General features: G+C 30.1%; 51 protein-coding genes and 2 pseudogenes (2 of these 53 only partly in view). 17 read left to right on the top strand and 36 right to left on the bottom strand.

From position 1 onward, the window contains the following. The 13 genes and pseudogenes from IPM32_16965 to IPM32_17025 form a co-directional block, all read right to left on the bottom strand. On the bottom strand, positions 1–109 hold the beginning of the coding sequence (locus tag IPM32_16965) for a glycosyltransferase (GenBank protein MBK8946941.1). 1,037 nt of this gene lie to the left of the window's left edge; 109 of the gene's 1,146 nt are visible here — the first part of the coding sequence; it begins with the start codon at positions 107–109; its stop codon lies off the left edge, out of view. 143 nt (positions 110–252) lie between these two features. Continuing rightward, positions 253–468 (bottom strand): annotated as a pseudogene (locus IPM32_16970) (four helix bundle protein). A gap of 1 nt (position 469) precedes the next feature. After that, positions 470–733, bottom strand: coding sequence for a GIY-YIG nuclease family protein (locus IPM32_16975; protein MBK8946942.1), 264 nt, complete (start codon positions 731–733; stop codon positions 470–472). A gap of 11 nt (positions 734–744) precedes the next feature. Next, on the bottom strand, positions 745–1,002 hold the full coding sequence (locus IPM32_16980) for a four helix bundle protein (GenBank protein ID MBK8946943.1): 258 nt from the start codon (positions 1,000–1,002) through the stop codon (positions 745–747). A gap of 115 nt (positions 1,003–1,117) precedes the next feature. After that, entirely contained in the window at positions 1,118–1,492 is a 375-nt protein-coding gene (locus IPM32_16985) for a DUF86 domain-containing protein (GenBank protein ID MBK8946944.1), read from the bottom strand. Continuing rightward, positions 1,485–1,775, bottom strand: a complete 291-nt coding sequence (locus tag IPM32_16990; protein ID MBK8946945.1) for a nucleotidyltransferase family protein — start codon at positions 1,773–1,775, stop codon at positions 1,485–1,487. The genes IPM32_16985 and IPM32_16990 overlap by 8 nt, the downstream gene beginning before the upstream one ends. After that, positions 1,768–2,970 (bottom strand): O-antigen ligase family protein, encoded by a 1,203-nt coding sequence (locus tag IPM32_16995; protein ID MBK8946946.1) that lies wholly within the window; start codon positions 2,968–2,970, stop codon positions 1,768–1,770. Before IPM32_16995 ends, IPM32_16990 begins: the two co-directional genes overlap by 8 nt. Positions 2,971–3,126: 156 nt before the next feature. After that, positions 3,127–4,302 carry a hypothetical protein gene (locus tag IPM32_17000; protein MBK8946947.1) on the bottom strand — a complete coding sequence of 392 codons (1,176 nt, stop codon included), beginning with the start codon at positions 4,300–4,302 and terminating at the stop codon, positions 3,127–3,129. Between the two features lie 278 nt (positions 4,303–4,580). Further along, on the bottom strand, positions 4,581–5,000 hold the full coding sequence (locus IPM32_17005) for a DUF86 domain-containing protein (GenBank protein ID MBK8946948.1): 420 nt from the start codon (positions 4,998–5,000) through the stop codon (positions 4,581–4,583). Then, positions 4,993–5,418, bottom strand: a complete 426-nt coding sequence (locus IPM32_17010; GenBank protein ID MBK8946949.1) for a hypothetical protein — start codon at positions 5,416–5,418, stop codon at positions 4,993–4,995. The genes IPM32_17005 and IPM32_17010 overlap by 8 nt, the downstream gene beginning before the upstream one ends. A 1,154-nt stretch (positions 5,419–6,572) precedes the next feature. After that, complete coding sequence (locus IPM32_17015; protein MBK8946950.1) at positions 6,573–7,343, bottom strand: ImmA/IrrE family metallo-endopeptidase; 771 nt, start codon at positions 7,341–7,343, stop codon at positions 6,573–6,575. Next, positions 7,327–7,716 carry a hypothetical protein gene (locus IPM32_17020; protein ID MBK8946951.1) on the bottom strand — a complete coding sequence of 130 codons (390 nt, stop codon included), beginning with the start codon at positions 7,714–7,716 and terminating at the stop codon, positions 7,327–7,329. The genes IPM32_17015 and IPM32_17020 overlap by 17 nt, the downstream gene beginning before the upstream one ends. A gap of 34 nt (positions 7,717–7,750) precedes the next feature. Continuing rightward, on the bottom strand, positions 7,751–8,290 hold the full coding sequence (locus tag IPM32_17025; GenBank protein MBK8946952.1) for a sigma-70 family RNA polymerase sigma factor: 540 nt from the start codon (positions 8,288–8,290) through the stop codon (positions 7,751–7,753). Between the two features lie 604 nt (positions 8,291–8,894). On the opposite strand from IPM32_17025, the gene IPM32_17030 reads away from it, so the two are divergent. Then, positions 8,895–9,581 carry a hypothetical protein gene (locus IPM32_17030; GenBank protein MBK8946953.1) on the top strand — a complete coding sequence of 229 codons (687 nt, stop codon included), beginning with the start codon at positions 8,895–8,897 and terminating at the stop codon, positions 9,579–9,581. A gap of 392 nt (positions 9,582–9,973) precedes the next feature. Here IPM32_17030 and IPM32_17035 read toward each other — a convergent pair whose 3' ends face one another. From IPM32_17035 to IPM32_17070, 8 genes and pseudogenes are all read right to left on the bottom strand, one after another. Beyond that, positions 9,974–11,146: an ATP-binding protein gene (locus IPM32_17035; GenBank protein ID MBK8946954.1), complete on the bottom strand. Its 1,173-nt coding sequence runs from the start codon at positions 11,144–11,146 to the stop codon at positions 9,974–9,976. 489 nt (positions 11,147–11,635) lie between these two features. Continuing rightward, positions 11,636–12,781, bottom strand: coding sequence for an adenylyltransferase/cytidyltransferase family protein (locus tag IPM32_17040; GenBank protein MBK8946955.1), 1,146 nt, complete (start codon positions 12,779–12,781; stop codon positions 11,636–11,638). Between the two features lie 162 nt (positions 12,782–12,943). Beyond that, positions 12,944–13,534: an N-acetyltransferase gene (locus tag IPM32_17045; protein MBK8946956.1), complete on the bottom strand. Its 591-nt coding sequence runs from the start codon at positions 13,532–13,534 to the stop codon at positions 12,944–12,946. A 163-nt stretch (positions 13,535–13,697) separates the two neighbouring features. After that, a pseudogene (locus tag IPM32_17050) lies at positions 13,698–14,048 on the bottom strand (four helix bundle protein). A gap of 133 nt (positions 14,049–14,181) precedes the next feature. Then, entirely contained in the window at positions 14,182–15,126 is a 945-nt protein-coding gene (locus IPM32_17055; protein MBK8946957.1) for a Gfo/Idh/MocA family oxidoreductase, read from the bottom strand. A 29-nt stretch (positions 15,127–15,155) separates the two neighbouring features. Beyond that, positions 15,156–16,094 carry an SDR family oxidoreductase gene (locus IPM32_17060; GenBank protein ID MBK8946958.1) on the bottom strand — a complete coding sequence of 313 codons (939 nt, stop codon included), beginning with the start codon at positions 16,092–16,094 and terminating at the stop codon, positions 15,156–15,158. 201 nt (positions 16,095–16,295) lie between these two features. Continuing rightward, positions 16,296–17,405, bottom strand: a complete 1,110-nt coding sequence (gene wecB / locus IPM32_17065; protein MBK8946959.1) for a UDP-N-acetylglucosamine 2-epimerase (non-hydrolyzing) — start codon at positions 17,403–17,405, stop codon at positions 16,296–16,298. 174 nt (positions 17,406–17,579) lie between these two features. Next, a complete protein-coding gene (locus tag IPM32_17070; GenBank protein ID MBK8946960.1) occupies positions 17,580–18,785 on the bottom strand; it encodes a DegT/DnrJ/EryC1/StrS family aminotransferase in 1,206 nt (401 codons plus the stop codon). 558 nt (positions 18,786–19,343) lie between these two features. Between IPM32_17070 and IPM32_17075 the strand changes: the two genes are divergently transcribed. From IPM32_17075 to IPM32_17120, 10 genes are all read left to right on the top strand, one after another. Continuing rightward, the gene (locus IPM32_17075; protein ID MBK8946961.1) at positions 19,344–20,168 is read left to right on the top strand and encodes a glycosyltransferase; all 825 of its coding nucleotides are present in this window, start codon (positions 19,344–19,346) and stop codon (positions 20,166–20,168) included. A gap of 3 nt (positions 20,169–20,171) precedes the next feature. Continuing rightward, positions 20,172–21,464, top strand: a complete 1,293-nt coding sequence (locus IPM32_17080; GenBank protein MBK8946962.1) for an FAD-dependent oxidoreductase — start codon at positions 20,172–20,174, stop codon at positions 21,462–21,464. 160 nt (positions 21,465–21,624) lie between these two features. Beyond that, positions 21,625–22,224 carry a polysaccharide biosynthesis/export family protein gene (locus IPM32_17085; protein ID MBK8946963.1) on the top strand — a complete coding sequence of 200 codons (600 nt, stop codon included), beginning with the start codon at positions 21,625–21,627 and terminating at the stop codon, positions 22,222–22,224. A 24-nt stretch (positions 22,225–22,248) separates the two neighbouring features. After that, positions 22,249–24,666, top strand: coding sequence for a polysaccharide biosynthesis tyrosine autokinase (locus IPM32_17090; GenBank protein ID MBK8946964.1), 2,418 nt, complete (start codon positions 22,249–22,251; stop codon positions 24,664–24,666). 15 nt (positions 24,667–24,681) lie between these two features. Further along, positions 24,682–26,097 carry a hypothetical protein gene (locus tag IPM32_17095; protein MBK8946965.1) on the top strand — a complete coding sequence of 472 codons (1,416 nt, stop codon included), beginning with the start codon at positions 24,682–24,684 and terminating at the stop codon, positions 26,095–26,097. Positions 26,098–26,158: 61 nt separating this feature from the next. Further along, a complete protein-coding gene (locus IPM32_17100) occupies positions 26,159–27,307 on the top strand; it encodes a DUF354 domain-containing protein (GenBank protein ID MBK8946966.1) in 1,149 nt (382 codons plus the stop codon). Next, on the top strand, positions 27,264–28,451 hold the full coding sequence (locus tag IPM32_17105) for a hypothetical protein (protein MBK8946967.1): 1,188 nt from the start codon (positions 27,264–27,266) through the stop codon (positions 28,449–28,451). Before IPM32_17100 ends, IPM32_17105 begins: the two co-directional genes overlap by 44 nt. 23 nt (positions 28,452–28,474) lie before the next feature. Continuing rightward, entirely contained in the window at positions 28,475–29,938 is a 1,464-nt protein-coding gene (locus IPM32_17110; protein ID MBK8946968.1) for an oligosaccharide flippase family protein, read from the top strand. A 2-nt stretch (positions 29,939–29,940) separates the two neighbouring features. Next, positions 29,941–31,242, top strand: a complete 1,302-nt coding sequence (locus tag IPM32_17115) for an O-antigen ligase family protein (protein MBK8946969.1) — start codon at positions 29,941–29,943, stop codon at positions 31,240–31,242. A 17-nt stretch (positions 31,243–31,259) separates the two neighbouring features. Beyond that, positions 31,260–32,129 carry a glycosyltransferase family 2 protein gene (locus IPM32_17120; GenBank protein ID MBK8946970.1) on the top strand — a complete coding sequence of 290 codons (870 nt, stop codon included), beginning with the start codon at positions 31,260–31,262 and terminating at the stop codon, positions 32,127–32,129. A gap of 26 nt (positions 32,130–32,155) precedes the next feature. Here the strand turns inward: IPM32_17120 and IPM32_17125 are convergent, their stop codons facing one another. The 5 genes from IPM32_17125 to glgP all read right to left on the bottom strand — a co-directional run bounded on the left by IPM32_17125 (position 32,156) and on the right by glgP (position 41,764). Continuing rightward, on the bottom strand, positions 32,156–34,294 hold the full coding sequence (locus tag IPM32_17125) for a hypothetical protein (GenBank protein MBK8946971.1): 2,139 nt from the start codon (positions 34,292–34,294) through the stop codon (positions 32,156–32,158). Between the two features lie 161 nt (positions 34,295–34,455). After that, a complete protein-coding gene (locus tag IPM32_17130) occupies positions 34,456–36,231 on the bottom strand; it encodes a T9SS type A sorting domain-containing protein (GenBank protein ID MBK8946972.1) in 1,776 nt (591 codons plus the stop codon). A 330-nt stretch (positions 36,232–36,561) separates the two neighbouring features. Continuing rightward, positions 36,562–37,659, bottom strand: coding sequence for a UDP-N-acetylglucosamine 2-epimerase (non-hydrolyzing) (gene wecB, locus IPM32_17135; GenBank protein MBK8946973.1), 1,098 nt, complete (start codon positions 37,657–37,659; stop codon positions 36,562–36,564). 102 nt (positions 37,660–37,761) lie between these two features. Then, a complete protein-coding gene (locus IPM32_17140) occupies positions 37,762–39,099 on the bottom strand; it encodes a nucleotide sugar dehydrogenase (protein MBK8946974.1) in 1,338 nt (445 codons plus the stop codon). 100 nt (positions 39,100–39,199) lie between these two features. After that, on the bottom strand, positions 39,200–41,764 hold the full coding sequence (gene glgP / locus IPM32_17145) for an alpha-glucan family phosphorylase (GenBank protein ID MBK8946975.1): 2,565 nt from the start codon (positions 41,762–41,764) through the stop codon (positions 39,200–39,202). A 162-nt stretch (positions 41,765–41,926) separates the two neighbouring features. Here glgP and IPM32_17150 point away from each other — a divergent pair, with 162 nt between their 5' ends. The 6 genes from IPM32_17150 (at position 41,927) to groL (ending at position 47,668) form a co-directional block, all read left to right on the top strand. Next, positions 41,927–42,535 (top strand): glycerol-3-phosphate acyltransferase, encoded by a 609-nt coding sequence (locus IPM32_17150; protein MBK8946976.1) that lies wholly within the window; start codon positions 41,927–41,929, stop codon positions 42,533–42,535. 15 nt (positions 42,536–42,550) lie between these two features. After that, a complete protein-coding gene (locus tag IPM32_17155) occupies positions 42,551–43,738 on the top strand; it encodes a trypsin-like peptidase domain-containing protein (protein MBK8946977.1) in 1,188 nt (395 codons plus the stop codon). Then, complete coding sequence (locus tag IPM32_17160; GenBank protein ID MBK8946978.1) at positions 43,735–45,036, top strand: adenylosuccinate lyase; 1,302 nt, start codon at positions 43,735–43,737, stop codon at positions 45,034–45,036. Before IPM32_17155 ends, IPM32_17160 begins: the two co-directional genes overlap by 4 nt. Positions 45,037–45,049: 13 nt before the next feature. After that, positions 45,050–45,559, top strand: coding sequence for a thioredoxin-dependent thiol peroxidase (gene bcp / locus IPM32_17165; GenBank protein ID MBK8946979.1), 510 nt, complete (start codon positions 45,050–45,052; stop codon positions 45,557–45,559). A gap of 138 nt (positions 45,560–45,697) precedes the next feature. After that, the gene (gene groES, locus IPM32_17170) at positions 45,698–45,994 is read left to right on the top strand and encodes a co-chaperone GroES (GenBank protein ID MBK8946980.1); all 297 of its coding nucleotides are present in this window, start codon (positions 45,698–45,700) and stop codon (positions 45,992–45,994) included. A 36-nt stretch (positions 45,995–46,030) separates the two neighbouring features. After that, complete coding sequence (gene groL, locus IPM32_17175; GenBank protein MBK8946981.1) at positions 46,031–47,668, top strand: chaperonin GroEL; 1,638 nt, start codon at positions 46,031–46,033, stop codon at positions 47,666–47,668. Between the two features lie 66 nt (positions 47,669–47,734). On the opposite strand, the gene IPM32_17180 is transcribed toward groL, so the two are convergent. The 10 genes from IPM32_17180 to ilvB all read right to left on the bottom strand — a co-directional run. Then, complete coding sequence (locus IPM32_17180; protein MBK8946982.1) at positions 47,735–48,418, bottom strand: Crp/Fnr family transcriptional regulator; 684 nt, start codon at positions 48,416–48,418, stop codon at positions 47,735–47,737. Positions 48,419–48,547: 129 nt separating this feature from the next. After that, the gene (locus IPM32_17185) at positions 48,548–49,084 is read right to left on the bottom strand and encodes a WG repeat-containing protein (protein ID MBK8946983.1); all 537 of its coding nucleotides are present in this window, start codon (positions 49,082–49,084) and stop codon (positions 48,548–48,550) included. 172 nt (positions 49,085–49,256) lie between these two features. Beyond that, positions 49,257–50,831, bottom strand: a complete 1,575-nt coding sequence (locus tag IPM32_17190) for a citramalate synthase (GenBank protein MBK8946984.1) — start codon at positions 50,829–50,831, stop codon at positions 49,257–49,259. Positions 50,832–50,844: 13 nt separating this feature from the next. Next, positions 50,845–51,402 carry a 3-isopropylmalate dehydratase gene (locus tag IPM32_17195; GenBank protein MBK8946985.1) on the bottom strand — a complete coding sequence of 186 codons (558 nt, stop codon included), beginning with the start codon at positions 51,400–51,402 and terminating at the stop codon, positions 50,845–50,847. Between the two features lie 29 nt (positions 51,403–51,431). Then, positions 51,432–52,727, bottom strand: a complete 1,296-nt coding sequence (locus tag IPM32_17200; protein ID MBK8946986.1) for a 3-isopropylmalate dehydratase large subunit — start codon at positions 52,725–52,727, stop codon at positions 51,432–51,434. A gap of 11 nt (positions 52,728–52,738) precedes the next feature. Then, complete coding sequence (locus tag IPM32_17205) at positions 52,739–54,319, bottom strand: 2-isopropylmalate synthase (GenBank protein MBK8946987.1); 1,581 nt, start codon at positions 54,317–54,319, stop codon at positions 52,739–52,741. 21 nt (positions 54,320–54,340) lie between these two features. Then, positions 54,341–55,438 (bottom strand): 3-isopropylmalate dehydrogenase, encoded by a 1,098-nt coding sequence (gene leuB, locus IPM32_17210; protein MBK8946988.1) that lies wholly within the window; start codon positions 55,436–55,438, stop codon positions 54,341–54,343. A 10-nt stretch (positions 55,439–55,448) separates the two neighbouring features. Beyond that, on the bottom strand, positions 55,449–56,447 hold the full coding sequence (ilvC, locus tag IPM32_17215; GenBank protein ID MBK8946989.1) for a ketol-acid reductoisomerase: 999 nt from the start codon (positions 56,445–56,447) through the stop codon (positions 55,449–55,451). A gap of 11 nt (positions 56,448–56,458) precedes the next feature. After that, positions 56,459–56,971, bottom strand: a complete 513-nt coding sequence (gene ilvN, locus IPM32_17220; protein ID MBK8946990.1) for an acetolactate synthase small subunit — start codon at positions 56,969–56,971, stop codon at positions 56,459–56,461. 3 nt (positions 56,972–56,974) lie between these two features. Then, positions 56,975–57,671 carry the end of a biosynthetic-type acetolactate synthase large subunit gene (ilvB, locus tag IPM32_17225; protein MBK8946991.1) on the bottom strand. 1,019 nt of this gene lie beyond the right edge of the window, so the window shows 697 of its 1,716 coding nt (coding positions 1,020–1,716); its start codon lies off the right edge, out of view; its stop codon occupies positions 56,975–56,977.

Genomic DNA, 57,671 nt, shown 5'->3' on the forward strand with positions numbered 1-57,671 from the left:
TTCTTTCAAAATTATCAATTAAGGGGTCTGCATTTGTCAACAGTTCCATTAGATGAATTAACGAACCACCATTACCGCGTATATTGTGTGCATCTATGCCTAGTATCATAAAAACAGTAATTAGTAATAAGTAAAAAACAGTGACCAGTAAAGAGTGACTAGTGATCAGTTGTGAGTAATGAGTAAAAATAATTATTATTCAATTCAGTATATGGAAGATAAGAAGATCGGAAAATAATGAAGATTGGTTAACTAGAAACAAAATTTATCTGCATTTATTTCCATGGAATTCAGCAATTTAATAATACTTTCATATTCCGCATCTAAACGATTAAAATCTTCCAATATAATGTATTTGCAAGCTAGCGCAAATTCAAACCAAGTTTGAGTTTCGGAAGCTTCCTGCATTGAATCCGTCAATTTATTAACAAATACAGCTTTGTATTTTCTTTTACGCCATCCCTCAGCTTTACCCCGTCAAATAAGATTTGAGCCTATTTTTAATAAACATTTTGCCATAATGCGTTTTTAGATATTTCTCACGATGTAGTGCGTCTTCTTGGCTCAGACATGCTTCATAATAAACCAATTTTAATGGTCTTCTATGGACTGTTGATTTAACTAAACCTTTATTGTGCTGCTCAAATCTTAAATCAATATTTTGCGTATAACCAGTATACATTTTACAATCTTTTTCACTTTTCAATACATATGTAAAATAGAATTCACTCATAAAATATTGATTTATTTGACTGGGCTAATATTCGAACATACTGATCTAGTTGATCTTCTAATTTGATCAACTATAGAATATCTTTCTTCAACTGGAAATTCTTTTGTAATTTCAAAAATTTCCATTGCCGCTTTGAAAGCCATTTTATAAACTTCCAAATCTCTAAAATGTTTTATAGTCTTTTTCCTTTCAACCACTTCGTTTCCAATCTTCACAGCTTCTAAACTTCCACTCTGATTTACAACTTTCAAATCTTTATGATTATTCATCTACATTTGCTCTTCACTATTCACTCTTCACTATTTACTGTTCACTTTTTTTTTCAAAACACTTTACTTATCGCTGTTTTTTTAAACAATCGCGTTCAGCAAAACACTATGAATTTTAATCTTCTAAATCAGTAGTAATTTTCATTATTGTTTCTTTCATCAATGGCAACCTATTCTTGATTACATTGAAAACAACTTCAGCATCGATATCAAAATAATGATGAGTTATTATATCTCTCATACCTTTTGCACTTTTCCAATCAACTTCACTATAATTAATCAATAAATTATTCTGTGTTATTTTATCAATTTGTTTAAGAGCTTCTCCCAAATTAATTAACTGCATACAAACACTATCTAATTTTTCTAGTCCACTATTACTTTTAACAAACTCCTCAAAATTAGAAACAGACGAACTTCTAATATTGATCTGTTCAATTGACCATAAAATATTATTCAAAATCTCTTTAATAAGTTCAATATCATACATAAATTGCATCTCTCAGTATTCTTCTTTTTAATCCTTCATTCATTCTCTCTCTATATCTAACTATATCAACCTTTTTTTGTAACAAATCCTGTAAATAATTTTTAATTGAGACTAATAAAAAAAGATCGGGATTCTTAATTTCAATAACTATATCAATATCGCTATTTTCATACTGTTCGTTTCGAGCATAACTGCCGAATAATCCAATCCTATTTACGCCATAATTTGCAGATAATTCTTTTTTATGCTGGTCAATAATTTCTAAAATTTGTTTTTTATCCATTTGATTTATTACCACTAAAATTATATAAAATTGTTCCTGTAAAGATAAAATAAAACGGTAAAACTGCTGATCCTATTCCAATCCACCAAGATTCTATTTGTGCATAAATATTTGAAGAAAGTAAGAAGGCAAAAATAAAAATCAAATAAAAATTGTGTAATGAGTGATCAGTAATGAGTGACGAGTGACGAGTAATAAGTGACGCATTACTCTTTACTGATTTCTGATTACTGGATGCACTATTCTTGATTCTAGCTCCTGACTCCTTTCTCCTTAACCATAAAAGCTTAAATGGATACAATATCACTAGGCTAAATAATCCCAATCCCACTATTCCGGTTTCTTCTATTATTGCAAGTATGCTTACCGTTTTCTCTCTTCTGTAAATTTCGCCTTCTGATGTTTTATCATAATAACCTAAAAGAGGATTGTTGTATCTCTCGTCACTTATGCCATAACCTAAACCAAATAAACCGCCATTTAATGCTGAATACCATGAATCACTTATTGTCTGAAATCTTCGTTCGCCAAAACTATTTTCATGCTTCACCAATGTAATTTGGTCTTTATTAAATAAATTTGATGCTATTACAATAGTAAGAGTTACTATAACTAAAAATATAAAACTTAAATAGAGAGTTTTAACGTAACTAAAGTTAAAGATGAAATATATAACCCAAACAATAAATAGAGAAATGATTGCAGCTCGTGAGACACTAAGCGAGATAAGAATTAAATTAAATATTATGAGAATAGATATTAAAATGTTTTTATTTGGTTTTGAATCTTTTGTATTAAAAAATAAAATTAAAGGTGACGCCGTAAGAAAAATATATTGTCCAAGTTTGTTTTGGTGGTTTGTAAATCCCATAAAACCAAGCCCATGTCCACCAGACCAAGCATTTTCCGGTACATTAAAAATAAGAGAAACAAGGGTTACAAAAACAATCAAAATATTTAGTATCAGAATTGAATTTAGGAAATAATTAATATTTTGTTTTGCAATATATGCTCCAATAAATAGCGAACCAGCAGCATTAATTAAAAAGAATACAGATCTTTGCAGAGTAAAAATTGGATATTGAGACCAAATAGCAGTTATTGCTGACCAAATTGAAAATATTAAAATAAATAAAAATTGTATTCTTAATTTTTTAAGATCGGCAATTATTTTAATTCCGAAAATAAAGTACATTATCAGTAAAACCGGAGCAATGTAGTAAAATTTACTTACTGTAGAAATGCCACGTGAAAAAAATGACAATAATAATAAGAAAAAGAAAACAATTGCATATTTACTTTCGCAAAGGAATTTATTTATCCGGCTATAAATATTAGTCATAATATAAATTTACGCGATACTTCTTTTTACAACATTTATCTTAATACTTAAAAGTATAAACAAATAGAAAGTACACACTCCTATTAACAAAATAAAATCTTGTGAATTTTTTATTCCAAATAAGTAGAAAAGAATTATACAAAATAAAATAAAAATGAGCGGATAGATTTTTGCAATTTTATATTGTGCAACATTATTGATATATTTAAAAAGAATTCCATTTAAGGGATATTGAACAATTGTATAAAAAGTATAAATTATTAAGAATATTATTAAAATCTTTTTCAGCAAAATCAAATCAATTGAATTCGGCAATAAACTTGGTAAAAATTGTACAAAACTATAAGCTGAAATTCCATAAACTAATACTATTATAAACAGAAGAACGATAGAATTTTTAATTGTATTGCGTTTATTTGTATTTCCAGCAGTATATATTGAATGTTCAATCATGTTTCCTAAGTAAAGCATTGGCGCTGTAATTCCCCATGCAAAAGTATAAGCATTGGCAACATCAACATTCATATAGTGATTTACAATGTATTTATCGGCAATAAAAGCAAAACCTAAAGCTGCATTAACAATAAAGCCCGCGATTCCTAATTTATAGAATTCCGAAAGCTTGCCCTCCCCTCCAGAATCATTAAAATTGTAAGCATAGACAAAGAGCATCCATAAAATTCCGGTAAATGGAAAAATTAGAAAGATTTCCAAACGTATAGTAAGAAGAATAAATACTGCTGCTAATAATATTAAACCATAAAATAATTTGAAAAAGAAATATCTTTTATAATTCCCTTCAAAAAGTGTTTTAATTAAAAAAATATTAGCAATTATGTAAAAGAACGAATAAATAAATATGGCGAAATAATTTAAGTAACTATATTTTTCATCTCCAAACAAATTTAATGCCGCTACCATAAGCAGAGTATTAAATAACACGGCTATAAATAATTTTTTATGCTGGATTTTTATTCTATTTATTGCAAATTCAAAACCAAGTTTACCAAAAAGAACAACAATTGCAGCTGAATAGTAAATTTTATTAAAATCGTTATATTGTTCACTTGTCGTTATATAAGGTATGAACAGAAATACAATTTTACTTATGAAAAATGCACCTCCAATAAAAATTAGTTTATTAGTCTTTCGATAAGCATTCTTGGTAATTTCTTGAATTGTCAAATTTTGATAGTAGTAATTAGTAAATAGTGAACAGAAAAAAAGAATTAGGAAACAATAATTAAGAATTAATAATTAAAAAAAATAAAAGAGATAAATAGTCAGTAGTCAGTCCCTCAGCTGACGGATAACTTTTTATAATTCATACTTTTTAATTCATAATTCTCTCGACCAAAAAGGTTTGTCTCTGTTTTATCCATTTGAATTTTGTTTATTGGGTTTAATTTGTTTTTTGCTGCTTAAGTTTTTAGTGGTTCTCTTTTATTTAATTCTTCCTTTCTTTACACATTACAATAGTTTTTGATGATTAACAGAAATTTATTAAAATCATCCAATCTATGGTTAACGATTTCGTTAATAACATCAAGCTCAAGAGATAAATATTCATGGCTTAATCGGTTCCTAAATCCTATCATTTTATTTAATAAAATTCTTTCATCTTCAGATATTATTTTTTTTGTTTCCAGTATATCACCAATATCTGTATAATAATCCCAGGTACTATTGAAATCAGCAGACACTATATGAGCTAACATATCAAGCAGGTTTTGAATTACTAAGTATAAACCTCTTTCTAAAATCCACAATAGATCTTTATCTGCCTTAATTTCTTCCAAGGAAACATGTTTATGCTTTCTGAGATTTTCTAAATCTGAGATATAACTTTGCAAATGTTTTTCAATTATTTCTTGATCAGGCATTAGCTATTCTTCTTTTTAAGTATCTTCTTTTAATTCTTCTAATATTTTCTGAATCGATATAAAGTTTGCGAATATAATTTTCGTAATATATTCGTTTTGTTTCATCTTTAGAAAAAAGACATATTCCATTGTTTACAATTCTCTGTTGAATTGTGATTTCTGCATTATTCATCACAACAAAATCAATACCCTTCTTGGTTAGTATGGTAAGGTTACTTATAAATTCACTTTCGTAACCGTAAGGAAATTTCTTAAAATCATTTTTATCGAAATTATCAACCAGATATACAGCAACATCAATATCATGATAGAGTTCTTTATTAACAAATGATCCAAAAATATAGGCGATTACAACTTCATCTCTATTTTTGAGATACTCAGTAATCTTATTTTCAATTTGTTTTTTATCTAATACCATAAATTATTCTTTTAAATTTGATACTATAACTAATGCAAATTATTGAAAGTTTCAAATAAATAACTTTATTCATATTCAAAAACTTTTGGTTTAATAATGTAAAAAGCTTGTATTTCAGTTATCAGGTTTCAGCGAACAGCGTTCATTTAAAGAGTTAGCAAATGCAAAAAGAATTTTGGAAATCTTCTCTGTGTAGTTTTCAGTTGTTTAGGGCATCTCTAAAATCTCAAAATAACAAGCGTTAATTAACAAATAATTCCAAACTTGTTCACCGTTAGGTTTGTTTTAAAAACAAATTCAAAATAACATCAGTTTGGCTCTGTTTTATCCATTTGAATTTTATTTATTGGGTTTAATTTGTTTTTTGCTGTTTGTGTTTTTTATATGCCGCTTGTACCAAATTTTTAATTATCAATCTATGTTTTATACTTTTATTTTGGCTATTTGTCAATGTTTTTAATTCTGACTTCTGCCTAGTTAATAATTAACCCTATTTTTCTGACAGCTTCGCCAATTGAGTTACATTAAAAAGTATGTCTCATTAAATTTATTAATTACTTATTAATAGTCCAAATATATTATTATTTGTATTTTGATACAATTATTTAAACTAAAAATTTTAATAAAAATGTTAAGTTATTAAAAGGAAAGGAGTTAGATTAGAAAAAAGTGAAAAGTAAAAAGTGAAAAGTGAAAACGTTTAGAAGTTGAGACGTGGAAAGGAAGGAAAGGTGAAACTAAAAAAAGTAAAAAGTGAAAGGTGAAAAGTGAAAGCATAAAGAAATTGAAAATCAGTAGTCAAAAATAAGGGAAAAGGGAAAAGGCAAAAGAGAAAAGCGAAACAAACAAAGTAATTATCTATTCTATATTGATTCAAAATTTCGGCATACTTCGAAAACTCAGCAACTGAATAACAACCGAATCACAACTGAATAACAACCGAATCACAACTGAATAACAACCGAATGACAACTGAATAACAACCGAATCACAACTGAATAACCACCGAATGACAATTGAACAACCACCGAATGACAATTGAACAACCACCGAATAACAATTGAATAACAACTGATTGACTATTGAACCCCCACCGAATTTCTCCTTCCCATCTTCACGATTTAACGTCTTTACGTCTCAACGTTTCATCGTCTTCACGCCTTTTCCCACAAAATTGTAAGTACCGAATTATAGTTGGGCATTGGAATATTCTGCTCCATTAAAAAGAAATCTTTTTTAAAATAATAATCATATTTGAACCATGCATCGGCTAATATCACCTCTTCTTTATCCGGCAAATTGTTTCCCTTATAAAATTCGCTAGCGTATGATAAGTTGTTAACCTGTATTCCGCCCTTGATGAACTTAAACGGAAAATAAGAATTTATTCTGCTCCATTTTATTATCCCGTCTTTGCTGAATACAATTGCAGTTGGAGTTTTTCCTAATTCCGCATATCTCATAGCGGCGGAACTTAATGAAGTTTTAAAATATTCTGCAATATTGCTTAACAAATCCGAACTTAATTTTTTACCTTTTGTAAATTCAATAAACCATGGCTCGTGCATAATCAATTCCGATGCAAATACATTTGCTGAATATTCAAAATCAATTTCCGCCTTTACATTTATTAAATTCAATGTATTGCAGTTTATATTGCCTTTAATATTCCTTTGGTTAAGGAAATGACCTAACTCATGCGCAATTACAAAATTTTCATGCCCTTCATCGGCAAAATTATTACCGATTGTTATTATTGCATCTTCATTATCAAATACAATATTGGCAAGCGAATTTTTTAATTCCTTTCTTTCCAAAAGTATCCGCTCGCCGCTAAGAATGTTAAGTAAATTCAGTTCCTCCGGTTTTTCTATGCAGTATTCACTAATAAGTTTTCTTGCATTTGCTTTAGCTATTACTTCCATTTGACTTATGTTTTTTTAGATATTTTATTATTTCAAGTTTTGACTGCTGATCAAGTAAACTTTCCAAATCTGCATCTTGATTATTATGCTGTTTATTAAATTGAAATTGTATTTTACTTCTTATTCCATCATCAAAATCTTGCAGAAATTCACCTTTCAAAATTTTATTTAATACTTCCTTCAGATTTGATAAATAGATTTTCCCTTCCTTGATTTTATTTTCTGCTTCAAGCTTTTTTACAAATTTTAATGCTTCGGTTTTAAGTTTAACCGGATCCTTACCTATATCAAACAAATAGGTATTTACCTCCTCTTCATTCATCTCTTCATCATCAAGATAAAATTCGAGTAAATCTCCCTTTTTAGAGACCATGGCTCTGCCCTTTATTTTTCTTATTCTTTTTCTGCTATTGTAAATGTTTAAGTTTACGTTTTATTCGTTTTAGAATATTAGTTACTTCAATTACTGTTAGTCCAAGATTCTCCGCAAGCTCGCTTCTTTTTACTGTAATCTGCATTTCAAGAAATACGATTGATGCTTCTTCGTCATCTTTTAGTATTATTATAGCTTTGTTGATGAAATCTTCTATTTCTGTATCTGTAAAAGGTTCTTTATAGCATTCTCCTGTATAATTATCTAATATGTTTTCGTCATAATCCTCCTCTTCATTTATTGTATAATTTGAAATTATATACTCTTTTTTCTTTTTACAATAATTGGAAACTTCACTTTTTGCAGTTTCTTTTATAAAAGCATTTATATTAATATCCGGTTTATATTTTCTGATTCCACAGGCTGTCTTGGTAATAATCTCATTAATTAACTCTACCGGATCAAGTTGATTTTTCATTCCCTTTAAATTGAGTAATTTATCCGCATAAACAACCCACTGATTATAATTACCGTTTTCGATATTTTTCTTAATTTCTTCTAAAAATTCATCCATTCTTATTCTCCGATAAGTCATTAATAGACCGGTTCATAATTATTAATACTCCCATACCAAAATAAATTGACAAAAACTTATACATATAATTTAAAAAATATAAATGGATTAATCATTCAAATTAAGAGTAATTAATCTTATACGCTTACAATTTATGGTATTTATATGATTTTTACACTAATTGTTTTATTTGGGGAAAGAAAAATTCAGCAAAGAAGTTATAGTATTTGTATACTCATTTCATATCGGTTTCATATGCATTTAGTACTTATTTCATATGTGTTTCATACTGTTTTTATACTTCATTCGGCCTTCACACATACTATATGTCCAATACACAGCCGTTTCATCGGTCGGGCGCCTCCTAATAAAATTGGAGACGTAAAATTTTACGTCTCTACAGTAAATAAAACATGAATTAAAATTTAATGTACATTAAATAAAGAATTGGAGTCGCATTGAGCTTGCTTAAAAGTAATGAATTTATAATAACAGTCCGCATAAAACATTGATTTTTTAGGGTTTTCGCAGATTTGAAATTTAAATAATTTCTATTGAGCCGGTTAAGCAGCTCTATAAATAAATAATTTAAGGAAAATTTATCATGGCAAAGATTAAAGAAAAAGTAATCGGAAAAATAAGCGGTACAATGGGTGATTTTGTAGGAAGGATAAGAAACGGAAATAATTACTTATCGATGCGCCCATCTAATGTAAGAGTAAATAATGATCCTTCTTCAATTGAAAGAAGAGAGAAATTCAGAATGGCTTGCAAATTAGCAAAGGAAATAGTTGGAATTGATGATTTGAGAAGTATATGGAATGCAAAAAAGGGTTCTTCACTTTCTGCGTATAATTATGCAGTACAAAAGAATTATCCTTTTGTTCAGTCAAACCAATTATCTCAGATTGTTATGCTTGCTCCGGAATTCGGATTTCCGATTTCGGCGGAAACATTGACAATAAATAACTCCAGTATTAATGTTGTAATTTCTGCTTTGGGTAATGCAGCAGATTTTAATTTTGAAGTTGAATCGAAAATAGTTTTATACGGATTCTTATTTTTATCTGCACCAACTAGTAATTTGGTTGAAGATTATTTTTTAATTAAAATATTATTTGGTGAGCATGGACTTGTAACTGATGAAGCAATTAATTTTACTTATTCTTTGAACGGTACTCAATCTGCTTTAGCTGCCAACTACAATTCAAAGAAACTTTACTTAATTGCAGTTACAAAATCAGATGATAATCAGATTGGTCACTTTTCAAATACTATTTCCGGCGGGTAGCTTTAAATAGACAATCCCGTTAGTTTTAGCGGGATTGTTGTTAAAGGATTTTGCAGTTTTGTTCGGCGATGCCTAACGGCAGTTAAAAATGACAGACCCTTTATTATTTATTTTTTAGGCTTTGTATATTTTTTAAATCGATAATTCTTAGTTCATAATTTTTTCTTGAGCATTCTGGCTTCTATTTTTTTGAGATTCTTACGTTGGTAAAAAACACCTCCTCAGAATGACAGTCCTTTTAGGTTTTGTCTCCTTCTTTAGTTTCTGAACAAAAACTTACTGATTTTCATCAGCACAGGTTTCAGAATGACAAGTACTTTTTGTTTTTCAATTTTGCGTTCTTGTAATTTTGTAATCTTGTAATTTTGTAACCCGCCTAAAAGTACTTTAAATTATACCAAACCACTTAAAAATTTACTTGCTGAAATTATTCTTGTTCCATTTTTAATTATATCAACATTTTCTTTTTTAATAACTTGGTAAATAAATGGAATATTTAAATTTTCCTTGAAGTAATTAATATTAGGAGATAATTCAGTTTCGCTTAATTTTACTTCAACTGCAAACCATGGTTTATTATCAACCGTCACTAAAAAATCAACCTCTTTTTTATCAACATTTTTTAAATAATTTAAGCTACACTTATATCCTTCATATTCATTTAAATAATTAGTGAATTTTAATAAATGTGAAGCCACTAAATTTTCGAATTTTGCTCCCTCATTTTCTACTTCTGACCAATCCACTAAATAAAGTTTTGGTTCTTTTTTAATTGATCTGATTGCTTTTGAATTAAATGGAAAAATCCTAAAATGATAATAAAACGATTCTAAAATATTTAACCAACTCGTTGCAGCTCTATGACTAATTTCAAGATCGCCTCTAATTGCATTTATGGATAGCGGACTGGCAACTTTTGAAGGTAAAATATCTCCAAGAAGTTTCATATTAGTTAAGTCACGAATATTTTCGATATCGCGAATATCTTCTCTAAATAGCCTTTCTAACTTTTCATTATGCCATCTTCGCAGTGTTCTTTCATTTTGTTTCATCAAAGGTTCCGGGAATCCGCCGAATTTGTAGAGAAGATTCAATGCTTCACCATGTGATGGACTATCAAATTCTAATTCATTAAAAGGTATGAATTTATTTTGTATTATTTCAAATTCAGCAACAGAAAAAGGGTGCAATGTATAATAGTGATATCTGCCTTGAAGCGAATCCCCGCCTTTCCTATATATATTTAATCTGGCGCTGCCGGTAACAATTATATCATATTTTTCTTTATTTGTATCATAAATACCTTTAATTAGGTTTTTCCATTTTGAATATTTGTGTATTTCATCAAAAATTAATAAACTTTTTTCTCCTGGTAATTCGAAAGAAGTAATTTTTTTTCTATCCGGTTGATAATCCCAATTAAAGTATGTTGAATTATTAAATTTATCGGCTACGAGTTCTTTAGAAATAGTGGTTTTTCCAACTTGCCTTGCACCTCCAATGAATACCATTTTTTCTTTTAAATCAGATATTATTTGGGAAGTAAGGTATCTTTGCATTTGCATAAATGCCCTCTAATACTTTAGAAGTAAGATAATAATATTTTTGCCTCTAAGCAAAAATAATAGCGTTAATTTTTGCCTTAAAGCATAATCGCAAGTAAGTAAATTCTTTACATTTAACGATATGTTTTATAAACTAGATTATTTGGGTAATGCTTTTAATCTCTAAGTTGCCCATGAATTTTTTTATGGATTTAACTTCACGTTCAAATTGTGATTTGTTATTCTAGATTCTGAATTCTGGCTTCTGTCTTCCGTTTGTTCTTTGGCATTTCGGTACACTTCGTTACTCAATGCCCAAGCCTTATTTTACTTTTTCACTTTCCACGTTTTAACGTCTTCACGTCTCTACGGAAATGGATTTGTGCATTTTTTGAATTTTGATATTTACTATTTGGAATTTGTTTCTATGCATCCGGCATCCCGTCTCCAGTTCTTCTAAATTCGGTCTGCTGGTTTCTGATCCGTTAGCTTATACACTGGATTTTTGGTTCAAAATATTTCTTTTCGAATTTTAATTTTTAACGAATTAGGAATTTCATCTTTTACAAAAGCAACAATATAACCACCTCCGCCGGCACCGCTTAATTTCCAGCCATACGCTTTATCTTTAATTTTTTCAATTCCTTCCAAAACTTCCGGAATAATCATATTAGGAAACATTTTAATTTGGGCATTAAAAGACTCAGTGAAAGCTTTCCCAAAAATTTCGGTATTCATATCAAGTGCTGCAATCCATAATTTATCAGCGGCAACAGAAAGAGCTTTAGCATTCTCAAAATTTATATCCGTATTTTCAAAAACATTAAAGTTTTGTTCACGGGGCTTTAAGCTGATTAATCTTATATGTTCTTCAAGCCAACTCAATATTTCTATATTTTGTTCGGAAGTGATTTTATGCGGCCAATAATCATTTGACTTATATTCCAATTTATTCAACCCGGGAATTACAATTCCAATTGCATCTTGCGAACCGCTAATGTATTGCTCACCAGGCGGGTTTTCATAACAGAAAAGTATTTTTGCTAATTGTTCTTTATTCCCCTTTGGAATTTCGTATTCCCATAAATCAACTGCTCTGTTGCGTGTACTTGTAGCCATTCCGCTTCTATGATTAAATTCATATTCCGGTTCAATTGAAATTGTGATAACCGAACCCGGATAGAATTTTGATACAAATGGTTGATCCAGCCAGCCGCCGGCTAAATCAATACGATAAGGAATATTGCATACTTTTCTGATTGATGTTGTAGAACGAACAGGTAAATTTTGATGCGGAATTCTTTTACTTACAATATATTCAAATCCGTGCTTTCTGCAAAAATTTTCTTTCTCAATAGAATGCCCGTCTTCATTAACAAATAAAATATCCGGATTGAGTTGCAAAATATCTGTATCAAAATCAATTATACCCTCACCGTTGTTTATCCAAGCATCTGTTACAACTTTAAGTGACTTTACCATATAAAGTCTTTCATTCTCGTTGTATATTGTTTTTCTTCCCTTAAGATTGTAAATGGTTTTATCCGATCCAATACCCACATAAAGATCGCCGTACTTAGCTGCTTCTTCAAAAAAAGCAACGTGTCCGCTGTGCAAAGTATCAAAACATCCGGAAACAAAAACTTTCTTTTTCATATTAGTTTATTTAATTATTGCTTGATAGTTTATTTTTTCCCTAAAGTTGATCCGTTAGTTAACTAATTGAGGCTCACTTTTGATTATAAATTCTGATTTATCTGAATTATTAATTATGAATTATTAATTCCTATTTCTTAATTCTGATTTTATAATTCAATATTATTCAATTTCCTTAACAATATTATTTTCCAATTTGTAACTTTTACCGGATTTTTTACAATGTGCAATTCCATTTTGATCAAATTTTAATTTCTTCCCTGCTTCGCTGTACCAGCCGACAATTCTTGCCGGATTACCAACGACTAAAGCAAAATCCGGGACATCTTTCGTCACCACAGAACCTGCGCCTACGAAAGCAAATCTCCCGATTGTATGTCCGCATACTATTGTTGAATTTGCACCTAATGAAGCTCCTTCTTTTACCAAAGTTTTGATGTAATATTCTGCACCAACTTGAGGATATTTACTTCTCGGATCTATAATATTTGTGAAAACCATTGATGGCCCGCAGAAAACATAATCTTCTAAAGTTACTCCTTCATATACCGAAACATTATTTTGGATTTTTACAAAATTACCAATCACTACATTATTCGCAATATTTACATTTTGACCGAGCACGCATTTCTTGCCAATTTTAGCACCGCTCTGAACATGAGAAAAATGCCAGATTTTTGTCCCTTCGCCAATTTCCACATTATCATCAACAACTGCATACTTATCTACGTAAAATAATTTATTTGCGTCCATGAAAACCTTAAAAAATAATTATGAATTATGAATTATAAATTAAAAATTATGAATTAAAAAAAGCAAAAAGAAATAGATATTTACGAATAATGCTTACCCGATAAATTATGAATTATGAAGTAATATAAAATTATAAAAACAATAGAAGCCATGAATTGCGATTTTATAAATTTTGTTTTGAACTTTTAATTATTGAAGTTAAAATTCTGTTTAATTCATCAACATCAATTAGAATTTGATTGAAATCAATTCTTGTCAGCCTACTTTCTTCTAATAATTTTAACCAATATTGGGTTTCTCTCGCTTCTTTTAATGATATAGAAAGTTTATTTATGAAATCTTTTTTTGAGACTGCTGAAATGGATTCATTTACATTTGCACCAATGCTTGTTCCAGATCTGAGTAATTGTTTCGATAGAATAAACTCTTTTTCATTTGTCAATAATTTGTATTACTGAATTATTTTAATTGCAAAAGCAAATGACTTTTGTTCTCTGAGATTATCCTTTTTCAATCTTTTTTTTCTTAATTTATTTTATTAATTCATCAATCCTAATTCATAATTATTAATTTCTTTATATCTTTCTTAATTTCTCATGCAACAACAACTCTCAAATATTGACTTTTCACCTTTGACTTTTAACTTTTCACTTTCTTAACATCGGATGCGGATTTTCTTGATTCTCTTCAATCTTCGCATTTCTTATCTGATGTACTATTTCGATTGATTGTCTTGCATCATTTAATCCAAATCCATTTCCATTTAGAATTGATTGATAAACCTTTGTGTGTAAATCGGTAAATCCATCGCTGAAATGAAATTCTTCTCCGTCAATTGTTAAAGATCTGAAAGTAGTTTTATTTTCATTTCTAACTTTTTCCGGTAAGTCTGAATTATCAAGAGATAAAAACCAGCTTACATTTGCTTTTTCAAATTCCAAAAAACCGCTTACTTTTCTCTGTTCATTTAAGTAAACTTTATTTGCCTGCAATTTACCGAATATCCAGCCGAGCATATCAAAAAAGTGAACCCCGATATTTGTTGCAACTCCACCGGACTTTTCTTTAACACCTTTCCATGAAAAATCATACCAAGGTCCGCGGAAAGTAATATATGATAATTCAATATTATACTTTGAATTATTATTTTCTTTTTGAATTTTGTTTTTAAGATCAATAATTGCTTGATGTTCGCGAAGTTGAAGTACATTAAAAATCTTTTTCCCGGTTTCACTTTCCAATTCTTCCAGTGCATCTAAATTCCAAGGATTAAGAACAATTGGTTTCTCGCAGATTGCATCGGCATTTGATCTTAAAGCTAATCTGATATGTGCATCATGTAAAAAATTTGGAGAGCATATTGTGAGATAATCAATGGCACTTTCTTTAGATTTTCTTCTGAGTCTTTCAATATGTCGTTCAAATCTTTCGAACTCTGCAAAATAACTAACATTTGGAAAATAGCGATCGAGAATTCCAACCGAATCATGCGGATCAAGTGCGGCAATTAAATTATTACCGGTATCTTTTATAGCTTGTAGATGCCGAGGAGCAATATATCCGGCAACACCGGTCATCGCAAAGTTTTTCATAAATTTTGTTTAATCCTTATAACAAAAATTTATTTTACAATTTTTTCAAAATATTCTATTGTTTTAACCAAGCCATCTTCAAGTTTTATTTTCGGTTCCCAATTTAATTCTTTTTTAGCTAGAGTAATATCCGGCTGTCTTTGCATCGGATCATCTTGAGGTAAAGGTTTGTATATTATTTTTGATTTAGAGTTGGTTAGCTGCAATACTTTTTCTGCAAGTTCAAGCATAGTAAATTCTCCGGGATTGCCAATATTTACTGGTCCGGTAAAACCATCTCTGCTGTTCATCAATCTAATCATTCCTTCAATTAAATCATCCACATAACAAAAACTTCTTGTTTGTTTTCCGTCACCATAAATAGTAATATCTTCACCTTTTAATGCCTGAACAATAAAATTACTTACAACTCTGCCATCATTTGGATCCATTCTTGGTCCGTACGTATTAAAAATTCTCATCACTTTAATATTCAAATTGTAAATTCTGTAATAATCAAAAAACAAAGTTTCAGCACAGCGTTTACCTTCATCATAACATGCTCTTGGTCCAATTGGGTTAACAAGCCCTTTATATGTTTCGGGTTGAGGGTGAACATCCGGATCTCCGTATACTTCCGAAGTGCTTGCCTGAAGAATTTTAGCCTTCGTTCTTTTTGCTAACCCGAGCATATTTATTGCACCAACAACTGATGTTTTTGTGGTTTGAATAGGATCAAACTGATAATGAATTGGAGAAGCCGGGCAAGCTAAATTATATATTTCATCAACTTCAACATAAAGTGGAAAGGTTACGTCATGACGTAATAATTCGAAATACGGATTATCTAATAAATGTTCAATGTTTTCTTTATTTCCGGTAAAAAAATTATCAGCACAAATTACATCATGCTTTTCTTTTACGAGTCTTTCAGCTAAATGACTTCCTAGAAAACCAGCACCACCGGTTATTAATATTCTTTTTTTCATAATTTGTCCTAATCAAGTTGTTTAATTAAGTATAAAACTTACAAAAATAAATATTTAAATTTTGAATACAGTATAAATCTCTATTTAGTTTAAGATACAATTTTTTACATCATTCAGAATTAAACAGAGAAAATTCTAAAATATTCAAAAACTAATTCAAGTAAAATTGTTTCATTTATTCTAAATTTCTTAAGGTAACTTTTAATTTTTTAATATTTCCGCAATTCTTTTACTTGCCAAACCATCTCCGTATGGATTTACTGCATTTGCCATTTTTTCGTATGCTGATTTATCATCAATTAAAATAGAAACTTCTCCGATAATTTTTTCCTTATTTGTTCCAACAAGTTTAACGGTTCCGGCAGTAACGGCTTCAGGTCTTTCAGTATTTTCACGCATTACTAAAACCGGTTTGCCTAAACTTGGTGCTTCTTCTTGAACTCCACCGGAATCGGTTAAAATTATTTCTGCATTCATCATTAAAGAAATAAAAGGAAGATATGTTTGCGGTTTAAGCAGAATTATATTTTTTCTTCCGCCTAATATATTATTAACCGGGTCTTGCACATTCGGATTCAAATGAACCGGATAAATAAAATTATATTCGGAATATTTATCTGCCAGTTCGGAAATTGATTCACAAATATCAATAAAACCTTGACCGAAATTTTCTCTTCTGTGTCCTGTAATCAATACATAAGGTTTAAGATTTTGTAAATTATAATTTTCCAAACCTTCCACTATTGGATTTATTTCCTTTACTTTTTCAGTGGCAAGAAATAAAGCATCAATTACCGTATTTCCGGTAATAAATATTTTTTCATCAGGAATTCCTTCCTTCAGCAAGTTTTCTTTTGAAATTTGTGTTGGGGCAAAATGGAGTTCTGCTATTCTTGAAGTTAAAACTCTGTTCATTTCTTCGGGAAACGGTGAATATTTTTTGAAAGTTCTTAATCCGGCTTCAACATGTCCCACTTTCACTTGATGATAAAAAGCAACTAAAGAAACAGCCATTACAGTTGTTGTATCGCCTTGAACTAAAACAATATCAGGTTTGTAATTTTTAAAATATTCATCTATAGAGGAAATTATTGTTGCGGTTAATTTGCTTAAAGTCTGATTTGGCTGCATTAAATTCAAATCAACATCGGGAATAATATTAAATATTTCCAGAACTTGATCTAGCATTTGTCTATGCTGAGCAGTTACACAAATATTTATTTCGAAAGTTCGATCTTTTTTAAGCTCAAGAATTACCGGGATGAGTTTAATAGCTTCCGGTCGAGTTCCAAATACAACAGAAATTTTCATATTTACCAGTAAAGTTTTGGTTGCACAAAAAACAATTCAATAAAAAACAAATAATAAGAATCAAATAACTTTAAGCAAATAGCAAATAACAAGAATCAAATCCCAATTAACAAGAATTAAAAAATAAATTTCAAAACACAAAACTACTTTCGAAATTTTACATTTAATTTTTCACTAATTAAGTGATTTTGTAAATTCATTTATTTTGTCAACTACATAAGTAATTTGCTCTTCTGTTAATTCCGGATAAATTGGTAATGCAATTGAGTTATCTGCAGCAAAATCTGCAACCGGGAAAGTTTGATTTTTAAATTTCGAACTTTTCATAACATCTTGGAAACATTCTTGTTTATGGAATGGAACCGGATAATAAATCTCTGTTGCTATTCCATTTTCCGTTAAGAAATTTCTCATTGCATCTCGTTTCTCAACTCTAATGATATACTGATTGTAAATATGGTAGTTTTTCAATTCAGAATTCTGAATTCCGAATTCTGAATTCTTATATATTGCTTTTGGAAGTAAAACTTTATTTTTTGAATCAAATTCTATTTTGCCTTCTTCTTCTGAAAGTCCGAATGTTTTAAATAGTGAATTATACAATTCTGCATTTTTTCTTCTTTTCTCAGACCATGAATCCAAATGAGGAAGTTTTACATTCAAAACTGCTGCTTGAATTGCATCAATTCTAAAATTTCCGCCAATAACACTGTGATAATATTTTGGTTCTCCGCCGTGAACTCTTAAGATTTTTATTTTGTCCGCAAGTTCTTCATTATTTGTAACAACCATTCCTCCATCACCAAAACATCCCAAGTTTTTACTCGGAAAATAAGAATAACATCCGATATCACCAATTGTACCAACGCATTTTCCATCTTTGTACTGTGTTGATATTGCTTGTGCACCGTCTTCAATAACTTTAAGATTATAGTTTTTAGCAATTTTCATTATCGGATCCATATCTCCACTTTGTCCATACAAATGAACCGGAATTATTGCTTTTGTTTTATTTGTAATTTTTTCAACTATTTTATTTGAATCAATGTTAAAAGTTACCGGATCACTATCTACAAATACCGGAATTGCATTTAATCTTGAAACTACTCCGGCTGTTGCAAAAAATGAATATGTTGGAACAATAACTTCATCTCCGGGCAAAATATCAATTGCCATAAGTGCTATTAAAAGAGCGTCTGTTCCGGATGATACGCCGATTGCCCTTTTAACGCCTAAATATTTACATGTAGATTCTTCAAGTTTTTGAACTTCAGGACCCAATATAAAATATTGTGATTCTGCAACTTTTAATATTGCTTCATCCAATTCTTTCTTTAATGATTGATACTGTGCTTTAAGATCTAACAATGGGACTTTCATAATAAACTCTTAAAATGTTTTTTAATTCTGTTGATTATTCTTAACAAGTTAAATTTTATATTAAATTTAGATGTTTATTTCTGATTCAAATTTCGGATAATCTATTTGAATTAAAATTCTATTTTGTAATTCACGTTAATTTATCAAAACAGAAAATACTTTTAACACTAAAAATTAGGCTGAAATTTAACCATAATAATTTATAAATGAAACTTACCTTAATTAAATTGAATCATCTGAATTTCTCAAAATATTATTTGCAAGAAAATTTGAATCTATTGAATTCTCTTTGAATTTCAATTTATTAACTAACGATTTGAGTGATGAGAAGCATTACTAATTTAATTTTGCAGAATTTACTGATTTAGGCACTTTGAAAAACTTTTAGAAACAAAAGGTGTTTTGAAATATTTAATGAAAGAATTATTTCCAAAGAATTGCTTTAAGTCACAAAAAACTTAAAATACTTCTATACATTTGCTTAAAAGTTTAAGAAATTTGGAAGGATAAAAAATGGTTGTAACAAAAACTTTAAGTCGAAATCTTTTTTTAAATGCTATGATAAATCAGAAAACTGTTTCGGCAGTAAATTCATTAAATTTTGAACAAGCTTCAACACTTCAAAAAGTTGAAAATGTTTATTTTGTTCTACCGGCTTACAATGAAGAAGAATCTTTACCAAATCTTCTAAAAAGAATTTCGGAAATTAATTCAAAATACTCTGCAAAAATAAAAGTGGTTGTTGTTAACGATGGCTCAAAAGATAAAACCGCTGATGTAACAATTAAAGCTGCTGAAAATCTAAATCTTACATTGGTAAATCATGAAAAAAACATGGGTTTGGGACAAGCAGTTCAAACCGGAATTAAAGAAGCCTTATCTCAAGCAACAATAAATGATATAATAATTATTATGGATGCCGATGATACTCATGATGTTAATTTAATGGATCAAATGATAGAAAAAATTGAAGCCGGTGCAGATATTGTTATTGCTTCAAGATTTGTTAACGGCGGTAATGATGAAAGTGCTCCAATATTCAGAAGATTTCTTTCACGCGGTGCAAGTTTTGTATTTAAAACAATTCTTCCTTTGAATGATATAAATGATTTTACAAGCGGTTACAGAGCTTACAGAGTTAGTATGCTTCAAAAAGCTTCTTACCATTTTGGTGAAACTTTAGTACACGAACAAGGTTTTGCATGTATGGTTGAACTTCTTTTAAAACTTCGACATTGGTCGCCTAAAATTATCGAAATTCCCTTCTTCTTAAGATATGATAGAAAACTTGGCGCAAGTAAATTAAAATTGTTCAAAACAATTATGCAGTATTTCAAGCTGGGAATTAGAGATAGAGTTTCACCAAGTCCGAGAAGAATATAACTTATGAAAAATATTGTAGTTATTGGCGGTGGAATTGCCGGATTAGCTTCTGCGCAAAAGTTAGCAAAAGAAGGTTATAAAGTTACACTTATAGAATCAAACGAACAGCTTGGCGGATTGGGAACTTTTTTCAATCATAACGGAAATTGGATTGATAAATTTTATCATTGCCAAATGCCTTCCGATGGTCCACTTTTAAAATTAATTGATGATGTTGGAATTACAGATCAGCTATATTGGAAGCCAACAAGAATGGGATTTATTGTTGACGGAAAAAGATATTCATTCAACACACCTTTGGATTTGCTGAAATTTTCTCCAATTAGTTTTTTTGAAAGATTAAGATTCGGTGTTGTAAGCCTTTCACTTCGTTACTTGGGTAAAGGAAAAGATTTAGATAATCTACCTATTGAAAAATGGTTTAAAGGTTTATATGGTGCAAATGTTTGGAATAAACTATTAAAACAATTATTCCTTTCAAAGTTTGGAGATCATTCCGGAAATCTTCCATCATTATATATTTGGCAGAGATTAGGAAGAGAAAAAAATGTTGCTACCCGTGGATATTTAAAGTGCGGGCTAAAAGGATTTATTGATGCAGTTGAAAAAAATATTTTATCAAATGGCGGAAAAATTTTAACAAATTCACCAGTTAAAAATTTAATGCAAAAAGAAAATAGTGTTGATGTAGTTTTAGAAAATGAAACAATAAATGCTGATTGGGTTATTTCCACAATTCCAATTCCACAGTTTGTAGATTTGGTTAAAAATACTAATTTGAATACGAAATTTTTCGATCCAAATCTTACATATCAAGGTGTTGTAAATGCAATGTTTTTCTTAAAAAGACCTTTGGATAATTTTTATTGGACTCCAGTTGTAAACTCTAAAACCGAATTTGATGGTGTAGTAGAGATGACCGAATTAGTTGAAAAATCTCAGTATGGAAATTACAATATGGTTTATGTAATGAAATACTGCAGCAGAAATTCCGATTTGTTCAAAGAAGATGAAAATTCAATTGCTGAAAGATGGAAAAAACAATTGTTAAATCTTTATCCCGATCTAAATTTTACAGAAAACGATATTGCAGATATAAAAATATTTAAAGCTCCGTTTGTTGAACCGATTTATCCATTGGGGTATTCAAAAATAAAACCGGATCTTCACTTAAAAGGGACCAACATTTTATTAGCAACTTCGGCACAAGTATATCCAAATATAACATCTTGGAATGCAAGTACCGGTTTGGTAGAAAATGTTTTAGAGCTGCTGAAAAAACTCGATAATAATTAGCAATTTTTTCTGATTTATAAATTATTGTATCACTTTACTTTAAATCAAAAAAATCCTTTGTCCCAAATCACAATTAAATAATAAAATTTATATTTATTTGAGATTGTAATTCTGTTTAAGACTTAAATCGTGAAATTTCAAATAAACATAGAAGTGATTTATGAAAAAGTTTAAAATTGCAATGTTTTTAATGATATTATCGTTAAACATTCTGGGACAAAATCTAAAACCCGGTGATGGAATTAGAGTAAATTTTTATAACATCTCAGAACAAATTTCCGGCGATTATTTCATTCAAGATAACGGAAAAATTCATCTTCCCTATTTGGGTTTAATAAATTCCGTTGATTGTGAATTTAACGATTTAAGAACTGAAATTATTAATAAATATTCCGAAATTTATAAAAACCCCGAATTAAGTATTCAACCGCTTCACAGAGTTGATATTCTTGGCGAAGTTGGTAAACCGGGAGTTTATTATTTAACCGGATTTGAAACAATCTCTGATTTGCTTTCTTTAGCCGGCGGCGAAACTAGTGATTCAAATATTGATGAATTGTCGATAATAAGAAATGATTCTCAAATAGAAATTGATTTGGAAAAATTCTTGGAAGGGAAAAATAATTTAGCAGATATTGGTTTGGAATCCGGTGACAAAGTTTATGTTCCAAGAAAATGGTTGGTTGGAGTGAGAGATGCTTCTGTTATAATTTCCGGCGTTGCAGTTTTAGCAGCAATTGCAAGTTTATTCACACGATAAAATTTAGAGCATAAGGGTTATAAAATGAGCCGAAATAAATACATTAAAAAATCCGAGATTTCACTTAAAGAAATTTTTAGAATTTTTATGCAGAGAAAGTGGATTATACTTTCCTTTATTTTGCTGTCTTTACTTGCAGCTATAATTTACAACACTTTCAAAGATCCGGTTTACCAAAGTTCGGTTTTGCTTAAAAAGGAAATTCTTGCGGATCAAAATAACAATGACGTTATTAAAACAATTTTAAGCGGAAGAACACAAGATGAGCTTGAAACAGAAATGCAGTTGGTTCAAACTCGACAAGTTCTTAATTCGGTTATTGAAAAACTTTCTTTAAATATATTAATTACGAAAATTGTTGAACCGGATGGAAATGTAACAATTATTGATCTTCCTTTAACAGAATACAAACAAAATTATTCGTTAAATGAATATCCCACTTCTTTCCCAAAAATCAATGAATTAAATATTGGATTGAGAACCCATGAGGATGAATTCACGATTCTTGCAAAGAAGAATAATAATTTTGATGTATTGAATAAATACAGAGAAAGTGTAAGTTCAGACGGGAAAAAATATTCTAACCTTCCTCACTCCGAATGGAATATTAACATTGATTGGGGGAAAAATACTGCCGGATGTGAAATTCATTTTTCAACTTTAGATTACAATGAAGTTCTTGAAGATTTATATCAAAATATATCTACCGAAAAGAAAATTAAGACAAATATTTTTGAACTAATTACCAAATCAAATTATTCATTTACCACAAAAGAAATTGCAAATGTTCTTGCAGAAGAATACAAACAAAGCAGAGTTGAACTTCAAAAAGATAATGTAAAACATTCTTTTACTTTTATTGATGACAGATTAAAAGATGTTGCACACAATTTGGAAAATGCGGAAAATGAATTGAGTAATTTCAAATCGAAAGAAAAAATTGCACAAATTGATGAACAGTCCAGACAATTAGTTGAATTTTTAAGCAATTTGGAATCAGAAAAACTTAAAGCTGAACTTGATCTTGGAGTAAATAAAAATAAATTCAGAGATATTGAAAAACAAATTGAAGCCGAAGGATATGTTGACCAAACCTATTTAACTCCGGAACAATATACATCTTATGATACACCGTTTTTAAGTTTGATGAAAGAACTAACAAATACTGAATTGCAACGTCTTGAACTCTTGCAAAGAAGAACAGAACTTCATCCGGATGTAATTTTGCTTGATGAACAAATAAGCAGAATTAAAAGTGAATTAACGAAATATAATCATAACACTTTAACAGCATTAAAGATTATATCAAATTCACAGAAAAATAAATTAGAAAATATTAATAGTTTAATTTCCAAATATTCTATTGATTTGGAAAAATTACCCGAACAAGAAAGTACGTTAGCTGGTTTATTACGACAAAAAGAAGCTTATGAAAAAATGTACAATTTGCTTCTTGAAAAACGCGAAGAAATGAGAGTTGCAGAGCTTTCTAAACTTCAGGATATTGTAATTCTTGATAAAGCAATTGAGCCTATAAAACCAATTTCTCCAAATAAAAAATTGAATTTAGCATTGGCAAGTATGTTCGGTTTATTGCTTGGTTTAATTGGTGCGCTTGTTTTCCATTATAATGATAAAAAAATCAGCAGTATAGCGGATATTGAAAGAGAATATAATTTTCCAATTTTAAGTGTAATTCCGCCATATGATAAAGATTTAAAAAATCTCGTTTTAAGCACCGACAAAGTAAGCGATAAATTTGTAAGCATGATGGATGAAAAGTTCAGATTTAAGGAAGCGTACAGAACATTAGAAACTAAATTAAGTGCAAAAATTTCCGGTCAGCCTAAAAAAGTTATGATTACAAGTTGTGAAGAAAATGCCGGAAAAACAACTGCTTCCGCTAATTTAGCTATTACAATTGCTCAATCTGGGAAGAAAGTTTTATTGATTGATTGTGATATTAAAAAACCGAGTATCGCCAATTTATTTAGTCTGCCAAAATTCTCTTCGGGATTGGTTGATTATTTAACAGAAAAAACGGAAACACCAAATATTTATAAACCGATAAAATTAACAACAAATTCAAATCTGCTAATGAATATTGATGTTTTACCAACTGGAGTTTTCTCAAATATTTCCGGTGAAATTCTTGCTTCGGAAAGAATGAAAAAACTATTGAACAATTTAGATTCTTACGATTTTGTAATACTTGATACTCCGCCAATTGCAAGACTTTCAGATGCACTTTCGCTTGGAAGAATTGTGAAAGATACAGTTTTGGTAATTAGATCCGGACAAACTGAAAAAGAAAGCATAAGTTGGGCAATCAGTGAACTTCAGTCTGCAGATTTAAATTTCTTGGGCACATTAGTAAATGATTGCGAAGTGAAAGACAGCAGTTTGAAATATCAATATGGATATAACTACGGTAATTCATAAAAGAAAATCGGTAAAATGCTTAGTAGCGAAAAATTAAAAATATCAATATTATTATTTATTTCGTTTCTGTTATTTTATGCATTACAGATTCCAAATTATACATCCAAACCGGATGTAATAGTTTTTGCAATCAGATCATTAGCAGAAAAACCAATTACTGATTTTGCATATTTACCGCAAAATACACTTCTAAGCGGAAATGCTTTACCCAATTATCATTTGGGTCATACAATAATTTTATGGTTAGTTTATCAAATTGTTCCGCTTGATTATTCTGCAACAATTTGGACTTCAGGTTTTATCTCATCAATAAGCGGTGCATTAATCGTAGTTTTTACTTTTTTAATTTGGCTCACATTAGGTTTTAACAAAAAGAAATCTATTACAATTGCAATTGTTGTTGGTTTAATTCCAAGTTTTTGGGAACAGTCTGTAATTGGAGAAGTTTACGCACTTCAGTTTTTATTTATTTTACTTTTTGTATTCGCATTTATAAAAGATCATATTCTACTTTCGTCTTTGTTTTTTGCATATTCAAATTTAGTTTCGCCACTATCAGGATTGGCGTTTGGATTAATTTTTCTTAAAGGTTTTGATAAAAAAATAATTCAAAAATCAATTATTGTTGGTACGTTAGCTTTAATCATTTATGGTATTGTTTATGTATTAATTGGCGCAAATTTAATGGATCTTCTTAATCCGCTTTCAACAGAACCGGAAGGAAGAGGTGTATCTTATCGTTTCATTGCATTTGTATTTTTCATTATTCTGAATTTCAATTTCTTCTTATATCATTTAATTAAAGGAATGATATTTACCTTAAAAGATATCCGTAAAATTTCGCTTACACTAATTTTAGCAACAATTCCACAAATTTTATTAATATTTGCCGGAGCAACTTTTTTTATTGAATTAGGAAGTTTTCAACTCCCGGTTTTTTGGGCGCTTGCTTTCCCGCTTGGTTATTACATATCAAGCGTAAAAATTAACAAATATTATTTTGGTTTGGCTTTAATAATTGCAGTATCATTGTCATACACATTATGGATTCGTACAAATGTTGTGGTTGGAAAAGAGCGGGAAGATGCTGGTAAATGGTTAAGGATTAATGATCTAAATAACCTTACCGTTATTGGTCCGTGGAGTGTTGGAGTTAGTGTAATTAAAGGTAGAGACGGCAGCAATTTAAATGCACTTAAAAATTTCTACATAGAAAAATCATGTCCAAAAAATTGCGATATCGAAAAAACAAAAAAAGAAGAATTAATAATCGCGAGTGCAAAGAAAATTCCTTTAAGAGTGGCTCTAAGTAAACTAAAATTGGATGGATTGCAGATTGAAGAATACAATCCCATTAAAGAAATTACTACTGGAACTGTAAAGAAAATTTATGAAAATGAATCTGTAACATTATTTAAATGGGAAAAGTGATATAGATCGCATCATTTAAATTTAAAAACAACTTATTTGAAAGTAATAACTGCTGAATAAAATGAACAAAAAATACTCATATAATGAAAATACGGAAAAAGTAGTTTGGATTGATTTAGATAATTCGCCACACGTTCCTTTTTTTGCACCAATTATTTCCAAACTTCAAGAAGAAGGTTATACTGTAAGAATTTCAGCAAGAAATTATTCTCAAACAGTTGAGCTTGCGCAGCTTTACGGCCTTGATTTTACAGATATCGGCAAGCATCATGGGAAAAATAAATTTATAAAAGTTATTGGTTTAATTTATAGATCGCTTCAGCTCATTCCATTTATTCTTAAGAAAAAACCAACAATTGCAATTTCACATGGTTCACGCTCACAAATGTTAGCTGCACATCTTTTTAAAATTCCAATTGTTATTTTCTTAGATTATGAATTTGTTCAAACACTTCCATTCGTAAATCCGAAAGCAATGTTTTTCCCGAATATAATTTCAAAAGAACGTTTAGAAAAATTTAAATTAAGTGTTAAAACTTATCCCGGAATAAAAGAAGATATTTATGTACCGGGTTTCAAACCAGATGAATCAATAAAAAGATATTTTAGATTCAACTCAAATACAATTACAGTAATTTTACGTCCTCCGGCACATGAAGCACATTATCACAATCCGGAAAGCGATAAACTTTTTAACGAGGTAATTGATTTACTTGTAAATGTTGGTAATGTTCAGACAATAATTTTACCAAGGGATGATAAGCAGAAAGATTTAATTAAAAATCAATATGCAGAACATTTTGGTTCGTCAAAATTAATTATTCCGGATGATGTTGTTGATGCATTAAATTTAATGTGGTATTCCGATTTAGTAATAAGCGGCGGCGGAACAATGAATCGTGAAGCAGCAGCTTTGGGTGTTCCGGTTTATAGCATTTTCAGAGGGAAAATTGGAGACGTTGATAATTATCTAGCCAAAAACGGAAGACTTACTTTAATTGAAAATAAAGATGATGTAAAAGCAAAAATAAGATTGAAAAAAAGAATTAGACCAAATAAACCGGAAAATATTAATTCTCTTGCGTTACATTCAATTGTAAATGATCTTGAAAATCTCATTGAAGAAATTACTGGTGAGACTAAAACTGTTTCAATAGATGAGAATAATGAACAAATATTATCATTTCCAAAAAAACACAAAGTACAATAATCTGCTTTCAGAAATAGTTCAAATTTCCATTGCAAGTTTGGAAGAAATGTTTATTCCAAACAGAAATGAATTTGCTATGATGAAATCACTGCATAATAATTCTATCTCAATAGAAAATTCCAGTTCACGATACACTTTAATAAATTTAATAGGATTATTTAAAGCGAAGAATTATGGTTATCACACAAACCTTGATTTAAATGCGATTCTTAAATTTCAGATTGATAAAGCTGAAAGTCTTTCCGGCATTGGAGATTTGGGATTATTATTATGGGCAGTGAGTTTAATTTCACCTACAAATTCAACTCAACTTTTAACAAAAATTAATTTTAACGAATCATTAAATAATTACAAAGATGCAAAACTTGGTTATACAATGGAGCTTTCATGGTTTCTAACGGGATTGCTTTTTGCATCAACATTTAATGAAAAGTTTAAAAATTCTATAGATAATTTACCAAACAAAGTTTTTAAGAGAATAAGAAAAAATTATGACGGACATGGAATTTTCCAGCATGAAGATAAAAATAATATTGAAGGAAAATTAAGAGCAAATATTGGAACTTTCGCCGATCAGATTTATGCGATATACGCTTTATCTCTTTACTCACAACAAATGCATAGCGAAGAAGCATTATTAATTGCGAAAGAATGTGCACAAAAAATTTGCGAGCATCAAGGTGAAAACGGTGAATGGCAATGGCAATATAATTCAGAAAACGGCGAAATAATTAATCATTTCCCTATTTATTCCGTGCATCAAATTGCATTGGCGCCAATGGCTTTATTCTCAATTCAAATGGCAAGTGAAACAGATTTTTCAGCAAGTATTTTTAAGAGTTTAAATTGGCTTTTTGATAATCCAAAACTTTACAATACAATTATTGATAAAAATAATAATTCGGTTTGGAACAAAGTAACTCCCATAAAAAGTAATAAATTAGGTTCAATATTAAACTATTTTAAAATCAATTCATTTAGCAAATTCAAAAAACTAAAAGTAGATTTCGTAAGTAATTCTTATGATTATGGCTGGATACTTTATACTTTTGCCGGAAGAATCAGCTTTGAAAATAAAAAGGATTCTGAAAATAAAGTTTATAATAATTTACATGTTTTTGAATTAAATCAACAAAACAACTAAGTAAGTTTAAGTATTATAATCAAATGAAATCTAAATCATTCAGTAAAAATACAATGTATTATGCTATTGGAATTATCGCAACAAGGTTTACTACCTTTTTGTTAATTCCTTTATACACTGAATATTTATCGAAACAAGAATACGGATTGCTTGCAACTTTACTTTTTACCACGGAAATAATTATTACAATTAATGATGTTGGTATGCGTTCTGCATTTATGAGATTTTTCGCCGAATATCAAAGCAAAAATAAATTGCATGAATTAATTGGAAGTTCTGTTTTTATAAATACTTTTGTGGGAATTTTATTAGTCGGAATTTCATTACTTATTCCGGAAACATTTTTATCAGCATTATTTCAAATTGAAGTTTTAGAAAATGTAATTCTGCTTACAATTCTAGTGGGAATTTTTAGAACATTAAGTTTAAATATTCTTTCGTATTTCAGAGCTAGGAATCAAGGCAATCATTATATGATGATTAGTATAATTACATCAATAATCTTAATTATTTCCACTTGGTTAATTTTGAAATATTCTAATTTGGGAATTAACGGAGTTTTATATTCACAAATATTTTCATTCGGCATAAGTTGGTTATTTGTTCTGATATGGATTTACATAAAAGACGGAATTTCAATTCAAACGAATACGACAAAAATGTTATTTAAATTCGGTTATCCGCTAATATTAGCAACATCGGGAACAATACTTGTAAATACTTCCGGAAATTATTTTTTAGGTGCTTTTAGAAATTTGGAAGAAGTTGCAGTTCTTGCAGTTGCTTACAAAGTAGCAACAATTGGGATTATGGTGCTTATTGCTCCGTTTCAATTGGCATATGAACCTTATGTTTTCAATAATAAAAGTAATCCAGAATTGAAAAATATTATTTCGAAAATAATAACTTACATCACTTTTGCATATTTAGTCGTAAGTATTTTAATACTTTTTGTTTTTAAGTATTTGATGAATTTAATCGGTAGCGGAAATTATAATGATGCTTATACATTAGTTTTCTTTTTACTTCCGGGATTAGGTTTTACCGCGATAAATTATATTGGACAATCACAAATTCACTTAAAAAATAAAACTAAAACAACCGGATTCATTTCATTTCTTGTAACCTTTTTAAGTATAATTATTTGTTACTTTGGAACAAAAATCTACGGAACTTACGGCACAATTTTCGGGATAAGTTTTTATCTAGTTGTTTCCGGCATTGCTTTATTTTATTTCGGGAATAAAGAATTTCCGGTTTCGGTTGAATATAAAAGAATCTCAGTAATCTTTATTCTCGGTGTAATTTTATTTTCAATTTTCTACATTTTGAGTTTTTATTCTAATTTAATTTACTATTCATTTGCAACGATTGTAATTATTATATCATTATTTGGGTTATATAAAAGCAGTTTTTTTTATAGTGAAGAAAAACTGCAAATAAATAATGGAATTAGTAAAATCTTAAATTTTACAAAGTTGAGATAAACTTGGGAAATGATTTATACATATTTTTCGCAATAGGAATTGCAGCAATCTTAGGAATTGGAACATTCTTACTCTGGCTAAAAAAATTTGAAACCGCTGTTTTTTTCTTTGCACTTTCGCCGTTAATATCTGCAATTTTCTTTGATAATTTACCTCAAGAAGATGTTGTAATGGATGAAGTTACTATTGGAATTGGAGGAACACTTCGTGCGGCAACTTTAGCGTTTTTGGGAATTGCCGGTTTAATAAAATTTATTTTAAGTATTCCAAAAAATAAATTAAAAATTCCAATTCACTTTATTCTGCTTGGAATATTTTTATTACTTGCATTTGCATCTTCATTTTATTCTCTTGATCAAAAATTTACAATTATCAGAGCTGGATTATTATTTGCTGTATTTTGTTTTTTACTAGGTTTGCACGTATGGCTTCAAGAAGGAAATAATTTACACAAAGCACTTAACTCAATGTTTGTTTTAGTTACAGTTATTATTTTCGCAACACTAATTGGATTATTTATAATTCCTTCAAGAATTTGGTGGTACAAATTACCAAGGTTAGTCGGCTTGTGGGAACATCCAAATACATATGGTTCTTTCAGCATGCTGGCTTATCCAATATTAATTTGGAAATTTTATTCAATTAAATCCCACAAAAAATATTTTATTCTTTTTATCATTTTAATTAATTTAGGGTTACATATTTTAACTGGATCAAGAACAACATTACTTGCCTCTTCAGTTGGAGTAGTTGTTTGGTTATTATTAGAAAAAAATTGGGTGAAATTATTTTCGGTTGGAATAATAATTGGAATTTTCATAATAGCATTGTTAAATTTTTCACCGGAAAGTTTTAAGAGAATGGAAACTTCAGATATAACCGATTTAAGCTCCCGCGAAGATATTTGGAACAGTGCTGAAATTTTTATATTAGAAAACCCAATTTTGGGTTATGGATTCGGTGTGGAAGGAAAAATTTTCCAAGATGAATTGAAAGTTGATCTAGAAGGTAGTTTTATTGAAAGAAGCGTTAGACAGTCTTTGCATAATGGATATCTATCAATGCTTGTCGGTGGTGGAATTGTTGGATTAATTTTGTGGATAATTATTTTATTATTTCCTTCTGTAGCAACTTTTGCTTATTCATTTTCACCAGAAAAAGCTTACGCATATTATACATTTATAACTGTTTTTATAACAAATTTCGTTGAATCCGCATTAACCGGATATAGTCTACCTAGTGATATATTTTTCTGGCTGGCATGGACAATTTTAGGTTCAATATGGATTAAAAATTCCAAATAATTTTAGAAAGTAGTTTGATGAAGAAATACATATTAATTACTGCAGCAAAAAATGAACAAGATTATATCGGTGAAACAATAAAATCCGTTATTTCACAAACAGTAAAACCATTTTTGTGGTGTATAGTTAGTGATGGATCAACAGATAAAACCGATGATATCATAAAAGAATATGAAAAGAATTATAGTTTTATAAAATATATTCGGAACGATAAAACTGATGATAGAAATTTTGCTTCAAAAGTTTATGCATTGAAAATTGCGTTAAATTATATTGCTGAAAATAAAATTGATTATCGGTTTATCGGCAATTTGGATGCTGATACTGTTTTTGATACAAATTATTATGAGCAAATTATTAAAGAATTTGAGAAGGACGAAAATCTCGGTTTAGCTGGTGGAATATTTTTCGAAAATTATAAAGGAAAAAAAATAAAAGTAGTTTTAGCAAGCAACAGTGTACGCGGAGCAGTTCAATTTTTTCGAAAAGACTGCTTTGATGAAATTGGCGGATTTGTTCCCCTTAAGAACGGCGGTGAAGATATTATAACCGAAGTTACCGCAAGAATGAAGGGATGGAAAGTTAGATCATTTGATCACTTACATGTCCAGAATTTAAGACTTTCCGGTACTGGGCGCTGGGGAATTGCTGAAACAAAATTTAGAGAAGGAATGCTGGCACACTCTATTGGTTATCATCCACTTTTTCAAATTCTAAAATCACTTTACAGATTTAAAGAAAGACCTTTCATAATCAGCGGAATATTACATTTATTTGGTTATTTGTGGGCTTTAATTAGTAAAAACAAAGTTAAGGTTAGCCAAGAATTTAAAACATATTTACGTAAAGAGCAGATTCAACGGTTGAAAGAAACTTTCATACCGTAAAATTTAAACCTCACAAAAAACTATTTTCAGTTAAATGTTACTGGAACCGAACTCATTACCGGCAGATGATTTCTATGATAGATTACAATATAGTAATCGCCAGAAGCAACATCGACAGAAAATGGTGTTCCATCAGAATTTATAATCGTGCCGTCATTTTTCAGCAAGCCAGCTTTTCTTGAATGCACATAATAATTCGAAGTTGAATCTGATCTTAATTCTACAAGAACCCAATCAACAATATTTTGATGTGAAATTGTTATTGTTTCAGTTCCGTTATATTCCCAAGGGGAAATAAAATAGGGCTGCGTTTGAGAAATAGAATCTTCATAATTTTGAGAAACATCCATTATTCCATTGGTATATGGTCCCTCTAAATTTATTTTTAAATTTGCAGCAATGGATTGTTTCTTTTTCTTTATGGACATACCAGTTACATTGATTTGAGAATAAATTCCATTTCGTTTTATTTTTACTTCAACATTTATTTTTGTAACATCGTAGGGAATTATTAATGATTTGTTCTGGTTTAATGATTGACTAAGATTGTATTTCGTCCAATTTGTTGTACTTGATGGAATTTCGAATGATATAAATGGATATGATGTTGATGGAAAGCTAAAAATCACTTTAATTTGATTTCTTGAATCATTAATCCCTTTAGTCCAAATTTCAAATTCAACTTCACCTTTTTCAAGTCCACCTAATTCTTGAACTAAAAATATTCGTGTACTATCCCATGAACTAATCCCATAAGAATAACCAATATTCTCGGGGGCAGTATTATCAACGGTCCATTCGCCATGCGCTGAATGTGTTCTCAAATAATATCCATCCGGAATACCATTAGGATTTAATGTATTTGTATAAGTATCAAGATTAACATTTATGGGTGGAAAAACATTTTCAAATGGATCGGGAGTTTTTTCATATAAAATTTCTGCCCATTCTTTATAAGTATTTATTTCAATATTATTTTGGTGACACCAAGCAAGAATTTCTTCAACTCTTTGAAAATATTCAGTTGGTAAAACATAACCATTATTACCTTTTAAGTCATAAAAATGATTATGCCCAATCATAACCTTATTTTTTGCAATTCCATCTGCGATTGTTGTTTTGATTGTTGAAATGGTCTGACTTGTCCAATCTTCATTAAAATCTTCCCATTGCATACCAAATTCCAAATATTCATTAGGATCATGTTCATTAAATACTTTTAGGGATTTTGGAGTATCGCCAAAAGAAGCTCCAGCTTTATATCCTAAAGGTTTTAATGCGGTACTTAATTCTAAAGTCGAAATTACTGGATGCCTTCCACCGGGTTGAATCCAAGTTGTTGGTCGATCAATTTCATATAAATCAGCTAATTTTAGCGTTTCATTTGCCAAAACTCTTATTGCATTTATGCTTAGTTTTTTTTTTCTATCAAATTTATAGAAGTTAATATTATTTGTTTGCGGCAAACTTACCGGATTTTCCCAAATATCTAGAATTTGTGCTTTAGTTTTATTATTGAAAAAATTATAAATAAAATATAATCCATATCCCTCAAGATAAACATAAATCTCTGTGTCATAGTTAATCGAAGAAAAATTTCCATATATAGTATCATTATGTACATTACAAGTGCCAATTGGTGTTTGACCTAAAATATCAACTGAATTAAATTCTAAACAAATTTTTCTTTTACCATTTGCTTGTTCAATGATTTGATCAACACCGGGAATTGGGACTGCTGTTCCATTTTGAAGGTAATCATTTGCCGGAAATTCTGTTATAAAATAATTTGTTCTATGGTTTGGTGTATGATCCATAATTTCATGTCCGGCATCTTGAATTGCCTTAATTGCAGAAATATATGAGGGACTATTGAAAGGTATAACAGTGTTATTATAATTATAACTTGCCGCAAAATTTAATGCAAAACTAAAATGGTAATCTCTTCCAAAATTACTGTTATAATTATTAAAAATCGAAGCCATTTGAGTATAATATTCCATTGCATAATTATCATCTATTCTAAATGCTATGCCGGCTTTTTTTTCCACAAATTGAAGTTCTTCAGCAGATTTTGGGATTTCTGAAATATTATTTTTTTGTGCTAAAATTATTTGCGAAATTAGAATTATTCCAAATAAAATTGTCTTGAGGAAATTTATCATAATTAATCATTTCTTTTAAATAATACTTAAAATCCTTTTAACTTAATTTAGTTAAAATTGTTTCAAAACAAAATATCCGGTGATTTGCATCACATAAGAAAATCCTTTAAAAAACTAATCATATTAAAGGAATTTTTGATTTTTTAATTAGGCAAAAATTACTATCGCAATAATATCATCTTTTTTGTTTGTGAAAATTTATCAGTACTTAGAGTATAAAAATAAACTCCGCTTGCCAAATTTGAAGCATTAAATGCAATTTCATAATTTCCGGAATTTTGTTTGGCATTTACTAAAGTTGCAATTTCACTTCCTAAAATATTATAGATTTTGATAGCAACTTGAGAATTTTCGGGAATGCTATAAGATATTTTCGTTGCCGGATTAAATGGATTTGGATAATTTTGGTTTAGTACATAATAATTTGGAATTTCTTCATTTTTATTTTCAACTGAAGTTGTTCTACTTTTAGCCAAATACATTCCACTAATTTTTACAACTCCGGATTTGTAATTTGAACATTTAATATCAACCGAAATGAAATTTACATTTTCGGGAATTATAAGTTCTTTATTTCCATTTGATGATTGCTCTAAAGAATATTCAACCCAATCTTCTGTATCTGCAGGAAATTTATAAATTTCATTAATTTCACTTGAATATTCGCCAAAGGAAAAATAAACTTCTATTGAATCTCCAGTTGCTCCTTTGGTTTGAATTCTAAAATCATTTTTACCTTTTTCAATTCCGGCAAGATTTTCAACTCGGCAAATTCTAGAATTTGTTGAAATTGAATATGCATATTTTCCTATTCCGGCAACAACGGTATCAACTTCCCACTGTCCTTGTCCCGACCAATATCTTGGTGAATAACCATCCGGAACTCCATAAATATCCAATTCGGAAATATTTTTATCTAAATCAACATTTAATGCTGGGAACACATTGGCAAATTCGTCTGGTGTTTGATCATATAAAATTTCCGCCCATTCCGAATATGTTTTTATTGGAATATTGTTTAGGGTTGCCCAAGCGAGAATGCTGTCTATTTTTGCAAAATATAAATCGAGCGAATCAATTTCATAAAAATGTGCATGGCCAATTTGCATATAGTGTTTTGCAATTCTATCGGCAATAACATTTTTGCATTTTTCAACTGTCCAAGTATCATCAAAAAAATCACCCCACTGCATTTCAAATCTTTCATAATCATTCGGGTCAAATTCGTTATAAATCTGCCTACCCTTTTTTACAGCTGCACCGGCAACAAAATTAAATTCTTTTCCTAATGTTCTACTCAATTTTTCTTTTGATAATTGTGGAAAATCTCCGCCTGGTTGAATCCAAGTTTTAGGCGGTTCAAGATTAAATTCCAATGCTAATTTTCTTGTTTCATTTGCCAAAACATTAACAGCTTTATCAGAAATATGAACATTATTTTTACTTAGAATAAAATATTTTGTATGCCATGTAGTCGGTAAAAAAATTGGATCACCCCAAACATCAATAAAATAAATTTTATTATTTTCTACTGAACTTTTCTGAACTAAAGTATTTAATTCCGGTATATAAATATAAATTTCGTCTTCGGGTAAAGTTGTAAATCCATTTAATAATTGATTTTGGTAAACATCGCACATACCGGTTTTTGATGCTAATGTTGTGTCGACTTTGTCAAATTCAAGACAAATTTTATTATTTATAATATGATCAATTCCATCTATTGGAATATTTGTTCCTTCTAAGTAATATTCAGAAATTGGAAATTGAGTTGGAAAATAATTTGTTCTATGATTTGGAGTATGGTCCATAATTTCATGTCCCATTTCTTGAAGAGTTCTTATACTATCTTTATACTCTGGAGTTTTAAAATCATTTAAATTTAATGCAACGCAAAAATTTGCGTTATACTTTTTAAATACTTTTGCAATTTCCATATAATCAGCAATTTTAGCATTATCATCAAATCTAAAACAAATTCCACCTTTTTTTTCAAGATATAGACTGTCTTCAGAAAAAGCATCTAAATTTGAAGAAAATGGATTTGAAATTATTGATGTAAAAGAAAATAAAGCAATCAAAATTGTATTAATTATTATTTTATTTTTCATTGTAAATTTCCATTCCAAAGTTTTTTTACTCTTAAATAATTATTTTTATTCTTTCTGCAATAAGATGAAATTTTGAGGTAATTGTGTGATAAAAATCAATTAATTCAATATTTAATTAATTCGAAAATTACATGAAATAATTAAGCCTAAAGAATTTTAATTTTTTATTTTTTCTGATATAATTGCAGTTATTCTTTCAGCCGCTTTCCCATCCCATAATTCCGGAATATTACCTTTTTTAAGTTTTCCGTCAAGAATTTCCAAAGCAACTATTTTAGCTTTTTCCAAATCATTTCCTAAAAGTTGGTTTGTTCCAACTTCCACAGTAATTGGTCGTTCTGTTGAAGTTCTTAAAGTAATACATTGAATTCCCAAATATGTGGATTCTTCTTGAATTCCGCCGGAATCTGTTACAATTAATTCCGCATTGCTAGTTAAAGTTAGAAAATCCAAATATCCGATCGGTTCGGTTAAAATTAGATTTTTACTAATTTTTTCTATTAATCCAAAATCAGTAAGATTTTTTTTCGTTCTTGGATGAATTGGGAACAAAACTTTTCTCTTTTCTGCAAGTGTATTTAAAACATCAATTAATTTTATTAGCTGATCTTTTACATCAACATTACTTGGTCTATGTAAAGTTACCAAAACATATTTTTTTGGTTCTAGATCAAAATTATTGAGAAAATCAGAATTAACAATTTTTGGTTTAAAATAAACTAAACTATCAATCATAACGTTTCCGGTAAAAAATACTTTACCGTTTGAAATTCCTTCATTTTTCAAATTTTCCAAACCACTTTTTTCAGTAACAAAAAGTAAATCGGAAATCGCATCTGTTAAAACTCTGTTTATTTCTTCCGGCATTTCTCTATCACCACTTCTCAATCCAGCTTCAACATGCACAATTTTGATGTGTAATTTTGCAGCTGTTAAACTGCATGCAATTGTGGAATTTACATCACCAACAACAAGAATCATATCCGGTTTTTCTTCAAGCAGAATTTTCTCAAACTTTATCATTACATTTGCAGTTTGTTCTGCGTGACTTCCGCTCCCAACTCCTAAATAGAAATCCGGTTTTGGCAATTCCAAATCTTCAAAAAATACTTTTGACATTTTTTCATCATAATGCTGACCTGTATGACAAATCAAATGTTGAATTGAATCTTTATATTTTTGAAATGCTCTGTGAATTGGAGCAATTTTCATAAAATTTGGACGTGCACCAACTACGGATATTATTTTTTTCATCAATTTTCTCTTAACGATTTTTTCTTTATAATAATTTTGTTTGAACAAAAAAAAGCCGAAAAAAAGTTTTAGACTTTAATTCGGCTATATTTAAAAACTTAACTATGATTTTTTAATGTGTTTTGCTTTTATGCCATGTTTTTCGAAGGCATTTCTTGTATCTAAAATTAATTTAGAATTTTCTGCAATAAATTTATAATCATAATCAGAATGATCAGTACTTAGTACAACTAAATCATATTTCTTTAAATTTTGAGCAGTTAAAGGAACGGATTTCATTGTATAATTGTATTTTCTCATTTTAAACAATTTTGGAACGTATGGATCATTAAAATCAACTTTTGCACCTTTTCTTTCAAAAAGTTCAATTAATCGTAGTGATGGAGATTCACGCATATCATCAATATCTTTTTTGTAAGCTGCACCAAGAATTAAAACATTTGCACCATTTAATGCTTTCTTTTCATCATTCATAAATTTTGCAGCATTCTCAACAACATAATATGGCATATAAGTGTTGATTTCTCCGGCAAGTTCAATAAATCTTGTGTTAACTTCATATGCGCGTGCTTTCCAAGTTAAATAGAAAGGATCGATAGGAATACAATGTCCGCCTAAACCCGGGCCCGGATAAAATGGATTATACCCAAATGGTTTTGTTGATGCTGCGGCAATAACTTCCCAAATATCAATATCCATTCTTTCAAAAACCATTTTTAATTCATTTACTAAAGCAATGTTTACTGAGCGATAAATATTTTCAACTAATTTTGTAGCTTCGGCAACTTTTGGCGATGAAACCGGAACTGTTTTTACAATTACATTATTGTAAAGTTCGGTTGCAATTTTAACGCATTTTGGTGTTACACCACCAATAACTTTTGGAATCGTTGATGTATTAAAATCTGGATTATTTGGGTCTTCTCTTTCCGGTGAAAATGCTAAATAAAAATCTTTTCCAACAACTAATTTTTTTGTTCCGGTTTTCTGAATCATCGGAGAATTTTCAAATAATGGCTGAAGAATTTCTTCTGTTGTTCCGGGATATGTTGTTGATTCTAATGTAACTAATTGCCCTTTTCTTAAATATTTTGAAATTGTCTCTGCAGTATTTACAACATAAGACATATCCGGTTCTCTGTGTTCATTTAAAGGTGTTGGGACACAAATAATTATTGCATCAACTTCCGGCAATCTTGTAAAATCAGATGTTGCTTCAAATTTCCCAGAATCTACAGCGGCTTTAATTCTTTTTTCTGAAATATGTTTAATATAACTTTTACCTTTTTTGAGTAATGGGATTTTTCTTTCATCTACATCAAATCCAATTACATTAAATCCTTTTAGAGAAAATTCTAATCCCAAAGGAAGTCCAACGTAACCAAGCCCAATAATTCCAACTTTTGCAGATTTGTTTTTAATTTTGTTTAAGAAATCCATATTGACCTTTTTATTTAGATTTTAATAATTTATTTAACTAAGACAAAAAAGCAGTATATATTTACCCAATGCAAATGATTTAAATCAAAAATTTTTATTTTTATGCCCAATGAATTAAATTTAATTCAAAAGGATTATTTAACAAACTATGTTTTGGCAAAATTCGTAAAGTATAACCAAAGTGACCGGTATTGTTACATCTAATTTCACCGGAAAATGTATGAATACCAACTTCCTCATTAGTTTTAACATAATTCATAATAACAAAACTATTTGAATTTGCATCGTTTCTATTATCGATTTTTCCGTAATAAATTTGAATATCAACGTCATTAGGTGAAAGTTTTCCTAATTCAACTTCACAACTAATTTTATATGATGAATCAACTTTCATCTCTGTTTTTGGATTTTCTTCGGAAACGCTTACGAATTTAATACTTTTCCAATTTTTTAATAATCCAGCTTTCCATTTAGAAAATTTCTTCGCCTCATCCCAATCATTTTCTAATATGAATTTTCTTCTATTCAAAGCTTTGTTATAATACTTATCCGTGTATTCAGAAACCATTCTATTAGTATTGAAAACTGGACCAAGATTTTTCATTGATTCTTTCATCATGTGAATCCATTTCCTTGGAAGTTTATCTTCACCTCTATCGTAAAAAGTAGTAACAATTTCTTTTTCTAAAGTTTCATAAATTAGGCGGGATTCAATCTCATCTTGATAATCAGTATTTTGATATTCTTCGCCATTTCCAATCTTCCAGCCTAATTCTCTTTGATATGCTTCATCCCACCAGCCATCTAAAATGCTAAAATTCAAACCTCCGTTTGCAATTATTTTCATTCCGGAAGTTCCGCTAGCTTCCAAAGGTCTTCTTGGATTATTTAACCAAACATCACAGCCTTCAACCATATATCGTGCAATGTTCATATCGTAATTTTCCAAGAAAACAATTCTTTTTCTAAAGAGTGGATCTTTTGATATTGAAACCAATTCTTGAATTAATTTTTTACCTTCTTCATCTTGAGGATGTGCTTTTCCCGCAATTATAAATTGCACCGGTCGATCGGGATTTGTTAAAAGGTCCGAAAGTCTTTCAATATCTCTTAAAATTAATGTTGCACGTTTGTAAGTTGCAAATCTTCTGGCAAAACCAATTGTTAGTGCGGAAGGATTAAGAACTTCCTTTGCAGCATCAATTTCTATGCTTGAAGCACCTCTGGAAATAAGTTGCTTTCTCAATCTCTTACGAGCAAACGAAACCAATCTTTCTCGTCTTCTTTCGTGCGTATTCCATAATTCTTCATCGGGAATTTCATCAACAGCTTTCCAAGCATCGTTATCACCATTTCCGGAAGCAAAATCTTCACCCAAATATCTTGTTAAAAGTTCAGACATTTCCGAAGATAAATGCGAACGTGTGTGAATTCCGTTAGTAATATGTTCAATCGGAATTTCATCAAAGGGAATATCCGGAAATCCTTGAGTCCACATTTTTTTTGAAACAACACCATGAAGTTTACTTACTCCGTTTACCATTCCCGCCATATTCATTGCTAAATGTGCCATATTAAAGTTTGCCGGAGGTTTATTTTGAATAATTGTTCCCAATTGGTAAAACTGTTTATCAGAAATTTTTAATTCTTCTCTGTAATATTTTCCGAAATATGACTCAACCATATCATTTCCAAAAACATCAATACCGGCGGGAACCGGTGTATGAGTTGTGAATATATTAGAGAAATTTCCTATATCTTTTGCTTGATCAAATGTTAATCCTTTTTGTATTAGTAAACGAATTCTTTCTAAAGCTAAAAATGCAGAATGCCCTTCGTTCATGTGGCAAACTAAAGGTTTTATATTTAATTCGTGTAAAGCTCTAATTCCACCAATTCCAAGAATTATTTCTTGCTGAATTCTTGTTTCTTTATTTCCACCATAAAGTGCACGAGTAATTTTTTTGTCTTCGTCATTGTTTTCCGGAACATTTGTGTCTAATAAATACAACGGAACTCTTCCAACTTGGATTTTCCAAATTTGGAAATAAACTTGTCTACCGGGAAAATCTAAAGAAATTTTGACTGGTGAATTATCTTCAGTTGTAACTAATGTCATTGGTAAATTTAAAAAATCAGAAATTGGATATTGTTCTTGCTGCCATCCATCAGCAGCTAAATACTGCTGAAAATATCCTTCTTTGTAACATAAGCCAATTCCAACTAAAGGAATACCTAGATCACTTGCGGATTTTAGATGATCTCCAGCTAAAACTCCTAAACCTCCGGAATAAATTTGCAGACATTCAGTTAATCCAAATTCAGCGGAAAAATATGCAATAAATGGTGTTTCAGCAGATCCATATTTTTTCTGATACCAAGTTGAGTCTTCTAAATAAATATTTAACTGCAAATAAACTCTATTCATGTGAGAAACAAATCCGTCATCTTCAGTCATCTCATTTAATTTTTTTTGACTAATTTTCCCAAGCATCATAACCGGATTGTGATTTGTACTTTCCCATAAATCACGGTCTAATCTCCAAAAAAGTTCTTGCGCATCATGATTCCAACTCCAATAAACGTTATATGCAATTTCTCTTAACGGTTCTAATTTTTCCGGCAAAGAAGGAATTACACTAAAATTTCCAATAAAATTGACCATTATATCTCCTATTATGTATTTTTCTTAATTCAAATTCATTATTTTACATTATAAAGTGTAAAATTACTTATAATCAAATATTTATATTGCATAGAAAATAAAAGTTTACAGAATAATATCAAAGTTGATTTTTATATTTATTCTATAATTTGTTGAAATACAATGACATTATCGATTCTTTTAATAATAACTTACATTATCGGATCATTTCCAACAGGATTTATCGTTCTAAAAATAACTCATAATTTAGATATTCGAAAAGTCGGTTCCGGAAATGTTGGAACATTAAATTCTTTTGAAGTTACAAATTCTAAGAAAATTGGAATTTTTGTACTTTTTGTTGATTTGATCAAAGGAATAATTTCTATAATATTGGCAAAATTACTAATTCCAAATGATTTCTTTGCAGCCGTTTTAGCTTTAAATTCAGCAGTTTTAGGTCATTGCTATTCAATTTGGATAAAATTTTCCGGAGGTAGAGGTTTAGCAACTGCAGCTGGTGGAGCGTTAGTTTTATCTCCGGCAATTTTAATAATTTGGTTATTTAACTGGGTAATTATGAAAAAAATTAGTTCAAATATTCATGTATCAAATTTTGGGGCAACAATAATGGTAATCATTTTTTCAATATTTTTTTCGGAAGAACTAAATTTAATTACATTTCCACCAGCGGAAGAAGGATTAATTTTTATATTTTCCATATCTTTACTGATGTTTATAATTCTAACAAAACACATTACTCCTTTAAAAGAAATTATTTACAAAAATTAGGTTGAAACAAGTAAAATGAAAAATTTGAAATATGTTTTTTTGTCTTCGTTCATAACTTTACTTTTTGCATCTATTATATTTGCATATTTTTATTACGAAAAAATCAATAATTCTAATGATCAAAATCAGTTAAACTTACCATCGGAAAGTCGGCAGCAAATTACTGAAAACAGTTCCATCATTCCCGCTAACATTAGAAAACTTGTTGATAATACAGTTACAAATAGTCGCGAGAATATTATTACAAGTACAGTTAAAAATGTAAGCTCGGCAATTGTTGGAATTAACGTAACTCAAACAAGATATTTTAGAGATCCATATAGTTTCTTTTTTGATAGAGTATACGAAAGACAAATTCCCGGTGTTGGTTCTGGTGCAATTATTTCTCCAGATGGATACATTATTACAAATGATCATGTTGCCGGAGATGCCGATAAAATAGTTGTTACAATGACAGACGGAACAGAATACAAAGCTGAATTAGTTGGAACCGATCAATCATCTGATATTGCATTGTTAAAAATTAATGCAAGAAATCTTCCGTATATTCAATTTGGAAATTCTGATGATATTTTAATCGGTGAGTGGGTTATTGCACTTGGCAATCCATTTGGACTTTTTGAAATCAATGATAAACCTACTGTAACTGTTGGTGTTGTAAGCGCATTAAACATGAATTTAGGATTGATCCAAGATAGATACTATTTAAAGATGATTCAAACAGATGCTTCAATAAATTCCGGCAACAGCGGCGGACCATTAGTGAATAGTGTTGGTGAAATGATTGGAATGAACACAATCATTTGGCAAGAAAATCAAGGCGGAAGTATTGGCGTTGGTTTTGCAATTCCAATTAATACAATAAAAGATATTATAGAAGAATTAAAATCAAATGGATTTGTTAACAGAGATTTTTGGACTGGAATCAGTATTCATCCAATAGATGATGCAATCGCAAAATATTATAAATTAAACAGCACGTATGGAGTTATAATTTCAAATGTTGATAGAAGATCTCCAGCAGAAAAAGCTGGATTGGAAGTTGGAGATGTAATCTTAGAAGTAAACGGAGCAAAAATTAATAACGATAAAACTATTTTATATGTTTTTCATCAAGCAAGAACAAATGATATTTTAAAACTAAAAGTTCTCAGAGATAATAACACTCTTTTTATAAATATAAAATTAGAACCAAAACCATGATAGAAAGATATACTCGCCCGGAAATGGGAAAAATTTGGGAAGATGAATTTAAATTTTCAACTTGGTTAAAAATAGAAATTTTAGCTTGCGAAGCTCGTGCTGAAATGGGCGAAATTCCTAATGAAGATTTAGAAATTATTAAATCCAAAGCAAATTTTGATGTAAAAAGAATTTTAGAAATTGAAGAAGAAACCAAACATGATGTAATTGCATTTCTTACGAATGTTGCGGAATATGTCGGTCCGGAATCTCGTCATATTCATTACGGAATGACTTCATCAGATATTTTAGATACAACACTTTCTTACCAAATGAAAGCTGCCGGCGAAATTTTATTAAACGATTTAGAAAAATTAAAAATTGCACTTAAGAAAAAAGCACTTGAATATAAAAAAACAGTTTGCGTTGGAAGAAGTCATGGAATTCACGCAGAGCCAACAACTTTCGGATTAAAATTTGCGCTTTGGTACGAAGAAACAAAAAGAAATATTTTAAGATTAAAATCTGCAATTGAAACTATAAGTGTGGGACAAATTTCCGGTGCAGTTGGAACTTTCGATCATCTTTCTCCAAAAGTTGAAGAATATGTTTGCACAAAAATGGGATTAAAACCAGCTCCAGTTTCAACACAAGTAATTCAAAGAGATCGTCATGCAGAATTTCTTTCAACATTGGCAATTATTGGTGCAACTTTAGAAAAAATTTCAATTGAAATTAGACATTTACAAAGAACTGAAGTTTTAGAAGCGGAAGAATTTTTTTCAAAAGGACAAAAAGGTTCATCGGCAATGCCTCACAAAAGAAATCCGATTGTTTCTGAACGCATAACAGGTTTAGCAAGATTGCTTCGCGGAAATGCATCTGCAGCTTTAGAAAATGTTGCACTTTGGCACGAAAGAGATATATCACATTCTTCGGTTGAAAGAATTATTGTTCCAGATAGTACAATTATCTTAAATTATATGTTGAATCTTATGATAAATTTGATTGATAATATTTTAATTTATCCGGAAAATGCAATTGAAAATTTGAATAAAACACGCGGATTAATATTTTCGCAAAAAGTGTTGTTAGCATTAGTTGAAAAAGGTGTTACACGCGAAGAAGCTTATAAAATTGTCCAAACATCAGCAATGAAAGTTTGGCAAGAAAAATCCACAAATTTAGAAACAGAATTAAATTCATCGAACGAAATAAAAAAATATTTATCGGTAGATGAAATTGAAAAAATTTTTGACACAAACGAAATGGTTAAAAATGTTGATTACATTTTTAACCGATCTATTGAAATAAAATAGAAAGATAATTCATATGAGAATTCTTTTTTCAATATTACTTGCATCACTCTTAATTTCATGTAGTCACACAAATGAAGTATTAAAAGTTGGAGAAAAAGCACCGGATTTTTCCTTACAAGATTCTAAAGGAAATGAGTTTACACTTTCAGATTATCGTAATGAAACTCCGGTAATTATTTATTTTTATCCAAAAGCAAATACTCCGGGATGCACAAAAGAAGCTTGTGGAATTAGAGATAATTATTCAAAATTTGAAGAAAGCGGAATCAAGGTCTTCGGAATTTCTACAGATTCAAAAGATGCAATTCAACAATTCATTGCTGATCACAATTTGAATTTCACGCTTTTATCAGATGAAAGTAAAGAAGTTTCGCAAAAATATGGTGTTTTGAATGAATCAGGAAAAGCGAATAGAATTACTTTTATTATTGATAAATACGGAAATTTATCAAATATCTTAAAAGATATAAATGTCGAAACTCATGCAGATCAAGTATTTGAATTGGCAAAAAAATTATTGTAATCAGCAATTATAAAATCTAAAACCTTTCAAAGATTATTGCATCATATAATTTGATTTATTGAGCTCTTGACAATTTTTTTTTACTTTCATATATTAGCACTCGTCTTTAATGAGTGCTAATTTTAAAAGGAGAAAAAAATGAAAGAATTCAAAATTAAACCTCTGGAAGACAGAGTAATAGTAAAACCAAATAACGCGGTAGAAAAAACAAAAGGTGGTATAATTTTACCGGATACTGCAAAAGAAAAACCAATTGAAGGAACAATTGTAGCAGCTGGTCCAGGAAGAATTAAAGATGACGGCAACAAAATTTTAATGAGTGTAAAAGTTGGTGATAAAGTTTTATACGGAAAATATTCCGGGAATGAAATTACAATAGATGACGAACAATATCTAATAATGCGTGAAAGCGATATTTTCGGAATCTTATCATAGATTTTAATTTTAACAAACAAAATAAAGAGGATAAAAATGGCAGCAAAAATAGTTGAATTTGGCACTGATGCTCGCGCTGATTTAAAAGTTGGCGTTGATAAACTAGCCAATGCAGTAAAAGTTACTTTGGGTCCAAAAGGAAGAAATGTAGTAATTGATAAAAAGTTTGGCGCTCCAACAATTACAAAAGATGGTGTAACAGTTGCAAAAGAAATTGAATTGGAAAATGCAACTGAAAATATGGGTGCTCAAATGGTAAAAGAAGTTGCTTCAAAAACCAGTGATGTTGCGGGTGACGGAACAACTACAGCTACAGTTTTAGCTCAAGCAATTTTTAGAGAAGGATTGAAAAATGTTACCGCTGGCGCAAATCCAATGGATTTAAAAAGAGGAATTGATATTGCTGTAACAAAAGTTGTAGAATATTTAAGATCAATTTCCAAAGAAGTTGGCGGTAAAGATGAAATTGCACAAGTTGGCTCAATTTCAGCTAATAATGATAAAGCAATCGGTGAATTAATTTCTGATGCAATGGATAAAGTTGGTAAAGATGGCGTTATCACAGTTGAAGAAGCTAAAGGAACTGAAACCGGATTAGAAATCGTTGAAGGTATGCAATTCGATCGTGGTTATTTATCGCCTTATTTTGTTACAGATTCTGAAACAATGGAAGCCATTTTAGAAAGCCCACAAATTTTAATTCATGATAAAAAAATCTCTTCGATGAAAGACCTTCTTCCTGTACTTGAAAAAGTTGCTCAAGCTGGAAGACCACTTTTAATCATTTCTGAAGATTTGGAAGGCGAAGCATTAGCTACTTTAGTTGTTAATAAATTAAGAGGTACTTTAAGAGTTGCTGCTGTAAAAGCTCCGGGATTTGGAGATAGAAGAAAAGCAATGTTGGAAGATATTGCAGTATTAACTGGCGGAACTGTAATTTCTGAAGAAAGAGGTTATAAATTAGAAAATGCAACTGTTGAATTTTTAGGAACCGCTAAAAAAGTTGTAATTGATAAAGACAACACAACAATTGTTGAAGGTGCTGGCGAAAGCGATGAAATTAAAAAACGAGTAAATGAAATTAAAGCTCAAATTGAAAATACAACTTCAGATTATGATAGAGAAAAATTACAAGAAAGATTAGCAAAACTATCTGGCGGTGTTGCAGTATTGAAAATCGGTGCAGCAACTGAAATAGAAATGAAAGAAAAGAAAGCAAGAGTTGAAGATGCTTTACATGCTACTAGAGCAGCTGTTGAAGAGGGTATTGTTGCCGGTGGTGGTGTTGCATTAGTTAGAGCAGCAACTGTTCTTGATGATTTAAAAGGTGCAAATTCGGATCAAACAACCGGAATTAAAATTGTACAAAAAGCAATGGAAGAACCTTTAAAACAAATCGTTAATAATGCTGGATTAGAAGGAGCAGTTGTATTGAATAAAGTTAAGGAAGGAAAAGATGATTATGGATTTGATGCTTCATCTGATGAATATGTTAATATGATTTCTGCTGGTATTATTGATCCAACAAAAGTTACAAGAACTGCTTTAGAAAATGCAGCTTCAGTATCATCATTGTTAATAACTACAGAAGCAGTAGTTTATGAAAAGAAAACTGAAGAAAAAGCTCCGATGATGCCTCCTGGTGGTATGGGTGGTATGGATGGAATGTATTAATGTTTGGTTTCAATCACATAAAAAAGCCCAACTTTCGTTGGGCTTTTTTATTGTACAATCAAAATTTTATAAATATGTTGCTTTAAATTTATCAAATTGAAAAATTCTTAATTTAGAACCTTCCAATTCTATCAATCCTTTTTTTGCAAATGAATGGAGTGTTCTTGAAATTGTCTCTCTTGAAGTTCCAGCCATATTTGCCAAATCTTGTTGTAAAGGAAGTTTATCAATTTCAACTGCACCGGAACGAATTCTGCCATGATCATTAGCTAATTGAACGATAACCGTTGCAACTTTTCCTTCTGCGTCTTTAAGTGAAAGAGATTTAATTTGCATATCAGCAGTTCTTAATCTTTTTGATAATTCTTGCATTAATGCAATTGAAATTTCGGGGTGTTCTTTTAGAAATTCTAAAAATTGATTTCGCTGTATAATAAATAATTCCGAGTCTTCAATAGCTGTTACAGTTGCAGATCTTGATAATCCATCAAGTAAAGCCATTTCGCCAAAAATATCTGCTTCGGAAAGTATATTTAATATTACTTCTCTTCCGTCATTACTTGTTCTTGTTACTTTTACTTTTCCGGTTATAATAATAAATAGTGCACCGCTTTCATCTTCTTCCATTAAAATTATTGTTTCTTTTTTAAATGCTTTCCTTACTCCAACTTGAGATATTTGTTCAATTGTTTCATCTGGTAAATCAGAGAAAATTGGAACATAATACAAAAAGTCAGATGATGATTTCATGTAACCCTCCCGAATGAGTGCACAACAAAATTATTACTAAACAAAAACAATTTTATTCTTTAATATATTATTTTATTTTGAAAATGTTTACAAATTTTTTCAAAACAAAATACAATTTGTAGAATTTCTTTAGTAGGATTTACTTTTTTTAGGGATTCTATTTTGAAGTATACTTTTTGCCGGTTCTTTGATTTGGTCAAGGTAAATATCACTTGAAATTTCTGGTATATGCATTAATGATTTTCTGTCAACAAATTCAATGCTCGAATCAAAATTATGTAATATTAATCCACTTCCAAAACGTTCAATTTTTTGATATGAAATTGGAATTATTTTTCTACCTCTTTTATTTAATAATCCGTACTTATTCCCTTTTTTAATTTTTGTAATTCCAAACATTCCATAAAAAGGAAAAAGTGAATCATACTTTTCGGAAGAAATTTCTTCCCCGTTTTCATTATAAATTTTCCAGAAAGAACCTTCTCTGGCAGCAATTAATTTTAAACCAAACGAAAGTCTAAAAACTTCATTAAACTGCAGAGGAAGAATTTCATTGCCATCTAAATCGTTAATTCCCCAAAGTTCATTTTCTTTAAAACGGATAGTATTTGATAGAATACCAATATATTGATATTTATTCTTCACATACATTTTTTTGGGTTGCATAACTTTTCCGTATAAGTTTAATTTCTATATTGAAAAATAAACTTTTTGAAAAAAATTTGTGTGAGTTACAACACTATATTTTATTGAAAATTATTGAGAAAGAAACCCATTTTTTTTACCCTTTCTCAATGAAAATATTTTAAAAAGATTATTTTAAGAAAATTTAAATTATTTAATTTTTTATAATTAATTTAGTTTTAAATAATTTATAATTCATTGCATCTGTTAGAGCCATTAAACTGGCTTCAATTATATTTTCAGAAAGTCCTACAGTTGACCAATTAATTTCGCCGTCGCTAGATTCAATCAAAACTCTAACTTTTGCTTTCGTCCCATTTTTATCGCCAAGAACTCTTACTTTATAATCAATCAATTTAATTTGTCCAATTTCTGGGAAAAATCTCATTAAGGCTTTTCTTAATGCACTGTCTAATGCATTTACAGGACCATTTCCATCCGCTGCAGTATGCTCAATTTCTCCATTTACTTCAACTTTTAAAACTGCTTCGGAATAGTGAATATTATTTTGATCTTGTAAAACATTAACTTTGGCATATTTCACCGAAAAGAACGGCTTATATTCTTTTAATTCACTTCTTAATAAAAGTTCAAACGTTCCTTCTGCACCGTCAAATTGGTAACCATCAAACTCCATTGATTTTAAATAATTCACAAAATTTTTGCTAAACTCTTTTTCTTCAGGAAGATTTATTCCAAATTCTTTTGCTTTATATCGAATATTACTTTGTCCCGATAAATCAGATACTACTACTCGTTGTTTATTTCCAACGGTTTTCGGATCTAAATGTTCATACATTCTACTGTCTTTTAAAACTGAGCTAACGTGAATTCCTCCTTTGTGGGCAAATGCTGAAAGACCGACAAACGGCGCTCTTGTATTTGGTTCAATATTCATTATTTCAGAAATGAAATGAGAAATTGAGGTTGTTTTTGTAACGTCTAATTTATCTGAAAATTTATGTCCCATTTTAAAAACTACATTTGGAATAATGCTTGATAAATTTGCATTACCGCATCTTTCACCAACTCCGTTTATTGTTCCTTGAATATGGACTGCTCCGGCTTTTATTGCCATCAATGAATTAGCAACACCGAGATCTCCATCATTGTGTGCATGAATTCCAATGGGTAAATTAAATTTATTTTTGACATCAGTTACTATATCAAATATTTCATTTGGTAAGGTTCCTCCATTTGTATCACAAAGAACCAAAACGGATGCCCCGGCTTGCTCCGCTGCTTTCAACATTTTTAATGCAAATTCAGCATCATCTTTATAACCATCAAAAAAATGTTCCGCGTCATAAATTATTTTGCGACCTTCTTTAACAAGAAATTCAACTGAATTGAAAATGAGTTCCTCATTTTGAGCATCAGTTAAACCCAAACTCTTTTCAGAATGGAATCTCCAAGTTTTCCCAAATATAGAAATATATGGTGTTTCTGCTTTAAGTAAAAGCTGCAAGTTATTATCTTGGTTTATCTTATCTGGATATCTTGCAGTTGAGCCGAATGCACAAACTTTTGCGTGTGATAATTCCAGATTTTTAACTAATCGAAAATATTCCTCATCTTTTGGGTTACTTCCAGGCCAACCACCTTCAATAATATCGACACCAAAGGTATCTAATTTTTGGGTAATTAATAATTTGTCTTGAAGTGAAAGATTAATTCCCTCACCTTGAGTTCCATCTCTAAGAGTTGTATCAAATAGTTCAATTTTCATAATTTTTCTTTTTTTATATCATGTTATTTTTTCTAGCATACTCAAAAATTCCGCCCGCTTCAACAATCGGGAGTACGCTTCCAAGTTGCTTAAGATAATAAACAGAATTAGTTGAATTATTTATTAGCTGATAATTTTCCAAATCAATTTCAATTTCATCACCAGTTGCAATTATTTCATTTAATTTTTGATTTGATTCTAATGGAACTAAAAATCCGCCGTCAACAGAATTTCTGTAAAAAATTCTAGCGTAAGATTCTGCAATTATTGCTTTTACGCCAGCTTTATTAAGTGCAAATGGAGCGTGCTCCCTTGATGATCCGCAGCCAAAATTTGAACCGCCAATAATCACATTGAATTCTGATAAATACTGTCCATCCTCTATAAATGGCTTTCCACCATTTGGCAAACCCGCTTGATTTATCGGAACTCCGGATAATGCAAATTGTCCGTATTTCTTTGATTCATCTTCATCAGTTAAACTATAAACTAAATGTTCTGCGGGAATTATTTGATCTGTATCAATATTATTTCCCAAAACAAATGCTTTACCTTTAATAATTTTTTCCATGTTAACCTAATTTTTAAATAACATTTTAATTACAGAAAATCTCTTGGATCAGTTATTATTCCATTTACTGCAGAGGCTGCAACCGTTAACGGAGAAGCTAAATAAACTGATGATTTCTTACTTCCCATTCTTCCGGGGAAATTTCTATTTGTTGTTGAAATAACAACATCCATATCAACACTTCTTCCAACTGTATCATCTGGTCCGCCAAGACAAGCTGCACAAGAACTTTGAGCAATAACGCAACCGGCATTGACAAAAATTTCTTTCAGTGAAATTCCATTATATGTTTCTATTTCCAAATCTTTTGCTATTTGAGTAGAAGCAGGTACAACGAAAGTCGGAACTTTAACTTTATTCCCAAATAAAATTTTTGATGCAAATTTGAAATCAGAAAGTTTTCCGCCCGTGCACGAGCCAATATATGCTTTTGTCAATTTTGTCCCTTCCACATTTCTTACAGTGTCTCTATTATCGGGGCTGTGAGGTTTTGCAACTAATGGCTCCATTTTATTTACATCATAATTAAATTTGCTTACGTATTTTGCATCAACATCACTATTAAAAATTTCATATTCATACACACCTTTAGATTTCACATAATCTTCTGTAATTTGATCTGCGGCAATAATTCCATTCATAGCTCCAGCTTCAATTGCCATATTTGTGAGAGTCATTCTTTCATTCATATCAAGTGAAAAAACACCTTCTCCATCAAATTCTAATGCGCGATATGTCCCACCATCAGTTGTAATATCTCCAAGAATTGCAAGAATTAAATCTTTTGCAGTTAAATATTCCGGCAATAATCCATTAAATGTGAATTTCATTGTATCCGGAATTTTTTCCCAAATTTTTCCAGTACCTAAAATAAATGCCGCGTCAGTATTTCCAACTCCGGTTGAAAACATTCCGAAAGCTCCGGAAGTACATGAATGTGAATCCGTTCCAATTAAAACTTTTCCGGGAACATTGTAACCTTCTTCTGCAAGTGCAATATGGCAAACTCCTTTGTATCTTTCAGTGCCAACATCATAATAATTATCTATTTGGTATTCACTTGCAAACTGGCGAAGAATTTCAACATTTCTGTTTGCATGCTTATTTGCTGTAAAGATATAATGATCCGGGAAAATTACTAATTTATCTTTATCCCAAATTTTTGCTTTTGAACCAAATTGTTCTTTCCAAATACCAATAGTTGGTGGTCCGCAAACATCGTGTGTCATTAAAGTATCAACATTTAACCAAACGCTTTCGCCCGGAGTAACATTTCTCAATCCGGCAGATTTTGCTAATATTTTCTCAGTAATTGTCATGCCCATAGTTTTATCCTTTATACAACTTTTGTCAATTCACTTTGTGAATTAAATTTTTTATCTAATTGAATTGATGTATTTTTTTTATTTAACGCACTTAAATAAGCCAATGCGCTTGCTTCAATAATATCTGTTGAAATTCCTCTTCCAGTAAATGATTTAGAGTTACTTCTTATTCTTACTAAAACTTCACCTAAAGCTTGTCTTCCGGATGTAACAGATCTAACATTATATGATTCAACTTCCGGATGAATACTTAAAGCACGCTCAATTGCGTTAAATACTGCATCTATTGGTCCATCGCCAATTGCAGATTCTTGAATAATTTTTCCATCGACTTTAATTCGCACAACCGCATTTGGTATTGAATTTGATCCGGAAGTAATTTGCAAATGATCTAATGAATATAAATCATCTTTGTGAGAAATTGTATCACCCATTAAAATTCGCAAATCTTCGTCAAATACTTCTTTCTTTTTATCAGCAAGTTTTGTGAATTCATCATAAAGTTGAATTAATTGTTCTTCGCTTACTTCATAGCCAAGTTCATTTAATCTTGATTTTAATCCATGTCTTCCAGAATGTCTTCCTAAAATAATTTTGGTTTTGGGATATCCGACAATTTCCGGAGTCATTATTTCATAAGTCTCTCTGTTTTTCAACATACCATCTTGATGAATTCCGGATTCATGTGCAAACGCATTTTCGCCAACAATTGCTTTATTCCGTTGAACCAAAATTCCGGTAAATCCGGAAACCAATTTGCTAGAATTATAAATTTCTCTTGTGTTTATATCTGTATCAAAATTTAATAAATCTCCGCGGACTTTTAACGCCATAACAATTTCTTCCAACGAAGCATTTCCGGCGCGCTCACCAATTCCATTTATTGTGCACTCTACTTGTCTTGCACCATTCTCTATTGAAGCAATTGAATTTGCAACTGCTAAACCCAAATCATTATGACAATGAACGCTGATAATCGCTTTATCAATATTTTTAACACGACTTTTTAATTCTCTTATTTTATTTCCAAATTCTGTTGGAAAAGTATATCCGGTTGTGTCCGGAATATTTACAACATTTGCACCGGCTTCAATTGCTGCTTCAATTACTTCCGATAAATATCCGATATCTGTTCTTCCGGCATCTTCTGCAGAATACTCAACATCGCTGCATAAAGATTTTGCATACGCAACAGAATCAAAAGTCATTTTAAGAATTGTTTTACGTTTTTCCTCAAGAGAAATGCCATATTTTTCATGACCAAATTTTCCAAGAATGTGATAATCCGAAGTACTAGTAAAAGTATGAATGCGTTTATATTTAGCCGGCTGTAAAGCTTTAAAAGCTGCATCAATATCTTTTTCATTCGCTCTGGAAAGTCCGGCAATAATTTTTTCCACTTCCGAGGAAATTGCATGAACGGCATCAAATTGTGCGGGAGAAGAAACCGGAAAACCCGCTTCAATAACGTCAACATTTAATTTTGCAAGCTGATGCGCAATTTCAAGTTTTTCATAAATATTTAATGAGGCTCCCGGAGATTGTTCGCCATCGCGTAACGTAGTATCAAATATTATAATTTTTTCTTTCATAATTTCCTCAAATTTGAATTACTAAAGTAAAAACACTCCGATAGCTTCTTCCGTAAAAACCTTTTCTATATTATTGATAATTAGCGATGTCATTTCTGTTGTTGAAACAACTTTACTTTCTGAAGTAGCAATATCAGAAGTTCTAAAACCCTCATCTAATGTTAATGTTATTCCTTTCTCAATAATTTCTGCGGCTTTAGTCATACCAAATGATAAATCAAACATCATTGCTGCAGAAGAAATTGCTGCTATAGGATTTGCTTTGTTTTGTCCGGCAATATCCGGTGCGCTTCCATGAACCGGTTCATAAAGCGAATATTTATTTCCCAAACTTGCCGATGGCAACATTCCTAAACTTCCGGTTATCATTCCGGAAATATCGCTTAAAATATCGCCAAAAATATTTCCAGTTAGAATTACATCAAATTGTTTAGGATTTCGTACAAGCTGCATTGCCGCATTATCAACATACATGTGATTCAATTTTATATCCGGATAATCTTTGTGAACTTTCTCTACCACATTTCGCCAAAATTGTGAAACCTCAAGAACATTTGCTTTATCAACACTTGTTACAACTTTTTCTCTTTTTGCGGCAATCTCAAAAGCTTTTCTTGCAATTCGTTCAACTTCATGAGTTGAATAAATCATTGTGTTCCAGCCTTTGTTTTCATCCATACCGCGCGGTTGACCAAAATAAATTCCGCCGGTTAATTCTCTAAGAACAATAAAATCAGTTCCATCCAAAACATCTTTTTTTAATGTAGAATTATCCAACATGGAAGGATAAATTCTTGCCGGTCTAATATTTGCAAAAAGCTCTAATTTTTCCCTTAGCTTAAGCAAAGCCGCTTCCGGCTTTAAGTGATGCGGAAGTTTTTCCCATTGCAATCCGCCAACAGCTCCAAGAAATACCGCATCGGAATTATAACATCCTTGAAGAGTTTCTTCGGTTAACGGAGTTCCAAATTTATCATAACAATTTCCGCCAATTGCGTATTCATTAAATTCAATTTTTAAATTGAATTTTTCTGCAATAAAACTTATAACTTTTACAGCAGCATTTGTAACTTCAATTCCAATACCGTCTCCAGGTAAAAGTGCAATTTTATAATTCATAAATCCTCAATTACTTTTTATTCTTTAAAAGCCAAGACATCATATTTCTTAATTCACCGCCAACTTTTTCAATTCCATGTTCTTGATTTGACTTGCGAAGATTGCTAAAATTTGGTGATCCATTTTTAATTTCACTTATAAATTCATTTGCAAAACTTCCGTCTTGAACTTCTGTCAAAATTTTCTTCATTTCATTTTTCGTTTCTTGAGTAATTAATCTTGGACCTCTTGTCATTCCGCCGTATTCCGCAGTATCACTTACAGAAAAATTCATTCTTGAAAGTCCGCCTTCATAATAAAGATCAACAATTAATTTCATTTCGTGCATACATTCAAAATATGCTAATTCCGGTGGATATCCAGCTTCAACTAAAACTTCAAATCCGGCTTTAATTAATTCTGCCGAACCGCCGCACAACACAGCTTGTTCACCGAATAAATCTGTTTCAGTTTCATTTTTAAAATTTGTTTCGATAACTCCGGCTTTAGTTCCGCCAATTCCTTTTGCCCAAGCCAATGCTAAATCAAGTGTGTTTCCGGTATAATCTTGATGAACTGCAATTAAACACGGAACTCCATTTCCTTGTTCATAAGTCCTGCGAACTAAATGCCCCGGACTTTTTGGTGCAATCATCATTACATTTACATTTGCTGGAGGAACAATTTGTTTATAATGAATATTAAATCCATGACCAAAAGCTAATGTATCACTTTCTTTTAGATATGGAGCAATTTCAGAATCGTAAACAGATTTCTGAGTTTGATCCGGTAAAAGAATCATAATAACGTTGGAATTTTTTACCGCTTCTGAAACTGTATAAACTTTTAATCCAGCTTCTTCAGCAACTTTCCAATTCTTACTGTTTTCTTTAAGCCCAACACAAACATTCATTCCGCTATCTTTTAGATTTAGTGCATGCGCGTGTCCTTGACTTCCATATCCAAGTACCGCTATATTTTTATTTTTTAGTAACTCTAATGACGCATCTTGATCATAATAAACTTTCATTGTTACTCCATTTATTTTAATTTATTTTTTTTGCTTGCAGGTTGAATTTGTTCTCCTCTTTTCATCGCAATGGTTCCAGATCTCGCCATTTCTTTAATTCCAAATGGAAGGAATATATTCACAGCAGCTTCAATTTTTTCTGGAGGTCCGGTAATTTCCAAAGTAATACTTTTATTGTTTATATCAACAACTTTACCTCTAAAAATATCACTTAAATTTTTTATTTCTTGTATAGAATTATTTTCAAGACTTACTTTTATAAGTGCAAGTTCACGAACTGTTTTCGGTTCCTTACTTAAATCAACTACCTTAATTGTGTCAATCAACCTATTCAATTGTTTTACAACTTGATCTAAAATCTGATCATTACCTTCGGTAACAATTGTCATTCGAGAAACTTCTTCAATTTCAGTTTGACCAATTGAAATAGAGTCTATATTAAATCCTTTTCCACTAAACATTGTTGCAACTCTATCAAAAGCTCCAAACCTATTTTCTACTAAAACAGAAATTATTCTTTTCATATATTACACCATTTTTTTAGGATTTAGTCTTTTTACAATCATATCACTAACAGAACCGCCAGAAGGCACCATTGGAAATACCATATCTTCTTTCACAACTTTAAATTCAATAAGAGTTGGACCATCATTATAATTTAAAACTTTATCAATAAGTTCATCAACTTCTTCAATTTTATCTGTTGAAAATGATTTAACACCAAAAGCATCAGCAACTTTTGTAAAATCCGGATTACTTTTACTTAAATCAGTAAAGCTATATTTTTCTGCATGATATAATTCCTGCCATTGTCTAACCATTCCCAAAAAGCTATTATTGAGAATTATAAATTTTATGGGAAGTTTATAAGCTACTGCTGTTATTAATTCTTGTATATTCATTTGGAAACCACCGTCTCCATTAAATGAAATTATGGTTTTACCCTTATTTGCGAATGCTGCTCCAATTGATGCTGGAACAGAGAAGCCCATAGTTCCTAAACCACCGCTGGTAACATGAGATCTTGGATTTACAAATTTATAATATTGCGCAACCCACATTTGATGTTGACCAACATCGGTAACAATTATTGCATCGCCTTTTGTTTTTTCTGATATTCTTTCAATTACATATTCTGTACGTAATTTTATATCATCTTTTTCATAACATAGTGGGCACTCTGTTCTCCAGTGATTTATTTGATTCCACCATTCAGTTAAATCT

The organism is Ignavibacteriota bacterium, from assembly GCA_016716225.1.
GTDB lineage: Bacteria > Bacteroidota > Ignavibacteria > Ignavibacteriales > Melioribacteraceae.

Coding starts and splice junctions, on each gene's coding strand:
- ilvN (MBK8946990.1), bottom strand. CDS start 56,971: ATGAAAAGAATAATTTCTGTTTTAGTAGAAAATAGGTTTGGAGCTTTT.
- ilvC (MBK8946989.1), bottom strand. CDS start 56,447: ATGAAAGTTTATTATGATCAAGATGCGTCATTAGAGTTACTAAAAAAT.
- IPM32_17005 (MBK8946948.1), bottom strand. CDS start 5,000: ATGCCTGATCAAGAAATAATTGAAAAACATTTGCAAAGTTATATCTCA.
- IPM32_17085 (MBK8946963.1), top strand. CDS start 21,625: ATGAAAAAGTTTAAAATTGCAATGTTTTTAATGATATTATCGTTAAAC.
- IPM32_17035 (MBK8946954.1), bottom strand. CDS start 11,146: ATGCAAATGCAAAGATACCTTACTTCCCAAATAATATCTGATTTAAAA.
- IPM32_17045 (MBK8946956.1), bottom strand. CDS start 13,534: ATGGACGCAAATAAATTATTTTACGTAGATAAGTATGCAGTTGTTGAT.
- IPM32_17025 (MBK8946952.1), bottom strand. CDS start 8,290: ATGGATGAATTTTTAGAAGAAATTAAGAAAAATATCGAAAACGGTAAT.
- IPM32_16975 (MBK8946942.1), bottom strand. CDS start 733: ATGAGTGAATTCTATTTTACATATGTATTGAAAAGTGAAAAAGATTGT.
- IPM32_17150 (MBK8946976.1), top strand. CDS start 41,927: ATGACATTATCGATTCTTTTAATAATAACTTACATTATCGGATCATTT.
- IPM32_17110 (MBK8946968.1), top strand. CDS start 28,475: ATGAAATCTAAATCATTCAGTAAAAATACAATGTATTATGCTATTGGA.
- IPM32_17095 (MBK8946965.1), top strand. CDS start 24,682: ATGCTTAGTAGCGAAAAATTAAAAATATCAATATTATTATTTATTTCG.
- IPM32_17090 (MBK8946964.1), top strand. CDS start 22,249: ATGAGCCGAAATAAATACATTAAAAAATCCGAGATTTCACTTAAAGAA.
- IPM32_17160 (MBK8946978.1), top strand. CDS start 43,735: ATGATAGAAAGATATACTCGCCCGGAAATGGGAAAAATTTGGGAAGAT.
- IPM32_17020 (MBK8946951.1), bottom strand. CDS start 7,716: ATGGTCTCTAAAAAGGGAGATTTACTCGAATTTTATCTTGATGATGAA.
- IPM32_17100 (MBK8946966.1), top strand. CDS start 26,159: ATGAACAAAAAATACTCATATAATGAAAATACGGAAAAAGTAGTTTGG.
- IPM32_17140 (MBK8946974.1), bottom strand. CDS start 39,099: ATGGATTTCTTAAACAAAATTAAAAACAAATCTGCAAAAGTTGGAATT.
- IPM32_17040 (MBK8946955.1), bottom strand. CDS start 12,781: ATGAAAAAGAAAGTTTTTGTTTCCGGATGTTTTGATACTTTGCACAGC.
- IPM32_17055 (MBK8946957.1), bottom strand. CDS start 15,126: ATGAAAAACTTTGCGATGACCGGTGTTGCCGGATATATTGCTCCTCGG.
- IPM32_17180 (MBK8946982.1), bottom strand. CDS start 48,418: ATGAAATCATCATCTGACTTTTTGTATTATGTTCCAATTTTCTCTGAT.
- groL (MBK8946981.1), top strand. CDS start 46,031: ATGGCAGCAAAAATAGTTGAATTTGGCACTGATGCTCGCGCTGATTTA.
- IPM32_17060 (MBK8946958.1), bottom strand. CDS start 16,094: ATGAAAAAAAGAATATTAATAACCGGTGGTGCTGGTTTTCTAGGAAGT.
- bcp (MBK8946979.1), top strand. CDS start 45,050: ATGAGAATTCTTTTTTCAATATTACTTGCATCACTCTTAATTTCATGT.
- IPM32_17070 (MBK8946960.1), bottom strand. CDS start 18,785: ATGAAAGTCCCATTGTTAGATCTTAAAGCACAGTATCAATCATTAAAG.
- wecB (MBK8946973.1), bottom strand. CDS start 37,659: ATGAAAAAAATAATATCCGTAGTTGGTGCACGTCCAAATTTTATGAAA.
- IPM32_16995 (MBK8946946.1), bottom strand. CDS start 2,970: ATGTACTTTATTTTCGGAATTAAAATAATTGCCGATCTTAAAAAATTA.
- IPM32_17015 (MBK8946950.1), bottom strand. CDS start 7,343: ATGGAAGTAATAGCTAAAGCAAATGCAAGAAAACTTATTAGTGAATAC.
- IPM32_17195 (MBK8946985.1), bottom strand. CDS start 51,402: ATGGAAAAAATTATTAAAGGTAAAGCATTTGTTTTGGGAAATAATATT.
- IPM32_16990 (MBK8946945.1), bottom strand. CDS start 1,775: ATGGATAAAAAACAAATTTTAGAAATTATTGACCAGCATAAAAAAGAA.
- IPM32_17205 (MBK8946987.1), bottom strand. CDS start 54,319: ATGAAAGAAAAAATTATAATATTTGATACTACGTTACGCGATGGCGAA.
- IPM32_17125 (MBK8946971.1), bottom strand. CDS start 34,294: ATGATAAATTTCCTCAAGACAATTTTATTTGGAATAATTCTAATTTCG.
- IPM32_17010 (MBK8946949.1), bottom strand. CDS start 5,418: ATGGTATTAGATAAAAAACAAATTGAAAATAAGATTACTGAGTATCTC.
- leuB (MBK8946988.1), bottom strand. CDS start 55,438: ATGAATTATAAAATTGCACTTTTACCTGGAGACGGTATTGGAATTGAA.
- IPM32_17200 (MBK8946986.1), bottom strand. CDS start 52,727: ATGGGCATGACAATTACTGAGAAAATATTAGCAAAATCTGCCGGATTG.
- IPM32_17105 (MBK8946967.1), top strand. CDS start 27,264: ATGAACAAATATTATCATTTCCAAAAAAACACAAAGTACAATAATCTG.
- IPM32_16985 (MBK8946944.1), bottom strand. CDS start 1,492: ATGTATGATATTGAACTTATTAAAGAGATTTTGAATAATATTTTATGG.
- IPM32_17155 (MBK8946977.1), top strand. CDS start 42,551: ATGAAAAATTTGAAATATGTTTTTTTGTCTTCGTTCATAACTTTACTT.
- wecB (MBK8946959.1), bottom strand. CDS start 17,405: ATGAAAATTTCTGTTGTATTTGGAACTCGACCGGAAGCTATTAAACTC.
- groES (MBK8946980.1), top strand. CDS start 45,698: ATGAAAGAATTCAAAATTAAACCTCTGGAAGACAGAGTAATAGTAAAA.
- IPM32_17185 (MBK8946983.1), bottom strand. CDS start 49,084: ATGCAACCCAAAAAAATGTATGTGAAGAATAAATATCAATATATTGGT.
- IPM32_17030 (MBK8946953.1), top strand. CDS start 8,895: ATGGCAAAGATTAAAGAAAAAGTAATCGGAAAAATAAGCGGTACAATG.
- IPM32_17120 (MBK8946970.1), top strand. CDS start 31,260: ATGAAGAAATACATATTAATTACTGCAGCAAAAAATGAACAAGATTAT.
- IPM32_17075 (MBK8946961.1), top strand. CDS start 19,344: ATGATAAATCAGAAAACTGTTTCGGCAGTAAATTCATTAAATTTTGAA.
- IPM32_16980 (MBK8946943.1), bottom strand. CDS start 1,002: ATGAATAATCATAAAGATTTGAAAGTTGTAAATCAGAGTGGAAGTTTA.
- IPM32_17080 (MBK8946962.1), top strand. CDS start 20,172: ATGAAAAATATTGTAGTTATTGGCGGTGGAATTGCCGGATTAGCTTCT.
- IPM32_17130 (MBK8946972.1), bottom strand. CDS start 36,231: ATGGAAATTGCAAAAGTATTTAAAAAGTATAACGCAAATTTTTGCGTT.
- glgP (MBK8946975.1), bottom strand. CDS start 41,764: ATGGTCAATTTTATTGGAAATTTTAGTGTAATTCCTTCTTTGCCGGAA.
- IPM32_17190 (MBK8946984.1), bottom strand. CDS start 50,831: ATGAAAATTGAACTATTTGATACAACTCTTAGAGATGGAACTCAAGGT.